The organism is Streptomyces sp. NPDC014734, from assembly GCF_043083325.1.
Classification (GTDB): domain Bacteria; phylum Actinomycetota; class Actinomycetes; order Streptomycetales; family Streptomycetaceae; genus Streptomyces.
The window spans coordinates 252,463-308,562 of record NZ_JBIBYN010000004.1 but is presented as its reverse complement, the minus strand read 5'-3'; the positions used below and the strand labels follow the sequence as shown (position 1 = coordinate 308,562).

Genomic DNA, 56,100 nt, shown 5'->3' with positions numbered 1-56,100 from the left:
GACAACGACGCCGCCTCGTTCCAGCGCGGACAGGAGGCCTACGACGCCATCCCGCCCATCAAGACCCCGCGCCGCAACCGGCGCCGCTAGCTCAGCCCCCGGGGCGGCCTCGGTCGCCAAACTTCCGCCGCCCCGGGCGCCTCAACCCATCCCAGATCCAACGGACCCGAAAGGGAGAACCCATCATGCCCCACAACACTCCGCCGCGGCCGATCTGCGGCCACTGCGACGGCTTCCCCCAGGTCGCCGTCACCACCGGCCAGACCACCCCCACCGGTGAGCGCGAGACGATCACCGCCGACTGCCCCGCCTGCCACGGCACCGGCCACATCCTCGCCCGCACCATCGCCCGCGTCGGGGTGTGATCGCCATGGCCCTCCTCGACTGGAGCGACAAGAAGCACTTCGACCCCACCGGCGACAAGCCCTGCGTCCTGTGCGACAAGCCCACCCCGTTGCGCTCCGACCGCGGCAAGCCCGTCCACAAGGTCTGCGCCGAAGAGTGGATCGACAACCACCCGCCCCGGGAGAACAACCAGTGACCGACGCCGCCACCGCGGCGGGCCTGGACCCGGCCCCCCTCGGAGACATCCTCCGGGTGGCCGGGTCCACCGGCTACGACCGCTGGGAAGAACAGATCCGCCGCACCGGAGGATGCGCACAGCCCATCCACCTCACCGGCGCCACCAAGACCATCGACCGCGCCACCGGCACCGTCCTGCACTCCTACAGCACCGACACCGAGCCTGGCGGACGGCTCCGCGTCGCCTGCGGCAACCGCCGGGCCTCCCGCTGCCCCGCCTGCGCCTGGACCTACGCCGGAGACACCTACCACCTCATCCGCGCCGGACTCACTGGCGACCCCGCCAAAGGCACCCCGGAAACGATCCGCGACCGCCCCCGCGTCTTCGCCACCCTCACCGCCCCCTCCTTCGGCCCGGTCCACAACCGGCCCGGGAACCGGCCCTGCCGCTGCGGCACCCACCACCCCGACAACGCCCCCGAGCTCGGCACCCCGCTCGACCCGGCCACCTACGACTATGCGGGCGCCGTGCTCTGGAACAACCACGCCTCCGACCTCTGGCGCTACTTCACGATCTACCTCCGCCGCGAAATCGCCCGCCGCGCCGGACTCACCCAGAAAGCCGCCCGCGAACAGTCCCGCATCTCCTTCGGCAAAGTCGCCGAGTACCAAAAGCGCGGAGCCGTCCACTTCCACGCCGTGATCCGCTTCGACGGACCCGACGGCCCGGACTCCCCGCCCCCGGCCTGGGCCACCCTCGACCTGCTCACCGACGCCATCCGCGCCGCCGCCAACCGCGTCCAAGTCACCGTGCCGGCAAACGAGGAAGCCGGATTCATCAACGAATGGGTCCTGCGCTGGGGCACCCAGCTCGACGTCCAGCCCATCGGCGCCTTCGGCAACGGCGAAGACCTCACCGAACAGGCCGTCGCCTCCTACGTCGCCAAGTACGCCACCAAAGCCGCCGAGACCACCGGCACCGTCGACCACCGCATCGGCAACAAAGAAGCCCTCATCCTCCTCGACGTGCCCGACCACCCCCGCCGCCTCATCGAAGCCTGCCTCGACCTCCACCACGCCTACCCGGACCGCAAGCTCCGCGACTGGGCTCACATGCTCGGCTTCCGCGGCCACTTCTCCACCAAATCCCGTGCCTACTCCACCACCCTCGGCGCACTCCGCCAGGTCCGCGCCGACTACCGCGCCGCCCAGCAACGCGCCGCTCTCGGTCTGCCCGACCCGGATGACCACCCCGAGGCCACCACCCTCACGCTCGCCCACTGGGCCTACGCCGGACACGGCCACACCCCCGGCGAATCCTGGCTCGCCTCCAACATCCACCGCGACATCCAGCACAACCGCGAACACGCCCGCGAACACCGCGCCGAACTCGAAGCGCTCGACGGAACGGAGGCACGGGCATGAGGCGCCCCCTTCCCGAGCGCTACCTCACACCGGTCGACCTGGCCGATCTCCTCGGCATCCCCGTCGAAACCGTCTACCAGTGGCGCCGCAAGGACACCGGTCCCCGCGGCTTCCGGGTCGGTCGGCACCTCCGCTTCGACCCCGAAGACGTACGCACCTGGGTCGCCTCCCTCATGGACAAGGAAGCCGCCTGATGGCCGGGCACATCCAAGACCGCTGGTACAAGACCGAGCCCGGCCCGAACGGCAAGCCGATCAGGGTCAAGACCGACCGCCACGGCCTCGGTCTCCGCTACCGGGCCCGGTACATCGGCCCTGACGGCACCGAGAAGTCCAAGAGCTTCCCGGACAAGCAGAAGCGCAAGGCAGAAGCATGGTTGAGCAAGACTGCTGCGGATATGGACAGCGGGCAGCACATCGACCCGAAGTTGGCTCAGACCACATTCCGGGAGTACGCCGAACGCTGGCTCAAGGCGCAGACCTCGGACCCGACGTCTCGGGAATCGGTGAACTCTCAGATGCGGCTGCATGCACTGCCCTACCTCGGCTCGCGGCCCCTCGGCTCCTTCAAGCCCGAGCACATCCGTGAGTGGTTGGCCGAGTTGGAGCGGGCCGTCCCGGCTACCTCATACCGGCGCGTCATCTTCTCCAACGTCTCAGCGATCCTCAACGCCGCTGTCGATGACGAGTACATGCGCAAGAACCCTTGCAGAGCGAGCACCGTGCGCGCGCCTGCACGCAACGCTCAGTAAGGTCGCGCCCTGGACAGCGGAACGAGTCTTCGCCGTACGGGCTGCGCTGCCTGAGCAATACCGCGCCATGGTGGATCTCGGTGCGGGCTGCGGTCTCCGCCAAGGAGAGGTCTTCGGCCTGGCGGAGGAAGCGATCCGATTTGGCACCGGCTGGGTACACGTGGGATGTTAAGTGAAGGTAGTCGAAGGGGAGTTGGTGTTCGCCCTGCCCAAGCGGCAGAAGGAGCGGGATGTGCCCCTTTCCCGGCAGGTGGCCGAAGCTCTGAGGGGACATATGGCCGCCTCCGCACCCGTGGCTGTGACGTTGCCGTGGGCGCGTCCGGACGGCAAGCCCGTCACCAAGCGCCTCCTCTTCGTCCGACCGGACGGGAAGGGCGCGGTGCGGCGCACCGACTTCAATACCCGGTTCTGGAAGTCCGCTCTCGTCGCGGCCCACGTCATTCCGGCTGCCGAGCCGGGCAAGCGCCATACGGCCGCGAGGGAGCACGGCATGCATGCCCTGCGGCATTTCTACGCGTCCGTCCTCCTGGACGCCGGGGAGAACATCAAGGCGCTCAGTGCGTACCTCGGGCACACAGACCCCGGGTTCACCCTGCGGACGTACACGCACCTGCTCCCGAGCAGTGACGGACGGGCCCGCGTCGCCATGGACAAGGTCTACTTGAGCCGCCCGTCTTAGTCTGACGGCCCACAGACGGCCCAGCAGTGATCACGATCGCTGGTGGGCCGTCTCTGTTGTGCCGAGCAGCACGCCCGCTTGGCGGCCTACAGGCTGCTGACCAGCTCCTACAGCACCGGCAGCAGCGCCTTCAGCTCGAAGGCGGTGACCTCGGAGCGGTACTCCTCCCACTCCTGCTTCTTGTTGCGCAGGAAGAAGTCGAAGACATGCTCTCCGAGGGTCTCGGCGACGAGTTCGCTCTTCTCCATCAGCGCGATCGCCTCGCCCAGGTTCTGCGGCAGCGGCTCGATGCCCATCGCACGGCGCTCCGCGTCGGACAGGGCCCAGACGTCGTCGTCGGCACCGGCCGGGAGTTCGTATCCCTCCTCTATGCCCTTGAGGCCCGCGGCGAGCAGCACCGCGTAGGTGAGGTAGGGGTTGGCCCCGGAGTCGATGGAGCGGACCTCGACCCGGGCGGAGCCGGTCTTGCCGGGCTTGTACATGGGGACGCGGATGAGCGCGGAACGGTTGTTGTGGCCCCAGCAGATGTACGAGGGGGCCTCGCCCCCGGCGCCCGCGGCGCGGGAGGAGCCGCCCCAGATGCGCTTGTAGGAGTTGACCCACTGATTGGTCACGGCGGAGATCTCCGCGGCGTGGTTCAGCAGGCCGGCGATGAACGACCGCCCGATCTTGGAGAGTTGGTACTCGGCACCCGACTCGTAGAAGGCGTTGCGGTCGCCCTCGAAGAGGGAGAGGTGGGTGTGCATGCCCGAGCCGGGGTACTCGGAGAACGGCTTCGGCATGAACGTCGCCTGCACGCCCTGCTCCAGCGCGACCTGCTTCATCACCAGCCGGAAGGTCATGATGTTGTCGGCGGTGGAGAGCGCGTCCGCGTACCGCAGGTCGATCTCCTGCTGCCCGGGGGCCCCCTCGTGGTGGCTGAACTCGACCGAGATGCCCATGGATTCGAGCATGGTGATCGCCTGGCGGCGGAAGTCCATGCCGACGTTCTGCGGGGTGTGGTCGAAGTAGCCGGAGCTGTCGGCGGGCGTCGGGCGGCTGCCGTCGACCGGCTTGTCCTTCAGCAGGAAGAACTCGATCTCCGGGTGGGTGTAGAAGGTGAAGCCCAGGTCGGACGTCTTGGCGAGGATGCGCTTGAGGACGTAGCGCGGGTCGGCGAAGGACGGAGAGCCGTCGGGCATCAGGATGTCGCAGAACATCCGGGCCGTACCGGGCGCCTCCGCGCGCCACGGAAGGATCTGGAACGTGCCCGGGTCCGGCTTGGCGATCATGTCGGACTCGTACACCCGGGCGAAGCCCTCGATGGCGGAGCCGTCGAAGCCGATTCCCTCGTCAAACGCCTGTTCCAGTTCGGCGGGGGCCACGGCGACGGATTTGAGGTAGCCCAGGACGTCGGTGAACCACAGCCGTACGAAGCGGATGTCGCGCTCCTCAAGCGTCCTGAGGACGAATTCCTGCTGCTTGTCCATAGCCACATCCTTGCAGTTCAGACGGTTCGTGCACCACCGCCCGGGGTGGGGAGGAGTTCCAGTATCACGGCCCGGGATTTCACCCAGATTACGCACACGGAGTGAGATGGAGCACCCGGCCACCCACTACGATCTGCGCCCATGGCACGCACGGGGTGGAGCGGCTCGACGACTGCCCGGTGCGTGCCGGTTCCCGGATCCTTTCCGTCCCTTCCCGCCTCTTCGCAGAAGGACCTGACGCCATGAGCTTCGACCACCGGCCCCACCCGGACCAGACGCCCGACGCCGACCGCACGCGCGGGCGCCGCAACCGTGTCCTGGCCATAAGCCTGAGCGTCCTCGTCGTCGTCGGCCTCGTCGGTTTCGGCTCGTACACGCTGCTGAACAAGTCCGAGGCGTCCGAGAACAGGCGGGGCGCCATGACGGAGGACGCCAAGGCGCCCGCACCGGACCGGAAGAAGCCGTCGGCAGGTGGTTCGATCGAGGGACTGAGGACCTGGGACGCGGCGAAGCTGACCCGCAACCACGTCAGCGGCCCCGTCGACTACCCGATGAAGCCCCCGGTCGGCGGTGACCACAACCCGGTGTGGCTGAACTGCGACGGCGAGGTGTACGAGGACGCGGTCCCCGACGAGAACGCCGTGCACTCCCTGGAGCACGGATCGGTGTGGGTGACGTACACCGACGGGGCCGCGAAGGCCGACGTGGCGAAGCTCGCCGAGCGGGTCGGCAGGACGCCGTACTCGCTGATGAGCCCGTACAAGGACCAGGCCGGCACGATCATGCTGACCGCCTGGGGCAATCAGGTGACGGTGGACGGCGCCGACGACCCGCGCGTCGACCAGTTCTTCTCGGCGTTCGTGCAGGGGCCGCAGACGCCCGAGCCGGGCGCGGCGTGCACGGGCGGGCGGGGAGCCCGGTGAGCGCGGCGCGGCGCGGCCGACGCGCCGAATGGGTGGCGGGCTCCGCCGTGGTGCTCGCCCTGCTGTTCGCCGGGGCGGCGACGGTCGCCTCGGCACGGGACGACGGCACGCACCGGGCCGGCGTCCCCGCCCCCGTTCCGAACGCGCCCGCGGTGGACTCCGCGGACGCCGGATTCGCCCGGGACATGGCGGTCCACCACCAGCAGGCGGTGGAGATGTCCTTCATCGTGCGTGACCGCACGCGGGACGAGGAGGTGCGCCGCCTCGCGTACGACATCGCCAACACGCAGGCCAACCAGCGGGGCATGATGCTCGGCTGGCTGGACCTGTGGGAGCTGCCGAAGACGGCCCCCGGCGGGGAGCCGCCGATGGCCTGGATGGGGTCCGGGCACGGGGACCACGAAGGGCACGGAAACCACGGCGCCGGGACTGCGGGGACGGCCGGGACGGCTGACGGCTACCGGGCCCATGACGGTTCCCTCATGCCCGGCATGGCCACCCGGGCCGAACTCGACCGGCTGCGCGGGGCGAGCGGCCGGGACGCCGAGATCCTGTACCTCCGGCTGATGACCGACCACCACCGGGGCGGCATCGACATGGCGCGCGGCTGCGCCCGGCTGTGCGCGGTGAAGGCGGAGAACCGGTTGGCCCGGGGCATGGTGGAGGCCCAGCAGTCCGAGCTGGACATGATGGCCGGGATGCTCCGCGCCCGGGGGGCCGGACCCCGGACGTGACGGGCCCGCGCCGACACGGACGCGCGTGGACGCACCCGAACGGGTGACAGCGGTCGCGTACTCCGAACGGGCGTATGACGATGGGATCACTCGGGGGTCGAAGCATGCCCGCCGGTACGCAGGAGGAATCGCTCATGACCACTGCGAAGGACATCATGCACACCGGGGCCACCTGGATCCCCGCGCACGAGACGCTCGACCGGGCCGCGCAGCTGATGCGCGACCACCACGTGGGCGCGTTGCCCATCTCGGCCAATGGCGAACAGGACCGGATGATCGGCATCCTCACGGACCGCGACATCGTGATCGGCTGTGTGGCGATGGGGCACGACCCGTCGAGGATGACCGCGGGCGACCTGGCCCACGGGACCCCGCGCTGGATCGACGCCGAGGCGGGCGTGGACACGGTGCTGGAGGAGATGCAGACCCATCGCATCCGTCGGCTCCCGGTGGTCGAGAACAAGAAGCTGATCGGCATGATCAGCGAGGCCGACCTCGCCCAGCACCTCAGCGACGAACAGCTCGCCTGCTGGATGGAGAAGGTCTACGCCCGCGGCTGACGGGGTGCGCGAGCACCCGCACCGGCCCTCCGGCGCCCGACGGCCCGGCACCCTCCCCATGGGGTGCCGGGCCCGTGTCCGCTCCACCCGCGCGCATGGGCACGCACCCGTGAGCGCCCTGCACCGCCCCGCCCGCCAGCATGGAGACGATACGTTTCCGCGCGCTCCCCGGGCGAGGCATACCCAACCGGGGTAAGGTGCTCGGCATGACCCTGAGTGATGATGCGACATACGGACAGTTGCCCCTGTCCGTGACGCTGCTCATCGGGATCGCCCGCGTCCTCCCGGACGCCGCGGCGCGGGTGTCGCCGGTGCCGGGGGCGGCCCCCCGGCGCCACCGGACCCTTCGCGCCCCGTTGTCGGCGCTGCGCATATAGGAGGGGCGCCTCCCCCTCCCCCAGCAGACCGGTTCACCGACAACACCCCGAGGTGCTCTTCGCCATGCGCACTCCCCCCACCCGTCGTGCCGTGCTCGGCGCGGCCGTCGCCACCGCCGGTACGGCGGCCCTGGCCTCCTGCTCCGACACGTCCGAGCCGGGCCGTGGCAGCCCCCGGCCCGGCGGTGCGCAGGCCGGCGGCGCGAACCGCGGGAAGGCCCCACACGGAAGATCCGAGGGCGAGTACGTCTCCCCCCACGGTGAGGAGGTCGCCGCGGCCGAGGCCAAGCGTCCCTCGGGGCCCCACCGGACGTTCCACCTCACCGCCACCCCGGCCCGCCTCGACCTGGGCGGTGGACTGGTCGTCGGCTCCTGGGCCTACGAGGCCCGGCTGCCCGGCCCGGAGCTCCGGTTCACGGTGGGCGAGAACGTGGCGCTCACCCTCGCCAACCACCTGCCGGACGCGACCACCCTGCACTGGCACGGCCTCAACGTGCGCAACGACATGGACGGCGTCCCCGACCTGACCCAGCGGCCCATCAAGGCGGGCGCCGATTTCTCGTACCGCTTCAAGGTGCCGCACCCGGGGACGTACTGGTTCCACCCGCACACCGGTGTCCAGCAGGACCGGGGACTGTACGCGCCCCTGATCGTGGAGGATCCGAAGGAACCCCTGAAGTACGACAAGGAGTGGGTCGTCGTCCTCGACGACTGGGTCGACGGGCTGGACGGCTCCACCCCGGACGGGGTGCTCGACGAGCTCAGCGGTGGCCGGGGCGGCATGGACCACAGCGGGAAGCACCACGGGTCCGGGAACGACGGGTCCGGCGCGGGCGACTCCGGCGGCGGGCACGACAGGGACGTCATGGACGACAAGCACGACGCGGACGACGGCGTCCGCAAGGGCTCCGCCGGATCGGCCGGGCGCCGCTCCGGGCCCTCGCGCGTCCTGAGGAACGGCTTCAGCGAGCTGCTCGACAGCCACGGCGGCAACGTCGCCTACCCGTACTACCTGATCAACGGCCGCGTCCCGAAGGCCCCCACCTCCTTCACCGCCAAACCCGGCCAACGGATCCGGCTGCGCATCATCAACGCGGGCGGCGACACCGCCTTCCGGGTCGCGCTCGGCGGGCACCGCATGACGATCACCCACACCGACGGCTACCCGGTCCGGCACACCACGACGGACGCCCTGCTGCTGGGCATGGGCGAGCGCTACGACGTGATCGTCACCGCCAAGGACGGCGTGTTCCCGCTGACCGCGCTCGCCGAGGGCAAGAACGCCACCGCGCTGGCCCTGCTCCGCACCGGGCAGGGCACGCCCCCCGCCGCCTCCGTACGGCCGAAGGAGCTGTACGGAAAGCTGGTGGAGGCGGGCGGGCTGTCGCCGGACGAGTCCGTGGCGCTGTCGGTCCGCGAGCCCGACCGGACCATCCGGTACAAGCTCACCGGCTCCATGAGTGCGTACGACTGGGGCTTCGACCACGAGCCGTACTCCCCCACGCGGCGTCGCCCGGTGGAGGCGGGCGAACGGGTGAGGCTGGAGTTCTACAACATCACGTCGATGTGGCACCCCATCCACCTGCACGGCCACTCGTTCGGCGTGGTGGGGGCGGCGGGGCCGCAGCACCGCGCCTCCCGGCGACGCGAGGCGCAGTGGGCGCGCAAGGACACCGTGATCGTCCGTCCGAGGACGTCGATGGCGGTGGAGTTCGACGCGGACAATCCCGGCCTGTGGATGCTCCACTGCCACAACATCTACCACTCGGACGTGGGCATGATGACGATCCTCGGCTACCGCCGCTGACCGGCCCCCGAGGACGGCGTTCCCGGCGGGCCCCCGCCACCGCCCGCACGGCCGGGGCCCGCCGGGAGGGCGGCGGGGCGGCGGCGGGACGGCCCACCGGGACATCGCGTCAGTCAGACGATTACACTGGTGCGCGTGCCTCAACTACGCCTCGCACTGAATCAGATCGACTCGACCGTCGGTGATCTCGCCGGCAACGCCGAGGCGGTCGTCCACTGGACCCGGCACTCCGCCGAGCAGGGCGCCCATCTGGTGGCGTTCCCCGAGATGACGCTGACCGGCTACCCCGTCGAGGACCTGGCGCTGCGGTCGTCCTTCGTCGAGGCCTCGCGCTCGGCGCTGCGCACGCTCGCCGCCCGGCTCGACGAGGAGGGTCTCGGGGAGCTGCCGGTGGTCGTCGGTTACCTCGACCGTTCCGGGACGGCCCAGCCGCGCTACGGCCAGCCGGCCGGCGCCCCGCAGAACGCCGCCGCGGTGCTGCACCGCGGGCAGGTCGCGCTGACCTTCGCCAAGCACCACCTGCCCAACTACGGGGTGTTCGACGAGTTCCGGTACTTCGTGCCGGGCGACTCGATGCCGGTCGTGCGGGTGCACGGCGTGGACGTGGCGCTGGCGATCTGCGAGGACCTCTGGCAGGACGGCGGCCGGGTGCCCGCCGCGCGGGCGGCGGACGCCGGGCTGCTGCTGTCGATCAACGCCTCGCCGTACGAGCGGGACAAGGACGACACCCGGCTGGAACTGGTCCGCAAGCGGGCCCAGGAGGCCGGCTGCACCACCGCGTACCTGGCCATGATCGGCGGCCAGGACGAGCTGGTCTTCGACGGCGACTCGATCGTCGTCGACCGGGACGGCGAGGTGATCGCCCGCGCCCCGCAGTTCGCCGAGGGCTGTGTCGTCCTCGACCTGGACCTGCCGGCCGCGGCGGCCGAGCCGCCGGCCGGTGTGGTGAACGACGGGCTGCGGATCGAGCGGGTGGTGCTCTCCGAGGAGCCCCTGCCCGCCTACGAACCGGAGCTGGCCGGGGGGTACGCGGAACGTCTCGACGACGACGAGGAGCTGTACTCGGCGCTGGTCGTGGGCCTGAGGGCGTACGCGGCGAAGAACGGTTTCCGGAGCGTGCTGATCGGCTTGTCCGGCGGGATCGACTCGGCGCTGGTCGCGGCGATCGCCTGTGACGCGCTGGGCGCGCAGAACGTGTACGGCATCTCGATGCCGTCGAAGTACTCCTCGGACCACTCCAAGGGGGACGCGGCAGAACTGGCCCGCCGGACCGGGCTGAACTTCCGCACCGTACCGATCGAGCCGATGTTCGACGCGTACATGGGTTCGCTGGGGCTCACCGGTCTCGCCGAGGAGAACCTCCAGTCCCGGCTGCGCGGCACGATGCTGATGGCCGTCTCCAACCAGGAGGGCCATATCGTCCTCGCGCCGGGCAACAAGTCCGAACTGGCGGTCGGCTACTCCACGTTGTACGGCGACTCGGTCGGGGCGTACGGGCCGATCAAGGACGTCTACAAGACGTCGGTCTTCCGCCTCGCGAACTGGCGCAACCGCGCCGCCGAGGAGCGCGGTCAGACCCCGCCGATCCCGGAGGCGTCGATCACCAAGCCGCCCAGCGCCGAACTGCGCCCGGGCCAGGTGGACACCGACTCGCTGCCCGACTACGACGTGCTGGACCGGATCCTGGAGCTGTACGTCGACCGGGACCGGGGACTGGCGGAGATCGTCGCCGCCGGGTTCGACGAGGCGCTGGTGGCGAAGACCCTGCGGATGGTGGACACGGCGGAGTACAAGCGGCGGCAGTACCCGCCGGGCACGAAGATCTCCCCCAAGGGCTTCGGCAAGGACCGGCGGCTGCCGATCACCAACCGGTGGCGCGAGTCGGGCTGAGCGGGGCCGGCGCTCCCGTGCGGTGGTGGAGCGGACTCCACCACCGCACGGGAGCGGGCTTCCTTCCGCCGTACCGGCGGCGATCTTAGCGTCGTCGGTATGACTCTCACCCCATCGAAGACCTTCCCTCTGCGCGCCCGGCCCCGCCGCGGCCTGATCGTCTACCTGGCCCTGGCGTACGCGGGCATGTGGCTTGCCATGTCGCCCCTGCTGCTCACGGGCTTCCGTCGCACCGACGGCCGGACGCTCCCCGGCGGCCTGGAGAACCTGTGCATATCGGCGGCCATGATGGCCCCGGCCCTCGCCGCGATCGTGGTGGTGCGATGGGTGGAGCGCGACGGACGACGGGTGCGCGACGCGCTCGCCCTGCGGCTGCCGAGTCCGTGGCCCCGTGCGGTCGGGTGGCTGCTGGCGGCCGTCGCGGTCCCGGCCGGTCTCACCGTCGCGACGCTCGCCATCGGCACGGCGGCGGGTGTCTATCCCTTCGGTGGCGTGAACCCGCACACGCTGGCCGCCTGGGCCGGAACGGCGCTGGTGCAGTTGGTGGTGTCCCTGCCGTTGTTCTTCGGCGAGGAACTGGGCTGGCAGGGGTATCTGCTGCCGCGGCTCGCCGGGGGCGGGGGACGCGGACGGTCCCTGCGGGCCTATCTGGGCACGGGCACCGCCTTCGCGCTCTGGCACCTGCCGACCCTGCTGATGGGCGGGCAGTATCCGGGGTGGCCGTGGTACGTCGCCGTGCCCTCGATGCTGGTGAGCTGCCTGCTGGTACTGCCGGTGTTCACCTGGCTGCGGATGGCCTCCGGATCGGTGGTTCCGGCGGTCGTCGGTCATGCCTTCGTCAGCACGACCAGTGTGAGCATGGTCAGGGAGTTCGCGGAAGCGGACGCCCCGCTGGATCCGCTGCACATGAGCCTCGCGGGCTGGCCCGGCTGGATCGCCCTGGCCGTCCTGGTCCTCTTCCTCGCCCGTACGGGCCGGCTGAGGCTTCCCGCCGCCCCGGATTCGCGCGGATGAGGCCGCCCGGTCACAGCTCCACGCGGGCCGCGATCGGCAGGTGGTCGCTGTCCGTGGCCGGGAGTGTCCAGGACGCCATGGGCTCGACCCCCTTCACCAGGATCTGATCGATCCTCGCCATCGGGAAGGACGCCGGCCAGCTGAAGCCGAACCCGTCGCCGGCGGCCCCCTGGGTGGAACGGAGCTGCGAGGAGACCGCGTTGAGCGAGCGGTCGTTCATCGTGCCGTTGAGGTCGCCCAGCAGGATCACCTTGTCGAGCCGCTCGTCGGCGATGGCCTCGCCCAGGGTGTCCGCGCTGCCGTCGCGCTGGGTGGCGGTGAATCCTGCGTGCAGCTTGACGCGTACGGACGGCAGGTGGGCCACGTAGACGGCGACGTCGCCCCTGGGCGTCGTCACCGTGGCCCGCATGGCCCGGGGCCAGCCCATCTTGATGTCGATCTCGCGCGGGTCGCGCATCGGGTACTTGCTCCACAGCCCGACGGTGCCCTGGACCGAGTGGTACGGGTAGTGGCCGGCGAGTGCCGCCTCGTACTTGGCCACCTTGCCGTTCGGCAGTTCCTCCAGGGCGAGGACGTCGGCGCCGGAGTCCGCGACCTGCCGGGCGGTCCCGGCGGGGTCGGGGTTGTCGGCGTTGACGTTGTGCGTGGCGACGGTGAGGTCGCCGCCGCCGCCCGACTTGTCGGTGAGGAGCCCGCCGAACAGGTTGAACCAGAACACGACCGGCAGCAGCAGGGCGATCAGCGCGGTCGCCGAGCGGCGCACCAGGCCCAGGATCAGCAGCAGCGGGACGAAGACCCCGATCCACGGCAGGAACGTCTCGGTGAGGCTGCCCAGGTTGCCGACGGTGTTCGGGATCCGGGCGTGGAGGACCATCACGAGGGTCAGGAGGACCGAGCAGACGGCCAGGACGACGCCGCGCCGCCAGATGCCCCGGGCCCGTCCCCACCGTTCGCGCAGGTCCCGGAGCCGGGATCCGGTGCGCGGCGGCTCCGCACGGTCGTTGCCGGTGTCCGCTCCGTACGCCTGCACCATCGCGCTGTCCTCACCTTGCCGTGCATGTAGCCGCGCCCTCGACCCTAAGGGCTCTCCCGTGATGCCCGGTGGACCGGCCCCCGGGCGACGCGCGACGTGTTCCCTGCCGTCCACGACGGCCGTACTGTCACGAGGACGAAGGACGGGGCGCCCCGGGTTCCTGCCGGGGCGTGTCCCGGCGGGCTTGTGACACAACGATCACACTCGGGCGGATCCCGGCCGTTCCCGGCACTTCGGGCGCCTGGGGCGCTGATACGTCCGGGGACGTTCGACGGCCGGGGCCTCAGGGGCGTACCGGCCCCAGCCCCTCGATCAGGGCCCGGACGACGCGGTCGGTGAGATCGTCGGGCAGCGCGGCGTCCGGCCGGTGGATGGTGCGCACGAGCATGGGGCCGACGAACAGGTCGTCCATCAGTTCCACGTCCAGGTCCGCGCGGAGCTCGCCCGCCTCGACGGCCCGTCGCACGGCGGCCAGCACGGCGGTGCGGCGGGGCGTTATGACGGTGCGGTGGTACTCGGACCACAGCTTGGGATGGCTCTTCATCTGCGCGAAGACGTTGTGGAGCAGGACGGACGAGCGCTGGGCCAGGCCGCGTCTGCGCATCGACTCCAGCAGCAGCCGCAGGTCGTCGAGGCCGTCGGTGCCGGAGACGACGGGTTCCGGGGGCTCGATGTCGCGCAGGACGTCGACGAAGAGCTCCTCCTTGCCGCTCCAGCGCCGGTAGATGGTGGCCTTGCCGACCCCGGCGGTCCGGGCGATCCGCTCGATGGACACGGCGGCCAGGGGCTCGCCGGCCTCCAGCAGTTCGACGACGGCGTCCAGGATCGCCCGCTCGGCCGCCGCGCTGCGCGGCCGGCCCCTGCGGGGTTCCGGATCGTGCCGGGCCGGGCTGTCCCGGTCCTGCGCCTGCGCCTCTGCCCGCACCTGAATCCACCTTTCGCCGCACCGTTGGCGATTCCGATTCTCGCCGACGGCGGCGGTATCCGTGCGGACCGCCCTCGGGTTCCGGGGACGAGCCGGGCCCCGGGGGCGGTCCATCGGGTCCTCCCGCGCCGTCAGCGGCCCGCGCCGGCCGGCACGGACGCCTCTTCCTCGCGGGCCGCGGCGGGCGGCTGCCCGGCGGGGGTCCGGCCCGGCAGGAACAGCGCGACCACGAGCGCGCCCACCAGGGCGACGACCGCCGAGGCGGCGGCGGTGACGTGCATGGCGTCCAGGAACGCGTCGTGCGCGGCCGTCACCAGCGGGGCACCGGCCGGGCCCAGCCCGTCCGCGATGCCGAGCGTGGCCTCGATCGACTCCCCCGCCACCTTGCGGAGGTCGGCCGGGAGCGCTCCGAGGTGCCCCTCGATGCCGTCGCGGTAGACGGTGGACAGCACCGAACCGAGCACGGCGATCCCGAGCGCCCCGCCGACCTGCCGGAACGTGTTGTTGACGGCCGACCCGGAGCCCGCCTTCTCCCTGGGCAGGGCCTGCATCACGGCGACCGTGACCGGCGGCATCACGTGCGCCATGCCCAGGCCCTGGACGAAGAGGACCACGCACATCACCCAGATCGGTGTGTCGGCGTCGAACAGGACGAACGCGGCGAGGCCGACCGCCACCAGCAGCATCCCGACGGCGCACACCGCCCGGGCGCCGAACCGGTCCACCACCAGCCGGGCGCTCGGCGAGAAGATTATCTGGGCCACGGCCAGCGGAAGGACCAGCAGACCGGACTGCAACGCGCTCCAGCCGCGCACGCTCTGCATGTAGAAGGCGGAGAAGAAGGTCACGCCCATCAGCGCGAAGAAGACCAGCGCGATGGCGGCGACGGCCGCGGAGAAGGCGGGCTTCTTGAAGTACGAGACGTCGAGGGCGGGGTGGCTGCTGCGCCGCTCGTGCCACACGAACGCGGCGAGGACGACCAGGCCGCCGACGACCGGGAGGAGCACGGTGGCGTCGGTGAAGTCGCCGAGCTCGCCGCCCCGGATGATGCCGTAGACCAGCAGGACCAGGCCGACGATGGACAGCAGGACGCCGAACGGGTCGAGCCGGCCCGGCTTGGGGTCCTTGGAGTCCGGGACCAGCAGCGCCATCGCGATCAGGGCGATGACCACCACGGGGACGTTCACCAGGAAGATGGAGCCCCACCAGAAGTGTTCGAGCAGCAGCCCGCCGGTGATCGGTCCGATCGCGATGCCGAGGCCGACGCTGCCGGCCCAGATGCCGATGGCCTTGGGCTGTTCGTCGCGCTCGAAGACGTTCATCAGGACGGCGAGCGTGGCCGGCATGACGAACGCGGCGCCGAACCCCATGACCGCCCGCCAGGTGATCAGCTCGCCGGGCGATTCGGACATGGCGGCCAGGGCGGAACCGACGCCGAAGAGGAAGATGCCGAACAGCAGCACCTTCTTGCGGCCGAGCCGGTCGCCGAGGAGCCCCGCGGTGAAGAGGATTCCGGCGAAGACGAGCGTGTAGGAGTTGATGGCCCACTCCAGCTCGCTCTGGGTGGCACCGATGCCGGTGGGGGCGGGGCTGGCGATGGTCTTGACCGCGACGTTCAGGATCGAGTTGTCCAGCACCACGATGAGCAGGCTGAACATCAGGACGACGAGAATCGCCCAGCGGCGGCGGTGGACCGCTTCGGGAACTTGGGGCGGGGCGGTGCGAGCGCCCGACGGTATGGACATGCCGAGGAGCCTAGTCGATTCCGATACGAGACCGTCTCGTATCGGAATTATTGATCATGTCTTTACCTCGCGTCATGTCTTTATCTCACGCTCCCGGCGTCGGCACCCGGCCCGTTTTCCTCGACCGTGCGCCGGCCCACTTCCCGGGGACGGGCACGGGATGCCACCATGGAACCGGTCCAGGGACGCCGTCAGGGCGCCTTGAGATGACGAAGGAGCCATACGCACATGTCGCTTCAGGCTGCGCGGAACACACCCACCTCTTCCGCCGCGGGAGCCACCACCGACAGCAGCAAGGCGCTGTACGGAGGAAAGAGCACCCGCCGCATCACCGTCCACGACATCGCCGCCGCCACCGCGCGCGGTGAGAAGTGGCCCATGCTCACCGCCTACGACGCGATGACCGCTTCCGTCTTCGACGAGGCCGGCATCCCGGTCATGCTCGTCGGGGACTCCATGGGCAACTGCCACCTCGGCTACGAGACCACCGTACCCGTCACGATGGACGAGATGGCGGTGCTCTCCGCCGCCGTCGTACGGGGCACCAGGCGCGCGCTGATCGTCGGCGACCTGCCCTTCGGGGCGTACCAGGAAGGACCCGTCCAGGCCCTGCGCAACGCCACCCGGCTGATCAAGGAGTCCGGCGTCGGCGCGGTCAAGCTGGAGGGCGGGGAGCGCAGCCACGAGCAGATCCGGCTGCTGGTCGACGCCGGTATCCCGGTGATGGCCCACATCGGCCTGACCCCGCAGTCCGTGAACGCGATGGGCTACCGGGTCCAGGGGCGCGGCGAGGAAGCGGCGCAGCAGACGCTGCGCGACGCCAAGGCCGTGCAGGACGCGGGGGCGTTCGCCGTCGTCCTGGAGCTGGTGCCGGCCGAACTGGCCGCCGAGATCACCCGTGTCCTGCACATCCCGACCGTCGGCATCGGCGCCGGTCCCGACACGGACGCCCAGGTGCTGGTCTACACCGACATGGTCGGGCTGACCGGCGGCAAGGTGCCGCGCTTCACCAAGCAGTACGCGAACCTCCGCCAGGTGCTGGGCGACGCGGCGAAGGAGTTCGCGCAGGAGGTCGTCGGCGGCGCGTTCCCGGCCGCCGAGCACACCTTCCACTAGAACCAGGCGGTGGCCGGGCCCCATCGGGCCACGCGTGCTCGCGCGCGTCGGTCCACCGGGGCCCGGCCACCGGGAAGGTCCTGGTCACGGTCCACCGCCCGCACCACCGACAGCCCGCCGACATCCCCCATCGGCGGGCTGTCGGCCTGTTGTCGGCGGACTGTCGGTGGCACCTGGTCCCATGGTGGGCATGACGCGATACGACAAGAACCCCAGGAACGGCTCGAACGCCGTGGAGGTCCGGGGACTGGTCAAGCACTACGGCTCGACCAAGGCTCTGGACGGCGTGGACCTCGATGTCCGCGAGGGCACCGTGCTCGGTGTGCTCGGGCCCAACGGCGCCGGAAAGACCACGCTGGTGCGCTGCCTGTCCACCCTGATCGTCCCCGACGCCGGACACGCCACCGTCGCGGGCTACGACGTGGTGAAGCAGCCCCGGCAGCTGCGCCGCACCATCGGACTGACCGGACAGTACGCCTCGGTCGACGAGAAGCTCTCCGGCTGGGAGAACCTCTACATGATCGGGCGGCTGCTCGACCTGCCGCGCAGGACCGCCCGGGCCAGGGCCGACGAACTCCTGGAGCGTTTCTCGCTCACCGACGCCGCCCGGCGGGCCGCGATGGACTACTCCGGCGGCATGCGGCGGCGCCTCGACCTCGCCGCGTCGATGATCGGCAGCCCGGCCGTCCTCTACCTGGACGAGCCGACGACGGGACTCGACCCCCGGACCCGCAACGAGGTCTGGGACGAGGTGCAGCGGATGGTCGCGGAGGGGGCGACCGTGCTGCTCACCACCCAGTACATGGAGGAGGCGGAACAGCTCGCGAGCGAGCTCACCGTCATCGACAAGGGCCGGATCATCGCCAGCGGCGGGGTCGACGACCTCAAGGCGAAGGTCGGCGGCCGCACCCTGCAGATCCGGCCCTCGGACCCGGCGCAGCTCCCCGCGATGGCGCAGGCGCTCAAGGAGGCCGGTCTCGACGGGGTCGCGGGTGCCCAGGCGGTCCCGGACGAGGGCCTGCTGTACGTACCGATCCTCAGCGACGAGCAGCTGACCGCCGTCATCGGCCTGCTCGGCACCCGGGGCTTCTCGCTGGCGCACGTCGCCACCGCGCTGCCCAGCCTGGACGAGGTGTTCCTGGCGATCACCGGCGAGAAGAGCGCTTCCGCCACCGACACGATCCCCGCGGAGGTCGCAGCATGAGCACGACGATCCAGAAGCCCGCCACGACCGGTTCCGCCCCCGCCGGGCGACCGCGGCCGCTCGCCGACGAGGGCCGGATCGGGGTGCGCGGCAACCTGCGGCACATCGGCGCGCTGATGCGGCGCAATCTGCTCCAGATCAAGAAGGATCCGGAGTCGATGTTCGATGTGCTGCTCATGCCCATCGTCTTCACCCTGCTGTTCGTGTACGTCTTCGGCGGGTCCATCGGCTCCAGCCTGGGCGGCGACCGGCAGACGTACATCAACTACGTCATCCCCGGTCTGATGGCGATGATGGGCATGAACATCGCCACCGCGGTCGGCACGGGGGTCAACGACGACTTCCGCAAGGGGATCATGGACCGGTTCCGGACGATGCCGATCGCCCGCTCGTCGGTCCTCATCGCCAAGATCTTCGTCGAGATGGGCCGGATGCTGGTCGCCACGGCGATCCTGCTGGGCATGGGCTTCCTGCTCGGCATGCAGGTGAAGACCTCGGTGCTCGGCCTGCTCGCCGCGGTCGGCCTGTCGATGGTGTTCGGCGCCGCGATCATGTGGATCTTCATCCTGCTGGGTCTGTCGGTGAAGACCGCCCAGGCGGTTCAGGGATTGGGGTTCCTGGTGCTCATGCCCCTCCAGTTCGGTTCGTCGATCTTCGCCCCGCCCGCCACGATGCCGGGCTGGCTCCAGGCGTTCACCGACTACAACCCGCTGTCCAACCTGGCGGACGCGGCGCGCGGGCTGATGATCGGCGGCCCGGTCGCCCACGCGGTGTGGCTGACGCTCGGCTGGGCGGTCGCGATCACCGCGGTGGCCGCCCCGCTCGCGGTGGCCAAGTTCCGCAAGCGGAGCTGAGTCCCCGGCACCCCGCCGGACGGTGCGGCGCATCGGCCGACGGGGGGGCGGCCCGGTCCCGGCGGCCGATGCGCCGGGGCGCGGCGGACACCGCTCCTCCCGCACCGCCGGGTGCCGGTTCCGGGTGTCGTCAGTCCCGGTACGTCTCGGCGAGGGCGGTGGCCTCCTCCAGGGTGAGGCCGCCGCCCTCGGCGTACGCGGTGTCGTAGGCGGCCCGGCCGAGGACGGCGACGGCCGCCCGTTCCGCCTCGGCCCAGTCGTGCCGCTCCATCGACGTCGGTACGTGCATGGGGGGCAGCAGTCCGCGCCCGGCCCCGAGCAGCCGGGCCGCGAGCACGGCCCGACGCTCGCCGCCGAGACCGGCCAGGGCCCTTGCGACACCGACCAGCTGGATGACCGGCATGTGGGGGGCCACCATCCGGGACAGCCGGTCCTGGGACCGGACCAGCGCCGTCAGCCCCTTGGGCAGGGCCTCGGCGTACCGGCCTTCCTGGTTGTCCAGCCAGGCCAGCGCGCCCTGCAGGAACCCGTCGAAGATCGCCAGCGTCTCGGAACGGAATTCCTCGCGCAGGACGCCGAGTTGCTCGCGCGCCTCGGCGGTGCGGCCGGTGCGGCCCAGCCACAGGGCGAGGTGGAGCCGGGCGCCGGGCATCGCCTCGTGGCTCGCCCCGCGCCCCTCCTCGATCACACCCCGCATGATCGCCTCGCCCTCGTCGCCGCGGTCGAGCTCGGTGAGCACGGACGCGTAGCGGGACTGGAGGACGAGCACCTGGGACCGGGCACCGAGCCTCTCCGCGTGTCCGATGGCGGCCTGGTAGTCCTCGACCGCGTGTACGTACGCGCCGCGCTTCTCGTTGGCCTCGCCGCGGGAGGAGAGTGCCTCGGCGGCGCCCCAGTCGTCGCCGAGCCGGCTGAAGATCTCCAGGCTCTCGTCGGCGTCCGCGCGCGCCTCGCCCACCCAGTCGGTCCGGTTGGCCAGGACGTTGGCCCGCATCTGGAGCGCGCCGGCCAGCTCCCACTCGTAGCCGAACTCACGGCAGGCCCGGACCGTTTCGTCCAGCAGGGCACGCAGGTCGTCGGCCTCCCCGGTCATCATGACCGCGAAGAACCACAGCGATGCCGGGGCACGGCAGGTCTGCGGCTGGCCCGGGCGGTAGGTTTCCGCGATGACGCGCAGCCGGGCCATGCCCTTCTCGTTCGTCCACACGTCCCGGTCGTGGTCCATGGTGGCCAACTGGACCAGGGCCACCTGACGCCGGGCCTCCTGGAGCAGTGCGGGCGGCATGGGCGGCGGTGCGGCGGTGCAGCGTTCGTGCAGGGAGGGCACGGGTTCGGCGGGCCCGGCGAAGGGGTCGGGCCCCAGGGCGGCGGCCGCGTCGGCCCAGTGCAGGGCGTCGGCGCGCAGGTCCCGCATCTGCCAGTACCAGCACAGCGACAGCACCAGGCAGAGCGCCTCCTGCTCGTCGCGGGCGGCGACGGCGCGGCGCAGGGCGGTGCGGAGGTTCTCGTACTCGCGCCGGAAGAGGTCGATGGCGTCGCGCTGGCCGGCGTTCCGGAGCCTCGGGTCGGTGGTCCGGGCCAGTTCCCGGTAGTACACCAGGTGGCGCCGCTCCACGGTGTCCCGTTCCGCCGCCGCGTCGAGCCGTTCGGCGGCGTACTCGGCGACGGTCTCCAGCAACCGGTAGCGCATCTCCCCGTCCTCGGCGGGCGCGGCGACGACGAGGGACTTGTCGACGAGCGAGCCGAGCAGCGCGGCGACCTCCGGCCCGCCCCGGGGGCCGTCGGCGCAGACGGACTCGGCGGCGGCCAGGGTGCAGCCGCCCGCGAAGACCGAGAGTCTGCGGAGCACGGCGCGTTCCGCCTCGTCGAGCAGGTCCCAGGACCAGTCGACGACGGCGCGCAGCGTCTGCTGACGGGGCAGCACGGTGCGGGCCCCGCTGGTGAGCAGCCGGAACCGGTCGTCGAGCCGGTCGGCGATCTGCCGCGGGGTGAGCATCCGCAGCCGGGCGGCGGCGAGTTCGATGGCGAGCGGCAGTCCGTCGAGGCGTCGGCAGATCTCGGCCGCGGCCTCGGCGGTCTCCCGGTCCGTGTCGGTCCGGAAGCCCGGCCGGGCGGCGGCGCCGCGTTCGGCGAACAGCCGGAGCGCCATCGGGTCGGGCAGCGGGTCGACGGGGCGGACGAACTCACCGGGTACCCCGAGGGGTTCGCGGCTGGTGGCCAGCACGGTGAGGCCCGGGCAGTGGGCGAGGAGGTGGTCGGCGAGGGCGGCGGCGGCCCCGATGACGTGCTCGCAGTTGTCCAGGAGCAGCAGCATCCGGCGCCGGGAGCAGTGCTCGGTGAGCCGCACCAGGGGGTCGCCCGCGTTGCCCTCGGCGACGCGCATCTCCTCGGCGCCCGCCCCGCGGAGCACGGTCTCGCGGGCGCCGAGCGCGCTCAGTACGGCCTCCGGTACGGCCTCCGGGTCGTCGACGGGCGCGAGTTCGGCAAGCCAGACGCCGTCCTGCCAGGCGGGGGCGACGGACTCGGCGGCCTCCTGGGAGAGCCGGGTCTTGCCCGCGCCTCCGGGGCCGAGCAGGGTGACCAGCCGGGTCCGCGAGAGGTCCGCGCGCAGGGCCCCGATGTCGTCGTCGCGCCCGACGAAGCTGGTGAGCCGGGCCCGGAGGTTCCCCCGCGCGGCGGCGGGCGGGCGCGGAGCGGCGACGGGCTCCGCGACGGCCGGATGGCGCGGGACGGCGGGAGAGGGCGCCGGGGACGTCGGCGCGACGGCGGCCGGGTACCGGCCGACCGCCGGGCTCCGGTCAAGCAACTCGGCGTGCAGGGAGCGCAGTTCGGGACCCGGGTCGGCGCCGAGCCGGTCCGCGAGCAGGGCCCGCACCTCGTCGTAGGCGGCCAGTGCCTCGGCCGCGCGTCCGGCGTCGCGCAGGGCACGCAGCCGCAGCGCCTGGAGCGGTTCGTCGATCGGGTACTCGGCGCACAGGGCGGCGAGTTCGGGCAGGACCTCGTCCGCCCGGCCGAGCGCGAGGGAGGCGGCGAGCCCGGTGCGGCGGGCCTCCAGCTGCCGGGCCGTCCAGCGGGCCGCGACGGCGCCGCGGTCGGGCAGGTCGGCCAGGGCCGGTCCGCGCCACAGGGCGAGTGCGTCGTCGACCACGGCCCGCGCCTTGGCCGGGTCGCCCTCCGCCAGCGCCCGCGCCCCCTCCCCCGCGAGCCGCTCGAAGCGGTACAGATCGACGTCGTCCGGCTCGGCGGCCAGCCGGTAGCCGCTCTCGCCGGAGGTGACCGCCGCGCGGCCGAGCGCCCGGCGCAGCCGCCCGACGAGTGCCTGGAGCGCACCCGTGGCGTCGGCCGGCGGGTCGCCGTCCCACACCTCGTCGACAAGCACCGCGGCCGGGACGGACCGGCCGGGGCGCAGGGCGAGGACGGTGAGCAGGGCGCGCAGCCGCGCCCCGCCGACGGTGACGGCCGTGCCGTCGTCGCGGAGTGCCCGGGTGGTCCCGAGGATGCCGTAGCGCACATGCCCATTCTCCGTGACCGCGCTCGATGCGAGGACACCCGTGCGAGGACGGCCGGGATCGTGTCGGCGGTGGGTGACCGCGTGCCGCCGTCACCGCGCCGGCGGCGGTGTCCGCGCCCGTTCGGACGTCGGCGCCAACCTGGCTCCGGAGCAGGCGAGTTGCCGTCGCGGCGCGGAACGGGCGGCACCGGAGGACGGTATCGGCGACTACTGGTACGGACCACTGAAAATCTCTTTGGTCTAGACCTTGACTGCGATCAAGGGGAAGGGTTCAGTGTCCGAAAGCATCCTTCGGCACAGCCTGAACAATTCGGCCCGGCGCCCACCGGGCCCATCCGGCATGCCGGCGTCCATGAAAGGGACCTCTGTGCTCAGAACTCGTATGAAGGCGCTGCTGACCGGTCTCGTGGCGGTCGGCTCACTGGCGGCGACGGCCCTCATGCCCGCGACGGCGAGTGCCGCCGATGTTCCGCAGACCCCGGCGGACGAATGCGCCGTGGCGCCCGACTGGTCAAAGGGCGCCAACTACCAGACGCGCGACATCGTCAGGTACACCGACGGGAAGATCTACGTCGCCCAGCGCGACAACCCGGGCTACGACCCGACGGTGAGCACCTACTACTGGTCGGCGTACACCTGCGGCACGGGCGGCAACCCGTACCCGAACAGCTTCGTGGTGACCGAGGCGCAGTTCGACCAGATGTTCCCGAACCGGAACCCGTTCTACACGTACCAGGGCCTGACGGACGCCATCAAGGCGTTCCCCAAGTTCGCCCACACCGGTACCGACACGATGCGCAAGCAGGAGGCCGCGGCCTTCCTCGCGAACATCAGCCACGAGACCGGCGGCCTCTACTACATCAAGGAAGTCAACGAGGCGAACTACCCGCACTACTGCGACCAGAGCCAGCCCTACGGCTGCCCGGCCGGCCAGTCGGCGTACTACGGGCGCGGCCCGATCCAGCTGAGCTGGAACTTCAACTACAAGAACGCGGGCGACTTCCTCGGCATCGATCTGCTGAACGACCCGTGGAAGGTGGAGACCGACCCCGCGGTCGCGATGATGACCGGCCTCTGGTACTGGAACACGCAGAACGGCCCCGGTCCGATCACCGGCCATGACGCGATGATCAGTGGGGCGGGCTTCGGCCAGACGATCCGTTCGATCAACGGAGCGCTGGAGTGCGACGGCGGCAACCCGCGCCAGGTCGAGAGCCGGATCAACCGGTACCAGGAGTTCACCCGGATCCTCGGGGTGCCGACGGGTCCCAGCCTCTCCTGCTGATTCCACCACTGTTCCCCGTGCGGGACGCCGCGGGCCGGGACCTCCTCCCGGCCCGCGGCCGTGCGTGACGGGCGGTGACCGGGGGGCGGGCAACCCGTAGGCTCGGCCCCATGGTCAGCACATCGCAGCGAAGGATCAGCCCGGTCTTCCTCGGCATCGCCGCCGTGACCGCGGTGTCGGGCTGGGCGGTGTGGACGGGGTTCGCCGAGCGTCCCGGGATCGCGGTCTTCCTCTTCGTGACGGGGGCCTGGGTGGTGTCGCTCTGTCTGCACGAGTACGCGCACGCCCGTACCGCGCTGCACAGCGGCGACCTCTCGGTCGCCGCGAAGGGCTATCTCACCCTCGACCCGCTGAAGTACACCCACGCGCTGCTGAGCATCGTGCTGCCGGTGCTCTTCGTGATCATGGGCGGCATCGGTCTGCCCGGCGGCGCGGTCTACATCGATCGGGGCCGGATCCACGGCCGCCTGCGGCACAGTCTGATCTCGGCGGCGGGCCCGCTGACGAACGTGCTGTTCGCGATCGTCTGCACGGCACCGTTCTGGCTGCACGCGCTGGACGGCGTCCCGGCGCCCTTCCGCCACGCGCTGGGCTTCCTGGCGCTGCTCCAGGTCACGGCGGCGATCCTCAACTTCGTCCCGGTGCCGGGGCTGGACGGGTACGGGGTGATCGAGCCGTGGCTGTCGTACCGGATCCGCCGCCAGGTCGAGCCGTTCGCCCCGTTCGGGCTGATCGCGGTGTTCGGCGTGCTGTGGATCCCGGAGGCCAACGCGGCTTTCTTCGACGCGGTCCACGGCCTGCTGCGGGCACTGGGCGTCGACGAGTTCACGACGTACTGCGGTTTCGACGCCTACCGTTTCTGGCGGACGGCCGACCCGGTCTGCTCGCTCCCCGGCTGACCGGCCGCCCGTCGCCCCCGACGGGCCCGTGGCGGTCCGTCGCGATCGGCGATCAGCTCGTGGTGGCCCGGGCCCGGTGGCGCCGCACGTAGAACCACGCCATGTTCGACGAGAGTCCGGCCAGCAGGACCCAGACGATCCCGAGCCAGACGCCGTTGACGAACGAGATCACGGCCGCGACGACGGCCAGGACGCAGACGGCGACGGCGTAGAGAGCGAGGCGGGGCATGGGGATCGGCTCCTGTCCGGGGATGATGCGCGGTCCCCTCAAGTGTCCCCCATGCCCCTTTCCGCCCGACGCGGGGTGGCACGGACGGCCGCTGCCCGGCCGGCCGGGTTCACCGGCCCGGCGCACACGCCCCGGCCGGGCGGCGGGCCGGCTCAGACGTCGGTGACGCGCAGCCCCGCGTGCGCCTTGTAGCGGCGGTTCACCGAGATCAGGTTGGCGACGAGCGACTCGACCTGGTGGGCGTTGCGCAGCCGCCCGGCGAAGACGCCGCGCATGCCGGGGATCCGGCCGGCCAGGGCCTGTACCAGGTCGGTGTCGGCGCGGGCCTCGCCGAGCACCAGCACATCGGTGTCGATCTCCTCGACGGTCGTGTCCTGGAGCAGCACCGCGGAGAGGTGGTGGAAGGCGGCGGTGACCCGGGACTCCGGGAGCAGCGCGGCCGCCTGCTCGGCGGCGCTGCCCTCCTCGGGCTTCAGCGCGTAGGCGCCCTTCTTGTCGAAGCCGAGCGGGTTGACGCAGTCGATGACGAGCTTGCCCGCGAGCTCGCCGCGCAGCGACTCCAGGGTCTTGGCGTGGCCGTCCCACGGCACGGCCACGATCACGACGTCGCTGCGCCGGGCGCACTCGGCGTTGTCCGCGCCCTCGACACCGTGGCCCAGTTCCTCCGCGGCGGCCCGGGCGCGGTCCGCGGCGCGGGAGCCGATGATCACCTTCTGGCCCGCGCGGGCGAACCGGTGGGCGAGGCCGCGGCCCTGCGGGCCGGTGCCGCCGAGTACGCCGACGGTGAGGCCCGACACGTCGGGGAGGTCCCGGGGGTCCTTGGCGGGGGGCTTGTCATTCGTAGTCATGGCTTCGACATTACTGCCCGCGACGGAAGTGGACGCTGTGTCGTCCGGCCGCCGGGGGACGGCGGCGCACGGCGGAAAAGCTGTTGCGGGGGTGCGCGCCGCACCGCACGATGACCCCTCGTGACCTCAGCTCCATCCCGCGTCGCCCGGATCGCCGCGCTGCTGCCCGACCTCACCCCCCTGCGCGGCTCCGCCGACTTCCGGCTGCTGTGGATCCAGGGCCTGATCGCGTACTTCGGCAGCATGATGGCCCTGGTCGCGCTTCCTCTCCAGATCAAGGAACTCACCGGATCACCGCTGGCCGTCGGCGCGATGGGCGCGGTCGAGCTGGTGCCGCTGATCGTCTTCGGGCTGTACGGCGGCGCGCTCGCGGACGCCGTGGACCGCCGCAAGGTGATCCTGGGCACCGAGGCGGGGCTGGGGCTGCTGGCCCTGGTCCTCCTGGTGAACGCCGCGCTGCCCGATCCGCTGCTGTGGCCCCTGTACCTGGTCGCGGGCGGGGTCTCGGCGCTGTCCGGACTCCAGCGCCCCGCACTGGACTCCCTGATGGCCCGGATCGTGCCGCACGACCAGCTGACCTCGGCCGCCGCCCTGAACTCGTTGCGCTGGCAGTTCGGCGCGATCACCGGACCGGCGGTGGCGGGCCTCGTGGTGGCCTATGCCGGACACGCCACGGCCTACACGGTCACGGTCTTCACGTTCGCCGTCTCCGTGCTGCTCTGCCGGCGCCTGTCCCCGGCCCCGCCCGCCCGGGACAACGCGAAGCCGTCGCTGCGCGGCATCGTGGAGGGCGCGAGGTACGCCTGGAGCCGGCCGGTGCTGCTGGGGACGTACGCGGTCGACATGGCCGCGATGTTCTTCGCCTTCCCGAACGCGGTCTTCCCGTTCCTGGCCGACGACCTGGACGCCGACTGGTCGCTCGGCCTGATGTACGCCGCGGATTCGGTCGGTTCCCTGATGCTGGGACTGACCAGCGGCTGGACGTCACGGGTGCGCAGGCACGGGTTGTTCGTGGTGTTCGGGGCCGCGGCCTGGGGGCTGGCGATCGCGGCGGCCGGGTGGTTCGACAACGTGTGGCTGGTGCTGGTCTGTCTGGCCGCCGCCGGTGCGGGCGACATGCTGAGCGGTCTGGGCCGCTCCACGATCTGGAACCAGACCATCCCGGAGGAGCTGCGGGGACGGCTGGCGGGCATCGAGGTGCTCTCGTACAGCGTCGGCCCGCAGCTGGGTCAGGTGCGGGCCGGTGCGATGGCGGGCTGGACGGGCACCCGCTCCGCGATCTGGAGCGGGGGCGTGGCGTGCGTGGCCTCGGTCGCGCTGCTCACTGCCGCGCTGCCGAAGCTGCTGACGTACGACTCGCGGACGGACGAGGACGCGACGCGCCGGCGCGCCCAGCGCGAGGCGGAGGACGGCCCGTCGCAGGCCAGTCCGTCCGGGGTCTGAGCGGCGGGGGCCCGGGTCGTGTCCCCGGGCCCCGGGGCGGAGTCCCGCCGCACGCCTCCGAGGCCCGGACGACGGAGTTCCGCCCCACGCCCCCCGGGGACCGGACGACGGGGCTCCGCCTCACGCCTCCGGGTCCCGGGGGGTTCCGTCGTCGTGCCACTTGGGGTCGGTCTCCCATTCCAGGTTGCGTTCCCGCGCCGTGTCCATGGCGTGCTGCGCCTCCTCGCGGCTGGTGTACGGGCCGAAACGGTCCTTGGCCGGGCACTCGGGGCCCTCCTCGACCTTCTGGTGCAGCAGGCAGTAGTACCACTCGCCCGGTTTGCCGACCGTGCGCTTCTTGAACAGGGCCATCATCGGCTCCTTCCCTCGGGGCCATGCTGCCCCAAGCGGGGTCGTTAGACTCGCTGGCATGTCTGGCCAGTCACCGCTCGTGCCCGGGGAGATCACTCCCATCCGTTCCGTACCCGGAAGCATCCGGCGCCCCGAGTACGTGGGCAAGCCGGCCCCCACCCCGTACACCGGTCCGGAGGTCCAGGACGCCGACACCGTCGAGCGCATGCGCGTCGCGGGCCGGATCGCCGCACAGGCGATGGCGGAGGCCGCCAAGCACATCGCCCCGGGCGTCACGACGGACGAACTCGACAGGGTGGCGCACGAGTTCATGTGCGACCACGGCGCCTACCCGTCGACGCTGGGGTACCGCGGCTTCCCCAAGTCGCTGTGCACCTCGCTCAACGAGGTGATCTGCCACGGCATCCCGGACTCCACGGTGCTGCGCGACGGCGACATCGTGAACCTCGACGTCACCGCGTACATCGGCGGCGTGCACGGCGACAACAACGCCACCTACCTCTGCGGCGACGTGGACGAGGAGTCCCGGCTGCTCGTCGAGCGCACCCGGGAGGCGCTGAACCGGGCCGTCAAGGCGGTCCGGCCGGGGCGGCAGGTCAATGTGATCGGGCGGGTCATCGAGTCGTACGCCAAGCGCTTCGGGTACGGCGTCGTACGGGACTTCACCGGGCACGGGATCAACTCCTCGTTCCACTCCGGCCTGATCATCCCGCACTACGACAGCCCGCACGCGACCACGGTGATGAAGCCCGGCATGACCTTCACCATCGAGCCGATGCTGACACTGGGCAGCCACGACTACGACATGTGGGACGACGGCTGGACGGTGGTGACGAAGGACCGCAGGCGCACCGCCCAGTTCGAGCACACGCTGGTGGTGACGGAGACCGGCGCCGACATCCTGACGCTTCCGTAGGGCTCCGCCCACGCACACGCACGGACGATTCACCGACGAGAGCGGCCGCCCCCGGGCGGCCGCTCTCGCGTTCCCGCCCACGGTTGCGCCGTCCGGGGCGCGCACCGGGCAGGAGGCGTATCATTTTTTCCCGACAGGCTGTCGGGAAGCTGTTGACTTAGGTAAACCTAAGTAGGAAGATCGGGGATGTCGGCAGCGGCTGCGACGCGCAGCCACTGCCGCCTTTTATCCGTTTGTTTATGGACTTTCCCGTCCCCTCGGCCCCCGGAGGCCCCCCTTGGACGCAACCGCCGCCGTCACTCCCTTCTCGACGCTCATCCGCACGGCATCCCACGAACAGCACACCGAGGCGGAGACCTCGACCTTCATGAGCGACCTGCTCGGCGGACGCCTCGGGGTGGACGCCTACACGCGCTACACGGAGCAGCTGTGGTTCGTGTACCGGGCGATGGAGGAGGGTGCGGAAGCACTGCGGGACGACCCGGTCGCCGGGCCCTTCATCCAGCCCGAGCTGATGCGCACCGCCGAGCTGGAGCGCGACCTGGCCCATCTGCGGGGTGCCGACTGGCGTGAGGGGCTGGAGCCGCTGCCCGCCACCGCGGCGTACGCCGCCCGGGTCGCGGAGTGCGCCCGGACCTGGCCCGCCGGTTACGTCGCCCACCACTACACCCGCTACCTCGGCGACCTCTCGGGCGGCCAGATCATCCGCGACAAGGCGGAGAAGACCTGGGGTTTCGCCCGCAAGGGCGACGGCGTCCGGTTCTACGTCTTCGAGGGGATAGCCAACCCCGCCGCGTTCAAGCGGAGCTACCGCGAGCTGCTGGACGCGCTGGACACGGACGACCTGGAGAAGCAGCGCGTCGTCGACGAGTGCAAGCGCGCGTTCGCGCTCAACACGGCGGTGTTCCGGGAGCTGGGCGAGGCGTTCCCGCTGAGCGCGTAGTCCCGTTGGCCGGCGGTGTGCGCCGGCCAACGGCATCGCCCCCTCCGCGGCACGTCGTGCCCGTACGGCGCGGCCGATGGCACCGACCGGTCACCCCGGTCCGGTCCCGTCGGCCGCGCCGTTCCCGTTCCGGCACGGTTGCCGGGGCGCGGGTGTACGTGGGAGACGCGACCCGGGTGCGGCTCGGGCCGGAAGCGGGACGCCGGGGCGCGGGTGTGCGCGGGCGGCGCCCTCAGGGGCGGGACGGGGTCGGCCGGTGCACCGGGCGCACCCGGCCCCCGACCTCCACCCTGCCGTCCGGCGCGGGCGCGGTGAGGATCCGGGAGCCGCGTCCCTGCCTGATGTCGAGGGCCCGCCCCAGTCGTGCGCCGAGCAACAGCGCGGCCGCGCCGGTGGCCTCGTCCTCCACGATCCCGCCCGCCGCGCCGGAGCCGTCGACCCGCCTCGGGAACGCCCGTGCCCTGACCCGGCCCGCCGCCTCGTCCTCCCAGGCCCAGACGTAGAGCCAGCCCTCGCCGGGCGGCGGCCCGGTCAGCGCCTCGACCTCGGCGACGGAGCCGTACCGTTCCAGCGTGCGCGGCGGCGCCCATTCCGGGCGGGCGCCGATCCAGGTGAACTCCCCGTCCCGGCGGGCGGACACGTCGCCGACCGGCAGCTCCAGGACCTCCAGGCCGAGCAGCCAGGCGGTGCCGACGAGCGGGTGGCCGGCGAAGGGGAGACGGAGCCCCGGAGTGTGGATGTCGACGTGCCCGCGCTCGGGGTCGTCGACGAAGACGGTCTCGCTGAAGCCGAGGCGGCGGGTCAGCTCCTGCCGGGACGCGTCGTCCGGGTACCCGCGCCCGTCGCGCACCACTCCGAGGGGGTTGCCGTGCCGTCCGTCGGGGTCGCAGAAGACCCGTAGCACGTCGATGCCCTCGGGCACGCCGGGTTCGCCGTCGTTCGTCACGACGACATTCAAGCAGCGTCCGGGCGGCGGCCGCGGAACGGGGCCGCCGCCCGGACGGTGCGGGGTGGTGCGGTCGGGTGCCGCGCCGGGATCAGGCGGTGCGGCGGCGCCGGGCGGCGACGACGGTGGCGGCACCGGCCGCCACGACGAGGGCCGAGCCGCCGATCAGGGCGCCGGCCGGGAGGTCGGAGCCGGTGGCGGCGAGCGAGCCGGAGCCGCCCACCGAGCCGCCGCCCACACTGCCGCCGCCCACACTGCCGCCGCCCACGCTGCCGCCGCCGATGGTCGCGGATCCGCCCGCCTGGCCGGTGGAGCCGGTGGACCCGGTGGAGCCGGTGCCACCCGTGGCGGGGAGTTCGGCGTCCTTGTCGAGGGCGACCGCGACGGTCAGCGGGTCGAGTTCCTCGCCCGCCCGGTACATGCCGCCGAACGCCTTGGTGCCGTCGGCGGTGAGGGTCGCGGGCACGGACGAGAGGGTGACCACCCCGTTCTTGGCCACGAGCCCGCCCTTGGGCAGCTTCAGGTCCGCGACGGCAAGACCCGAGTACGAGGAGACCTTCTTGGTCTCGCGGTCCTTGCTGGAGACGTCCGCGATCAGCGTGCCCTTCGTGCCGTTCACCCGGATCTTCAGCGCGGTGAGGGAGAGGTCCAGGGTGTAGGCGCCGTCCTCCTGGTGGCCCAGGAAGCGGACCTTGCCGCCGAACTTGGCGTTCAGGGTCTGCCCGGCGGCGTCGACGTGACCGGTCGCGTCGGGGAACCGGTAGCCGTCGCCGGACGACTTGGCACCGGCCGTCGTCTCGACCTTGCCGTGGGCGATGGGGCCGGTGACGTAGTCGCGGAAGGACTTCTTGACGCCCCAGTCCAGGGTGCCGTCGACGACCGTGCCGGTCTCGGCGGCCGGCTTGCCGGTGGCCGTCGGGGACGGGGAGGCGGTCGAGGTGGGCTTGCCGGTCGGCCCGGTGGTCGGCTCCGTGGTGGGCTTGCCGGTCGGCTCGGTCGTGGGCTTGCCGGTGGGCTCGGTGGTCGGCTCCGTGGTGGGCTTCCCGGTCGGGGCCGCGGCGGCCTTGACCGACAGCGTGGCCGCGTCGAGCGCGTCGCCCTCCTTGTACTGGCCGTTGAACGCCTCGGAGCCGGCCTTCGTCAGCTTCGCCGGGATGTCCTTGAACACCATGGCGCCGCCCGCACCCTGACCGGGCTTCACGGCGGACAGGTCGAGGTCGGCGAAGACCACGTCGTCGCGGGTGCCCTCCGGGGTCGTGACGTCGACGGTGATCGCGCCGCCGGTGCCGGAGGTGGAGAGCCTCACGTCCGACAGCGTGATGTCGAGAACGCCGCCGTGGGCGTAGAAGTTGACGCCGCCGCGGAAGGCGGTGTCGGTGCCGTGCGTGCCGGTGTCGTAGCTCCCCTTGCCGTCGGCGAAGGTGAACACGCCGTTGTCGGCAGCCTGGACGGCGCCGTCCTTGACGGTGATCTTCCCGCCGGAGAACGGCGAGGCGAGGTACTTGCGGAAGGACTCCTTGACGCCCCATTCCAGGGTGCCGTCCGTGAGGTCCAGCTTCGGCGCCCCGGCGGCGGCCCGGCCGGAGGCGGCGCCGTCGGCGGCGAGCGCGGGCAGGGCGAACGCGGTGGCGCCGAGGGCTGCCGCCGTGGCGACGGCGGCGGCGAGGGCTATGGGGCGGCGGGTGGCTGCCATGGTCGATGGTCTCCTCGGGGAGTGCGGTACAGGGGGGTGGGGACGGAGGTCCGGCCGTGCGACCGGACGGAGCTCCGGCCGCCCCGGCCGGCGGGGGACACCGGGAGGGGCGGCGGAGGGAGGTCAGTCGTCGTTCCGCGCGGCGCCGCGACGGCGGACGAGGAGGAACGCGCCCGCCGCGGCGGCGAGGGCGCCCGCGCCGAGGCCGAAGTAGAGCGGGGTCCGGGAACCGGAGCCGGAAGCGGAGTCCGGTTCGGACACCGGCGCCGTCGTGACCGTCTTGTCCTCGGGCGACTGCGACGGGGCGGGGTCGCTGCCCAGGTCGGGCAGGGCGGGCAGGGTGACGCCGCTGTCGACGGCGACGGCGAGGGAGAGCGGGTCCATCGCGGTGCCCGCCCGGTAGAGCGAGCCGAACGCCCTGGCGCCGTCGGCGGTGAGCGTCGCGGGGGTCTCGGTGAGGACGGCGAGGCCGTTCTTCGGCGCGAAGTCCTTCGCGTCGAAGGTGACCAGGGGGAGGACCCCGAGCCGGTCGCCGCCGCTCAGCACGTCGGCCGAGAGGGTGCCCCTGCCGTCCTTGACCCGGACCGCGACCGCGGAGAGCTTCAGGTCGAGGCCGTCGGCGCCCGTGAAGCGGACGCTGCCCGCGAACGCGGCGTCCAGGGCCTGCTTCTCCGGATCGTACGTGCCCTTGCCGCGCGGGAAGCGGAAGAGTGCCCCGCCGTCCTGCGCGCCGTCGGCGAGGGTCCACTTCCCCTTGCCGATGGAGCCGGTGACGTACTCGCGGTAGGTGCGGCGCACCCCCCAGTCGACGGCGGCGTCCTCCAGGCGTCCCGCGGTCCGCTCGGCCTTCTTCGGCTCGGCCGGCTTCTTCTCGGGGGACGTGGAGGCGGACGGCTTCCCGGCCGGGGCGGAGGTGTCCACGGAGAGGCTGACCGGGTCGAGCGGCGTGCCGGCCGTGTAGTAGCCGGCGAACGCCTTCGCGCCCTGCGCCGTCAGGGTCGCCGGGACGTTGCGGAGGGCGAGGGGGGTGGTACCGCCCTTCATGTCGATCCCGGCAAGGCCCAGTGTCGCGAGGGGTACCTGGGCGGCGGAGGTGACCCGTCCGCTTCCCCGTTCCTTGCTGACCATGTCGGCGAGGACGGTGCCGCGGCCCCCCGTGACACGGATGGTGGGGCGGCTGATGGAGAGCTCCAGTTCGTTGCCGCCGTCGGCCTTCCGGTGTCCGGCGAAGCGCACCCCGCCGGAGAAGCCCGCGGTGAAGGACCCGGTGGCCGGGTCGTAGGAACCGGTCGCGGAGTGGAAGCGGAACTGACTGCCGCCGACCGTGGCGGCGCCGCCGGTCAGGTTCCAGCTCCCGTTGGCGATGGGCCCGGTGACGTAGCTCTGGAACGAGGACTTGATGCCCCAGTCCAGTCGGCCGCCCTGCACCGTGCGGCTCGCCGCTTGAGCGGCGGTGGCCGGGAGCAGCGCTCCGAGCAGCGCCGCGAGCAGCGCGACCGCGAGCGCCCTTCCGGGCACGCGGGCAGGTCTGGACGACAGCATGAGGACCCTCCGAGATCTAGCGAGCGAGGTAAGGCTAACCTAAGGTATGCAAGTCATGCGGTGGTACCCCCATCCACCGCATCTCTCGCAACCCCATGCAAACCACGGCCAACTACTCACGGCGGAACGACAGGACGGTGCCCAGTGCGCTTCTCGCAGGACTTCGCCCCACCGGGACGGCGCACCCGACGGCCGGTCCACGGACCGGCCGGCACCGGCGGAGCGCCCGGGACGCGCCGCTCCCTGGCGGCCCTGGTGGGCGGCCTCGCGCTGGCCCTCGCCCTGACGGGCTGCGGCGGCACCGGCGGCACGAACACCGGCAAGCTCGCCGCGAGTTCCACGAAGGCCGTGGCCGACCGCGTCGAGCCGCTGGCCACCACGCCGGAGCCGCGGCTGCCCGTCACGGTGAAGTCGGCGGACGGCGCCGACGTCACCATCACCTCGACGGACCGCATCGTGCCGCTGACCGGCGGCCTGAGCGAGATCGTCTTCACGCTGGGCCTCGGCGAGCAGGTCGTGGCCCGGGACATCACCGCCACCTTCGAACAGGCGGCGAAGCTCCCTGTCGTGACCCGTGCCCACGACGTCTCGGCGGAGAGCGTGCTCTCGTTGCGGCCCACCGTCGTCCTGGCCGAGACCACCACCGGTCCGGCCGAGGCCATCGACCAGATCCGTGACGCGGGCATCCCGCTCCTCGTCGTCCGGCCGGCCAAGGAACTGGCCGACGTCTCCCGCCGGATCGAGACCGTGTCGGCGGCCCTGGGCGTGCCGGACGCGGGCTCCGCACTCGACACGCGTACGCGGTCCCGTATCGACGCGGTGAGGAAGTCCGTGCCCGCCCCCGTCGACGGGCAGCCGAAGCCCCGGGTGGCCTTCCTCTATCTGCGCGGCTCCGCCTCCGTCTATCTGCTGGGCGGCCGGGAGTCCGGCGCGAGTTCGCTCATCGAGGCGGCCGGCGGCGTCGACGCGGGCAAGGAGTCCGGTCTGAGGAAGGACTTCACCGCCATCACCAGCGAGGCGCTCGCCAAGGCGGCCCCCGACGCCATTCTGGTGATGCGCAAGGGGCTGGAGTCGGTGGGCGGTGTCGACGGCCTGGTCAAGATCCCGGGCGTCGCCGAGACCCCGGCCGGAATGGACCGGCGGATCGTCTCCATCGACGACGGCGTGCTGCTGAACTACGGGCCGCGCACGGACCGGGTGCTGAGCGACCTGGTCGCGCAACTCCACCCGAAGGACGGTGCGTCCGAGTGACCGCCCCCTCCGGGGAACACACCCGGCCGGACGCCCCCACGACGCCGGAACCGCCGACGCCGGAACCGCCGGAACCGTCGGCACCCGCGCCCCGGCGCTCCACCGCCCCGCTCCTGACCATCGGCCTGATCGCCGCCCTCGTGGTGTGCTGCCTGCTGTCCGCCGGGCTCGGCGCGTACGGCATCCCGCTCGGCGACGTCCTCGGCTCCATCCAGCACCGGATCGGGCTCGGCGGCGCCGCGCTGGACCGGGTGGGCGAGAGCGTGCTGTGGAACGTGCGGCTGCCCCGGGTCGTGCTCGCCCTGCTCGTCGGGGCGTCGCTGGGCTGTGCGGGCGCCCTGATGCAGGGCGTGTTCGGCAACCCGCTCGCGGAGCCCGGGGTGATCGGGATCTCCTCGGGGGCGGCGGTCGGCGCGGTCGCCTCCATCGCGCTGGGGCTCACCTTCTTCGGCAACTGGACCGTGACCGTCTGCGCGTTCGTCGCCGGGCTCGCGACCGTGCTGCTGGTGTACGCGCTGTCGCGGTCGGGCGGTCGCACCGAGGTGGTGACCCTGATCCTCACCGGGATCGCGGTCAACGCCTTCGCGGGGGCGCTGATCGGACTGTCCGTCTTCTTCGCCGACAACGCGCAGGTCTCCCAGATCACCTTCTGGCAGCTGGGCTCGCTGGCCCAGGCGACCTGGCCGAAGGTGCTCGCGGTGCTGCCGTGCGCGGCGCTCGGGCTGCTCGTGGCGCCGTTCCACGCCCGGAAGCTGGACCTGCTGGCGCTGGGTGAGCGGCCCGCCCGGCACCTGGGCGTCGATGTCGAACGGCTGCGGGTGGTGCTCGTCCTGGTGGTGGCGCTGCTGACGGCCGCCGCGGTGGCGGTCGCCGGGATCATCTCGTTCGTGGGACTGCTGGTGCCGCACCTGCTGCGGATGGCGAACGGACCGGGCCACCGCTTCCTCGTCCCGGGCAGCGCGCTGGGTGGCGCCCTGGTGCTGGTGGTGGGCGATCTCGCGGCCCGTACCGTGGCCGCCCCCGCCGAGCTGCCGCTCGGTGTGCTGACCGCGCTCTTCGGCAGCCCGTTCTTCTTCTGGCTGCTGCGCAGGACCCGTCGCAAGCAAGGTGGTTGGGCATGAGGCTGATGCGGAATCCGTTCCGGGCCCGGGGCCGTCTGCTGCCCGCCCCGGTCTCCCCCGGCTCGCCCGTCGCCGAGGCGCACGGGCTGCGGGTGCGGCTGGGCCAGCGGCCGGTGCTCGACTCGATCGACCTGACCGCGCACGCTGGCGAGGTGCTGGCTCTGGTCGGGCCCAACGGCGCCGGGAAGTCGACCCTGCTGGCGGCGCTGGCCGCCGATCTGCCCGCGGAGAGCGGCGGGATACGGATCGACGGGCGCCCGGTCACCGACTGGTCGGCCCCCGAACTCGCCCTGCGCCGGGCGGTGCTGCCGCAGACCGCCGCGCTGTCCTTCCCGTTCCCGGTGGAGGACGTGGTCCGGATGGGGCGGGCGCCGTGGGCGGGGACGGAGCGGGAGGACGAGGACGATCCGGCGGTGGCGGCGGCGATGGCGGCCACCGAGGTCGCCGAGTTCGCCGGTCGCCCCTTCTCGGCGCTGTCCGGCGGCGAACGGGCCCGGGTCGCGCTGGCCCGGGTGCTGGCGCAGCGCGCCCCGCTGCTGCTGCTCGACGAGCCGACCGCCGCCCTCGACCTGCGCCACCAGGAGCTGGTGCTGCGGATCTGCCGGGAGCGGGCCGCGGCGGGGGACGCTGTCGTGGTGGTCCTGCACGACCTGGGGCTGGCGGCGGCGTACGCGGACCGGGCCGCCGTACTGCACGGCGGGCGGATCGCGGTCGCGGGCCCGCCCGCCGAGGTGTTCACCGACGAACTGCTCGGCGAGGTCTACCGGCAGCCGGTCGAGGTGTTCCCGCACCCGCGGACCGGGGTGCCGCTCGTCGTACCGACCCGGACCGCTTGACCGTTCCTTGACCATTGCGCGAGGGATCCTTGGGACTGCCGTGACCACCTTGTTTCCGTGGTGCCGGGATGAGAGACGAATCACTGCACGGACGGGTCTGGGCGAGGTAAGCCTCGGTTAAGTTAGGCCCGCCTCACTTGTCTTTGTCCGGCCTTCCCTCCCGTCCCTCTCTTCCTCCGTGGAGCCCGCATGCGAGCCGTTCGTCTCTCCGTCGTCACCGCTGCCACCGCCGTGGCAGCCCTGACCGCCGTCACGGGCTGTGCGCAGAAGAGCGACGGCAAGGGCGACGGCGCCGTGGAGGTCGTCGCGAAGGACGACGCCTGCGAGGTCTCGAAGACGGAGCTGCCGGCCGGTCACATCGAGCTGGCCGTGCAGAACAAGGGATCCAAGGTCACCGAGGTCTACGTCCTGTTCCCTGACGACCGCATCGTCGCCGAGCGCGAGAACATCGGCCCCGGCACCAAGGCGACCATCACGGCCGAGATCAAGGCGGGTTCGTACGAGATCGCCTGCAAGCCCGGAATGAAGGGCCACGGCATCCGGCAGAAGATCGAGGTGACCGGCGGCAAGGCGGTCAGGCGCAGCCCCGAGATGGACAAGGCCGTCGCGGAGTACCGCACCTACGTCCAGGCCCAGGCCGACGAGACGCTGCCGAAGGCCAAGGCGTTCACGGACGCCGTGGCCGCCGGCGACATCGAGACCGCCAAGAAGCTCTACGCGGACTCCCGGCTCGGCTGGGAGCGCACCGAACCGGTCGCGGAGTCGTTCGGCGACATCGACCCGAAGGTCGACGTCCGCGAGGACGGCCTGGAGGACGGGCAGAAGTGGACCGGCTGGCACCGCCTGGAGAAGGCGCTGTGGCAGGACGGGAAGCTGGGCGCCGAGGAGAAGGCGCTCGCACCGGTCCTGTACAAGGACCTGGTCGACTGGCAGAAGCGGGTCGGCACCGCCGACATCACCCCGACCTCGATGGCCAACGGCGCCAAGGAGCTCCTCGACGAGGTCGCCACCGGCAAGGTCACGGGTGAGGAGGAGCGCTACAGCCACACCGATCTCGTCGACTTCAAGGGCAACGTCGAGGGGGCGGAGAAGTCCTACGAGCTGCTGAAGCCGATCGCCTCGAAGAACGACCCGGCGCTGACCGCCTCCCTGGACAAGCAGTTCGCGGCGCTGAACACGCTGCTCGACAAGTACCGCGCGGACAAGGGTTCCTACGTGTTCACCTCGTACGAGAAGGTCGGCAAGGCGGACCGCAAGGAACTGTCGGACGCCGTCAACGCGCTTGCCGAGCCGCTGTCCAGGCTCGCCGCCGCGGTGACGAAGTAACCGGGCGAGAGGTCACCTGCGATGCCGGACACACCTGAGACACCTGAGACGGCCGAGATGCCCGACGCACCGGACGGGGCGCGCGGCGCCGCCGCCGGAGCCCCGGCGACCGGTGCGGCCCCGTCCCGCCGGGCGCTGCTCGGCTGGGGCGGTGCCGGGCTCGCGCTCGGCGCGGTCGCGGCCGGTGGCGCGGTGGCCGCGCTGCGGCCGGAGAACGACGCGGTGCCGGCCGCCGACAGCGGCGCGGCCGTACCGTTCCACGGTCCCCACCAGGCGGGCATCGCCACCGCCGTCCAGGACCGGCTGCACTTCGCCGCCTTCGACGTGACGACGAAGGACCGCGCCGAACTCGTCGCGCTGCTCAAGGAGTGGACGCGGGCGGCCGAGCGGATGACGGCAGGTCACGCGGTCGGCGACGGGGCGTCCGGCGGGCTCCCCGAGGCCCCGCCGGACGACACCGGCGAGGCGCTGGGGCTCAAGCCCTCCCGGCTCACGCTCACCCTCGGCTTCGGCCCCTCACTGTTCGCCAGGGGCCGGTTCGGGCTGGAGGACCGGCGCCCCGGGGCCCTTGTCGACCTGCCCAGGTTCCCCGGCGACAACCTCGACGCGGCCCGCAGCGGCGGCGACCTGTGCGTCCAGGCGTGCGCGGACGATCCGCAGGTGGCGGTGCACGCCATCCGCAACCTGGCGAGAATCGGCATGGGCCGCACCGCGATCCGCTGGTCCCAGCTCGGTTTCGGCAAGACGTCCTCCACCACTCCCGACGCCCAGACCCCGCGCAACATGATGGGGTTCAAGGACGGCACCCGGAACATCTCCGGCACCGACACCGCGGCCCTGGACAAGCACGTCTGGGTGGACGGGAAGGACGGCGCGGACTGGATGACCGGGGGGTCGTACCTGGTGGCCCGGCGCATCCGGATGCACATCGAGACCTGGGACCGCGCCCCGCTCCAGGAACAGGAGGACGTCTTCGGGCGCGACAAGGGCGAGGGCGCCCCGGTCGGCAGGTCCAAGGAGCGCGACGAGCCGTTCCTCAAGGCGATGCTGCCGACCGCCCACGTGCGGCTCGCCCACCCGGACAGCAACGGAGGTGCGACGATCCTGCGCCGCGGGTACTCGTTCACCGACGGCACGGACGGCCTCGGCCGGCTCGACGCCGGGCTGTTCTTCCTCGCCTACCAGCGCGACTCACGCGAGGGATTCATCCCGCTGCAACGCCGCCTCGCGGCACACGACGCACTCAACGAGTACATCCAGCACGTGGGTTCGGCGCACTTCGCGGTCCCGCCGGGCGTCCGCGACAAGGACGACTGGTGGGGCCGGGCGCTGTTCTCGTAGAGGGCCGGTCATTGCCGTCCCTCCCACGGGACTCGAAGCGGAATCAGGAGAACCGAGACGTGTTCAGCAACTTCCTCATCGGCCTGCGCGAGGGCCTGGAGGCCAGCCTGGTCGTCTGCATCCTCATCGCCTATCTGGTGAAGACCGGCAACAGGAACAGACTGCTGCCGATCTGGATCGGCGTCGCCATCGCCGTCGTCGTCAGCCTGGCGTTCGGCGCGGGCCTCGAATTCGGCTCCCAGGAAATGACGTTCAAGGCCCAGGAGGCGCTCGGCGGTTCGCTGTCGATCGTCTCGGTCGGCCTGGTCACCTGGATGGTGTTCTGGATGCGGCGCACCGCGCGGCACCTGAAGACGGAGCTGCACGGCAAGCTGGACGCGGCGCTCGCGATGGGGACCGGGGCGCTGGTCGCCACGGCGCTCCTCGCGGTGGGCCGGGAGGGTCTGGAGACCTCGTTGTTCGTGTGGCGCGCGGTGCACGCGGCGGACGACGGCTGGCACCCGATGATCGGCGCGCTGCTCGGGATCGCGGCCGCCGTCGTGCTGGGCTGGCTGTTCTACCGGGGCGCGCTGAGGATCAACCTGTCGAAGTTCTTCACCTGGACGGGCGGCATGCTGGTCGTCGTTGCCGCGGGTGTCCTCGCGTACGGTGTCCACGACCTCCAGGAGGCCGAGTTCATCGGCGGACTGCACAACCAGGCGTTCGACATCAGCTCCACGATTCCGCCGGACAGCTGGTACGGCACGCTGCTGAAGGGCACGTTCAACTTCCAGCCGGACCCGACAGTTCTCCAGATCACGGTGTGGGCGCTGTATCTGCTCCCCACCCTCGCGCTGTTCCTCTCCCCGGTAGGGTTCGGACGGTCAGGGGGCCCGGCATCGGGGGCCACGGATCAGAAGGCGCGGAAAGCAACGGATGAGAATCCTGAGGCCGATTCGGCGGGCGACGGGTCTCGCGGCGGCGGCGACGGCGCTGTGCGTGACGGCGAGCGGGTGCGTGACGGTGCACGGCGAGCTGGAAGTGGTACCGGCGGCGACCGGGGCTGAGGCCGCACAGGTCCTGAAGGACTTCACCACCGCGTACAACGCGGCGGACAAGGCCTATGACCCGGCCCTGGACGCGGATCTGGTCACCGGTCCGCTCGGCGCGATCAACCAGGCCGGGCTGAAGGCGCGGCAGAAGAACAACCCCGACGGCAACAAGGGCCACTCGCCGCTGGAGCTCACCGACGCCACGTACCTCATCCCGAAGAAGGCGGGCTGGCCGCGCTGGTTCGTCGCGAACACGGATTCGAACCGTGACGAGGACGGCGGCAAGCTGGACACCCGCTGGCTCGTCGTCTTCGTCAAGTCCGCCCCCGGCGCGGGCTGGCGCGCCGCCTACCTGTCGGTCGTCGCCCCGTCGCAGCTGCGCGCCTTCGCGAAGGACGCCGACGGACGGGCCCGGCCGGTGGCGGCGGACAGCGCCGGGCTCGCCGTGGCCCCGGAGGACCTGGGCACCCATTACACGGAATACCTCCAGAAGGGCACCCCGGACGTCTTCGCCCCCGGCTCCGCCACCTCGGGCTGGCGCGAGGCACGCCGCACCGCCCAGCGGCCCGGTTTCTCGTTCCAGTACGTCGACCAGCCGATGGACACCGGCACGTTCGCGCCGCTCGGTCTGGAGACGGAGGACGGCGGGGCACTCGTCTTCTTCAGCAGCAAGCACTTCGAACGGCAGACCGCGGCCCAGGGGCTGCGTCCGCCGCTCAACGCGGACGTGGAGGCGCTGCTGACGGGCGAGGTGAAGTCGACCCTGACCAAGGAGCGGGTATCCGGCCAGCTCGTGTACGTCCCGAAGAAGGGCGCGGGCGACGGCAAGGTGGTCGTGCTGAACCGGCTGCCGGGTCTGACGTCGGCCAAGGGCGAGTGATCCCGGGCCCGGCGGACGCCCCGCACCGCGTACCGCCGGCCCTGCGCGCCGTGTTCGGTTCCGCTCCGGCACGTCCTTGACCGCCGCTCCGGCCCGGGCCCGGCGGCCCTTGCCGCTCTCCGGAACCGCGTCGCTCCCGACACGGAGCGTCACCATGCGTCACACTGCGCGGTGTGTCGGATATCCGAGGACATCGTGAGGTGACACCGGCCGGCTCGCCCGGCCCGGCCGATCAGCTGCCACGGCTGGACGAGCGGCAACTGCGGGTGCTCCGCCGGGTGGGACGCGAGTGGGGGCGGGTTTCGGCGGCTCCGGACGTGTGGCGTCGCGCCCTGCCCGTCGATCCCGATCTGGGGACGTTCCCGGCTCCGGCCGAGATCCGCCCCGCCCGGTTCGGACGGCTGATCCCGCTCGCCCCGCTCGGCCGGCGCCCCGGGGAGCACCTGGCACCGGCCGCCCCGCGGGCCCGTTTCCGGAAGGTTCTGCTGGGGACGGCCCTGAAGAGTTCCGCCGTGGTGACCGAGCGGATGCGCAAGCTGGTGGCGCTGCCGGTGCTGTCCGCCGACGCGCTCTCGTCGGTCGCCTACGGCCCCGAGGCGATGCTCGCGGTCCTGGTACTGGCGGGCGTCGCCGGGCTCTCCCGCGCGTTTCCCGTCGCCGGGGCGATCGTGCTCCTGATGCTGGCGGTCGGCGTCTCGTACCGCCAGACGATCCGCGCCTATCCGCACGGCGGCGGTTCCTACATCGTGGCGAGCGCCAACCTGGGACCGGTGCCGGGGCTGATGGCCGCGGCCGGACTGATGACCGACTACGTCCTCACCGTGGCGGTCTCGATCGCCTCGGGGGTGGCCGCCATCACCTCGGCACTCCCCTCGGTCGTCCCGGCCGCCGTTCCCCTCGGGGTCGGCGTGATCGTGCTGCTGCTCGTCGGCAACCTGCGCGGGATCCGGCAGGCCGGCGCCCTGTTCGCCGCCCCGACCTATCTCTTCGTCGTCGCCATGTTCGCCCTCGTCGCCGCGGGTCTTGTCGACGCCGCGGGGCAGGGCTTCCGGCCGCACCCCGCTCCGCCGACGCACGCCACCGAGGCCGTCGGCCTCCTGCTGATCATGCGGGCGTTCTCGTCCGGCGCCACCGCGATGACCGGAATCGAGGCGATCTCCAACGCCGTCCCGGCGTTCCGCCCCGTCGAATGGCGCAACGCGCGCACCACGCTGAGCTGGATGGTGGGCCTGCTGATCGTCATGTTCGCCGGGATCGTCGTCCTCATCCACCTGACCGGGGTGGTGCCCCGCCCCCAGGAGACCGTTCTCTCCCAGCTCGCGCGCCAGAGCTTCGGCCCGGGAGGCATGTACGTCTTCATCCAGGCGGCCACGGCCGCGGTGCTGCTGCTCGCCGCGAACACGGCGTACAACGACTTCCCGAGAGTGCTCTCCCTGCTGGCCCGGGACGACTACGCCCCACGCGTCTTCATGCGGCTGGGGGACCGGCTCGCCTACAGCAACGGCATCCTTCTTCTCTCCCTGGCCTCGGCGCTCGTCCTCGTCGCCTTCGGCGGGCAGACCGCCGCGCTGATCCCGCTGTACGCGGTCGGGGTCTTTCTCGCCTTCACCCTGTCCCAGGCCGGAATGGTCGTCCACTGGTGGCGGCTGCGGGACCGCCACTGGCGCAAGAGTCTGCTGTTCAACGCCGTCGGCGCGCTGCTGTCCGGCGTCGTCCTCGTCACCGCGGGCATCAGCAAGTTCACCGCGGGCGCCTGGGTGGCCGTCGTCGCCGTCGTGCTGTTCCTCGTCGTGACCACCCGAATCCACGCACACTACGCGTCGGCCCGCGCGGCCCTGCGGCTGCATCCCCACGCCATCGAACTTCCCGCGTCCGCCGTCCTGGGCCCGTCCCCGGCACCGATTCCGCCCGCCCCGGCCGCATCACGCCCCCGCCGGCCGGGCACCGGGCGGTCCGACGAGGAGGGCGAGGAACTGCCGGAGGAGGTGCACCACCTGTCCGTCGTCGCGCTCGCCGGACTGGACCTGGCGGGCATGCGCACCCTGGCGTACGCCGCCTCGCTCCGGCAGCCGGTCCTCGTCGTCCACATCAGCCTCTCCGAGGAGGAGGCCCGGCGCTTCCGCGACTACTGGGCCCTGTGGGGCGACCATCTGCCGCTGGAGACCATCCTCTCGCCCTACCGGGCGGTCGTGGCCCCGCTGGTCCGCTACGTGGAGACGCTCCACCGGCTGTACCCGGACCTCACCCTCACCGTGCTCCTGCCCGAGATCGTCACGCGGCACCGCAGGCACCAGCTCCTGCACAACCGGACCGCGGCACGCCTGCGCCGGGCCCTGCGCCCCCTGTCCAAGATCGTCATCACCACCGTCCCGTTCCACCTGCCCTGACCGGGACGTCGTGGCCGAGGCCGTGGCCGCCCCCGGGACCGGCGGCTCAGCGGCTCAGCGGCCACGCCACCGAGCCGTGGTCCAGATCGCTCTGGTCCGCGGTGTCCGCGTACTGGGCGCAGGCGTCGGTGAGCGTCTCCAGCAGCGTCAGCGGATCGGGCAGCGGGTGCTCCGGCCCCCGCACCCATCGCACGTCCAGCTCACCGGGGAGCCTGGCCGGCGGCAGGAGCGCGTAGCTGCCCCGGCAGTGCCAGCGCAGCCCCGGGTGCTCGTCCATGGTCTCGGGGTGGCAGTCCAGCTCGCACGGCCACCACTCGTCCTCGTCCTCGGGGGTGCCCCGGGTGGCGGTGAAGAAGAGCATCCGGTCGTCGCCGGAGCGGGCGACGGGGCCGACGTCGACGCCTGCGGAGAGAAGCCGCTCCAGGGCCTGCTCCCCCGCGGGCAGCGGCACGTCGAGGACGTCGTGGATCATGCCGGTCGCGGTGATGAAGTTGGCCTGCGGCTGGTTGCGGGCCCAGCGCTCGATCTGGGCACGGTCGGTGGTGGACTGGGTCTGCCAGGCGAAGGAGATCGGATGCCGGGCGGGGGTGGGGCAGCCGATGCGTTCGCACGAACATCGGTAGCCGACCGGGTGGGCGGCGGGCGCGATCGGCATTCCGGCTTCCGCTACGGCCAGGAGCAGCGCCTCCCTCACACTGTCGTCGACCTCGCTCTGCTGCGGTTTGGGTCGGCGGCGGAGCCATTGGGAAAATTTGCTCGCTGAGCCGCGATTACGGCCGAAATCGGCGCCCATCTATCCCCTCACCTCGGTATTGCCTGTACCCATGGTCCCACCATCCTGCGCCTCAGGTGGCCGGAGTCCGGAAGCGGGGTACGGAAAACACCGCGCCGAGCGGGGCCCTATGACACTTCTTGTCAGGAAATGACGGGTAGCTCCGAGGCGTCCGGGAGGCCGCTCAGGGCGTGGTCACGGATACGACTCGCTACGTGTCGTCCCACCTCGGCGTCCCCTCGTGCGGAACCACCCGATCGGATCACTGCGCGCCGCCCCCGGAAGGCGGACCATGGGCTCACGCACGCACCCGTGCGACGTCCCCGGCAGGCGACCCCTGCGTTTCGTGAGGAGCCTTCATTGCCCACGAACCACCCGGCCACCCCCCCTCGTCACGGCGTTCCGCGCCCCGCCCCCCGCCGTCGGGCCACGCCCCGTCGTTACCTGATGTGTCCTCCGGACCACTTCCGGGTGACGTACTCCATCAATCCCTGGATGGACCCCGCGAAGCCCGTGGACCTCCCGCTGGCGCGGACGCAGTGGGAGGACCTGCGCGACCGCTACCGGGCCCTCGGGCACACCGTGGAGCTGCTCGCGCCCCGGCCCGACCTGCCCGACATGGTGTTCGCCGCCAACGGCGCCACCGTCGTCGACGGCCGGGTGCTGGGCGCGCGGTTCGCGTACCGGGAGCGTTTCGAGGAGGCCGCCGCCCATCGCTCGTGGTTCCGGGCCCACGGATTCACCGCGATCCACGAACCGGCCCATGTCAACGAGGGCGAGGGCGACTTCGCGGTCACCGCGTCGTATCTGCTCGCCGGGCGGGGCTTCCGGTCGAGTCCGCTGTCGCACGGCGAGGCGCAGGAGTTCCTCGGCCGCCCGGTGCTCGGGCTCGATCTGGTGGACCCGCGCTACTACCACCTGGACACGGCCCTGTCCGTGCTCGACGAGGCGGGCGACGAGATCATGTACTACCCGGGGGCCTTCTCGCCGGGCAGCCGGGCGGTGCTGGCGCGGCTGTTCCCGGACGCGCTGATCGCCGGGGAGGCGGACGCGGCGGCGCTCGGCCTGAACGCGGTGAGCGACGGGCTCCACGTGCTGCTGCCGCAGGCCGCCACGGGACTGTTCGGGCCCCTGCGGGCGCGCGGTTTCGAGCCGGTTCCGATGGACCTCGGCGAGTTGCTGAAGGGCGGTGGCAGCGTGAAGTGCTGCACACAGGAGCTGCGCGGCTGATCCCGTGGTCCCGGCGGGACCGCGAACGGCCGGACGGGCCGCACCCGGGTCACCCGGGGCGGCCTTCCGCACCGTTCGGGGACGCCCGGCCGCGGAACAGTCCTCAGAGCCTGCCGGACGCCCTCCGGCCGGGCGGCGACGTCCCGGCACGCACGCTTCCGGCACCCTGGAAACGCACGCGCCACGCCCCGTCCGCCTTCCGGCCGGAGGTCACCCGGCAGGCTCTCGGTCGCTCCCGTCCGGCGGCCAGGTGTCGCCCCACGCGGCGTCCCGGGCGGCCCGGTAGAGCTCGCCGTGCCGTTTGGTGACCGTGGAGCGCCGCAGCCCCTCGTCCCGGGTGCACAGGTCCAGCAGGACCTGCCCCTTGCGGATCTGCGGCTTGCGGGTGATCCGCTCCCGTGCGGGCCGCACCGGGAACCGGGTGCCGACGACGTAGCTGAACTTCTCGTCCTCGTACGGCAGCGAACCGCCCTTGATCTGCCGGTGCAGCGAGGAGCGGCTGACCCGGGCCGAGAAGTGGCACCAGTCGGTGCCCGGCTCGATCGGGCAGGTTCCGTCGTGCGGGCAGGGTGCGGCGATCGTCAGCCCGGCGGCGATCAGCCGGTCGCGCGCCTCGATGATCCGGGCGTAGCCGTCGGGTGTGCCCGGTTCGACGACCACGACCGCCCGCGCCGCGTCCGCGGCGGAGTCGATCAGGCGGTCGCGGACCGGCTCGGTCAGTTCGTTCAGCACGTAGGAGACGGTGATCAGGTCCGTGGGGGCGGGTTCGAGGTCCTCGCCGATCCGGGCCCGGCGCCATTCGGCGGCGCGCAGGGCGGGGCTGCCGGAGGCCGCGGCCAGTTCCCGGCCGAGGGCGAGTGCGGGCTCGGCCCAGTCCAGGACGGTCGTCCGCGTCCCCTTCCAGGCCCCCGCCACGGCCCAGCTCGCCGCTCCGGTGCCGCCGCCGATGTCGGTGTGCGTGGCGGGCGCCCAGTCCGGGGCCGCCGCCCGGAGCGCGGTGAGGGCGGCGCGTACCGCCTCGAAGGTCGCGGGCATCCGGTACGCGGCGTAGGCGGTGACGTCGGAACGGTCGCGGAGGACGGGGGCGTGGGTGGGAATGGTCCCCCGGTAGTGGGCGATGAGCCGGTCGACGGCCTGGGCGGCCTGCTTGGGAGGCAGCCCGTCGAGCAGTGCGGCCAGTGCCGTGCGCAGGACTTCCGCGGTGGGGAGGGTGGCGTTCACCGGCGAATTGTAGGCGGAGGTGACGAACCGGCCTACGGCCCGGAAACGGCCGGGAACCGCAGTGCTGATGAACTGCCGCAAGCGCTACGCGTGTTGCTACGCTGACGGCCGCGAGGTCGGGATTGCCCATCGAGGGACACCATGAGACAGAAGATCGTGCGCCTGGTTCTGGTCGGCGGAGTGCTCGTGCTTGCCATGCTCCTTCTGCTCGCCACGTGCGGGAGCGGTGACAAGGGCTCCAAGAAGTCGGCGAAGCAGGTGCGGACGAGCGCGACGCCGGTGACGCAGCTGACCGTGCCCAACGCGTTCGAGACGAAGCACGGCTGGGAACTGGTCAGCACCTCGCCCGACTACGCGATCTCCCGGTCGACGGGGCGGCTCGCCTACATCGTGCGGGTCTCGGACACCAAGTACCAGTTGCGGACCATCGATTCGGAGACCGGGGAGGCGGGCTGGCACGGGGAGAACTGGCGGCCCCCGTCCCCGCAGAACTTCCCGAGGCTGCTGACGGTCACCGCGGGGGACCAGGAGTACTTCGTGACCTGGTCGTACGGAAAGGTCGGCGAGAACGCGCTGACCCCCGCCGACACGATCGTCTCGATGGACATCTACGGCGTGGAGGACGGCTCCCGGCGGCGCGTCGAGGTGCCGTGGACCTCCGTGCCGGCGGTCTCCGCCAGCGGCCCCGCCGTCCTCATCAACGACGGCCGGACGAACAGCGCGGTGGTCGACCCGGTGACCGGGCGGGTGTCGCAGGTCACCGCCGCCCAGCTGAAGTATCCGAAGGGCTGTGCCGACTGCAAGCAGCTCACTGAGGTGCGCGGGCTGGCGCAGAAGGGCCTGCTGCTCAGCGGCGCCAAGGAGTTCTGGGTGCAGGACGGCTGGTTCAGCCGCGATGTCGCCCCCAAGGGGACCGACCGCGTGAGCGGGATTCCGACGTCGGTGATCCCGGGCCTGGTGCTCGCCAAGTGGCAGCTGGACAAGAAGGCGAAGCGCGCCGCCACCCACGACCTGTGGGCGGTGCACGATCTGGAGACGGGCAAGGCGCTGGCCTCGGTGGAGTGCAGCAAGCCCGCGATCAAGCCCGGCCAGTACCCGCAGCTCGTCTCCGCGCCCTCGGGAGGTTTCCTGGTGGCCGGGCCGCTCGCCTTCGACCTGGTGACGAAGCGGGGCTTCTGCTTCGAGGGCACGGAGGGCGCGAAGCCGCTGACCCTGGTGTCGGTGAACGACGAGGGCATCGCGTACGGCGCGGCGAACGCGCGCAACGCGGGCGACGTACTGGCCGGGGGCGGCACGCCCGTCGCGGTCGCGGTCAGGAGCGGCTCGACGGGGGCCCTGCCCTCGAACGTGCGGCTTCCCGGCGCGGTGACGTCGGACGGTGTCGGCCTGTTCCGCTGGACCGACGAGAAGGACCGCCCGCACCTGATCGGTTACCCGGCCGCGCGCTGAGGACGCGAAGGCGCCCCGCCCGTCCCGGGCGGGGCGCCTTCGCGTCGGGGTGCCGGACGGGCCGGTCAGGAGACCCGCCGCCAGGGCCGGCACATCCCCAGGAAGCAGGCCATCGCGCCGAGTCCGCAGATCAGTTGCACGACCGCCATCGGGACCGCCGTCTTCTCGCCCGCGATCCCGACGAGCGGCGAGGCGATGGCACCGACCAGGAACGACGAGGTGCCGAGCAGCGCGGAGGCGGACCCGGCGGCGTGCTTGGTACGCATCAGGGCCTGGGCGTTGGTGTTCGGCATCGCGAGTCCCATCGCCGACATCAGCACGAAGAGTCCGGCCGCGACCGGGACCAGGCCGACGTCCCCGACGATCCCGGACGTCATGACCAGCAGCGCTGCCGCGGCGAGCACGATGACCGCGAGGCCGAAGCAGAGCACCTTGTCCAGGCTGACCCGGCCGACCAGCAGCTTGCCGTTGATCTGGCCGACCGCGACCAGGCCGACCGAGTTGACGCCGAAGAGCAGGCTGAAGGTCTGCGGCGAGGCCCCGTAGATCTCCTGCACGACGAACGGCGAGGCGCTGATGTAGGAGAAGAGCGCGGCGAAGGCAAGGCTGCCCGCGATCATGTAACCGGTGAAGACCCGGTCGGCGAGCAGCCCGCGCATGGTGCGCAGCGCGTCACCGACGCCGCCGGTGTGCCGGTCCTCGGGCGGCAGGGTCTCGTGCAGTCCCTTCCACACGACGAGGGTGAGCAGCACGCCGACGACGGCGAGGACGGCGAAGATGCCCCGCCAGTCGGTGAAGCGCAGCACCTGCCCGCCGATCAGGGGCGCGACGACCGGGGCGACGCCGGAGATCAGCATCAGGGTGGAGAAGAACTTGGCCATGGCGACGCCGTCGTACAGGTCGCGCACCACGGCGCGGGCGATGACGATGCCCGCCGCGCCGGCGAGTCCCTGGAGGAGGCGGAAGCCGATGAGGAGTTCCGCGGTGGGGGCGAAGACGCAGATCAGGGTGGCGAGGACGTAGACGACCATGCCGATGAGCAGTGGTCTGCGCCTCCCCCAGCGGTCGCTCATCGGTCCGACGACGACCTGTCCGAGCGCCATGCCGGTGAGGCAGGCGGTGAGGGTGAGCTGGACGGTCGCGGCGGGTGCGTGCAGGGACTCGGTGACCGCGGGCAGCGCCGGGAGGTACATGTCCATGGAGAGCGGTGGCAGTGCGGTGAGACCGCCGAGTACCAGGGTGACGAAGAGGCCGGTGCGCCGTGCCGCCCCGGTCGTGTCCGGCGTCCCCGGGCGTGTACCGGGTGTCGCGGCGTCCCCGCCTTCGACCCCGATGGTTGATATGTCCGTTATTTCCTTCTGGGCCCGACTCGGGCCGCTCTCCGGCATTCTCATCTCCATGTAGTTGAATCCGCCTCTATGCTCTCAGCTCAGCCGCACTGGTCGAGACCTTCGGGAGCAGGCATGACAGGCATGGACAGGGTTCTGCGTTGGGGCGTGCTGGCGACCGGCGGGATCGCCGCGACGTTCACCGAGGACCTGGGGGCGCTGCCGGACGCGGAGGTGGTGGCCGTGGCGTCGCGCACGCGCGCTTCGGCCGAGGCGTTCGCCGAGCGGTTCGGGATACCCCGGGCGTACGGCGACTGGGCCTCGCTCGCCGCCGACGAGGAGGTCGACGTGGTGTACGTCGCGACACCGCACTCGGCGCACCGGGAGGCCGCGGCGCTCTGTCTGGAGGCCGGCAAGCACGTGCTGTGCGAGAAGGCGTTCACGCTCAACGCGCGGGAGGCCGGGGAGCTGGTGAAGCTCGCCCGGGAGCGCGGCCTGTTCCTGATGGAGGGCATGTGGACGTACTGCAACCCGGTCATCCGGCGCATGACGGAGTTGGTGCGGGACGGCGCCATCGGTGAGATCCGCACCGTGCAGGCGGATTTCGGCCTCGCGGGCCCCTTCGGTCCCGGACACCGGCTGCGTGACCCGGCGCTGGGCGGGGGCGCGCTGCTGGACCTCGGGGTGTACCCGGTGTCGTTCGCCCATCTGCTGCTGGGCGAGCCGGACCGGGTGCAGGCCGACGCGCTGCTCTCCCCCGAGGGCGTCGACCTGAACACGGCGATGCTGCTGGGCTGGTCGGAGGCGGGGGCCTCGGCGCTGCTGAACTGCTCCATCGTCGCGGACACTCCGTTGACCGCCGCGGTCACGGGCACGAGGGGGCGGATCGACTTCCCCCGCGGTTTCTTCTACCCGGAGCGGTTCGTGTTGCACCGGGAGGGGCGCGAACCGGAGGAGTTCACCGCGGGCGCGGCGGACGGGGCGGGTCAGGGGCTGCGCGGGATGCAGTTCGAGCAGGCCGAGGTGGCGCGGGCCCTGCGGGCGGGCGAGACGGAGTCGCCGCTGGTGCCGCTGGACGGTTCCCTCGCGGTGATGCGGACGCTCGACGCGGTGCGCGACCGCATCGGCGTCCGCTATCCGGCCGACGGACTCGGCTGACGGGCCCCGGACCGCGCGGGGCCCACGACGGTACGTCGAGGACGCGGTCCGGTGACCCTTTCCGGTCGCGGGGCTACGCGGGCGTGAGGCCCTGGTCGCCCACCTCGGTGACGAACGATCCGGCGGTCGTGACGGGCGCGCCGGGCGTCGTGACGGCCGACACCGTGCGGTAGTCGGCGCGCGCCCGCTCGCGGCCCAGGGTGACGAGCGCGTAGCCGCGTCGGCCGTTGAAGAACTTCAGGTGCGGGTTGGCCCGCATCAGGTTGTTCCAGCTGCCGGGCCGGTCCGAGCCGTCCTTGCCGCTGGTGATGGACGAGGTGACGATCTCGGTGCCCAGGGTGCGGGACGCCGGGTCGTCGAAGTCCTTCTTCAGGTCGAAGCCGTAGTGCACGTGCACGTCGCCGGTCAGCACCATCAGGTTGTCGACCCCGGCGGCCTCGGCACCCCTCAGGATCCGTTCCCGGGAGGCGGGGTAGCCGTCCCACGCGTCCATCGACAGCTTGAAGGCGTCGGTGGGGACGTCCCGCCGCTGGGCCAGCACGACCTGCTGCGGCACCACGTTCCACAGGGACCGCGAGGCCCGCCAGCCGTCCAGCAGCCAGCGCTCCTGGGCGGCTCCGGTCATGGTGCGCGAGGGGTCCTCGGACTCCGGTCCGGGCTTCTGCCAGCCGTCGCCGTACGCCTGGTCGCTGCGGTACTGACGGGTGTCGAGGATGTCGAACTGGGCGAGCGTGCCGAAGTGCAGGCGCCGGTAGAGCCTCATGTCCGGACCGGTCGGGCGCTGCGGGGTGCGCAGCGGCTGGTTCTCCCAGTAGGCCCGGTAGGCGGCGGCGCGGCGCAGCAGGAACTCCTCCGGCGGCACGTCGTTCTCGGGGATGCCGCCCGCGTAGTTGTTCTCGGTCTCGTGGTCGTCCCAGGTGACGACGAAGGGGTGCGCGGCGTGGGCGGCGATCAGATCGGGGTCGGACTTGTAGAGGCCGTACCGCAGCCGGTAGTCCTCCAGCGTGATCGTCTCGTGGTTGAAGTGGGCGGGCAGTTCGCGGCTCGTGTCGTTGCGGGCGCCGCCGGTCGCGTTGACGGCGTACTCGTAGAGGTAGTCGCCGAGGTGGAAGACGGCGTGGACGTCCTCGTCCGCGAGGTGCTTGTACGCGGTGAAGTAGCCGTCGTGGTACGCCTGGCAGGAGACCGCGGCGAGGGTCAGGCCGTTGTTGCGGGCGCCGCGGGCGGGTGCGGTGCGGGTCCGGCCGACGGGGCTGGTCCAGCCCCCGGCGCGGAAACGGTAGTAGAGGACGCGGTCGGCCTCCAGGCCCTTGACCTCGACGTGGACGCTGTGGTCGAACTCCGGGTGGGCGGTGGCCGTGCCGCGCCGGACGACCCGGGAGAAACGTTCGTCGCGGGCGACTTCCCAGCCGACCTGGACCCGGGCCCGGGGCAGTCCGCTGCCTGCCTCGTACGGGCGGGGGGCGAGTCTCGTCCACAGCAGGGCCGAGCCGGGCAGCGGGTCGCCGGAGGCGACCCCCAGGGTGAACGGATTCTCCTTGATCTTCCGCGCGTCCAGCTCGGCGGCGCTCGCGGTCCCCGCGGCGGGCAGGTTGACCGAGAAGGCGAGCGCGGCGGCGGCACCGGTGACGGTGAGGAAGCGGCGTCGTCCGACGTTCCGGACGGCGTCCCGCATGTCCCGCTGGTGAGATGAGTGCGTCATCTGTCCCTCCCCTGGCTGGTGGTGTGCCCGGCAAGTGCACCGGGCCGGCCCGTCGCACGGCTGTCGTGTACGCGTCGCCAGGGCGTCGCGCGGATGAGTAATGCGGCGGGAACGGATTCACGGGGCAAAACACGCGTGGGCGTCGACCAGCATGATCGCCGCTCGCGGTCCCGCCCATGCCTCGAAATCGCCGCCCCACAACAGGAATTGACCACGCTTTGACCTCATTCGGGCGTGTCCGTCGCGCGCACCGGGGCCGGTCGAACACAAGGGCGTACGCTGCGGCTCCATGAGCGACGACGTGGGACAGCCCTCTTCGAGGACGGCGGTGGTGACGGGCGCCGGTTCCGGCATCGGCCGCGCGGTGGCACTCGCCCTGACCGGCGCGGGCTGGTCGGTGGCGCTCGCGGGACGGCGTCCGGGTCCGCTCGCCGAGACCGCCGCGCTGGCCGGGGAGAGGGCCCGGGTGATCACCGTCCCGGCCGACGTGTCGAGCGCCGAGGACGTGGAGGCGCTGTTCGCGTCGGTGCGGGAGTGCTTCGGCCGCCTGGACCTGCTCTTCAACAACGCGGGCACGTTCGGCCCGCGTTCCGTCCCGGTCGAGGACCTCGCCGTCGCGGACTGGCGCGCGGTGGTGGACGTGAACGTGACCGGCGCGTTCCTGTGCGCGCAGGCGGCCTACCGGCTGATGAAGGCCCAGGACCCGCGGGGCGGCCGGATCATCAACAACGGTTCGGTCTCCGCCCACGCCCCGCGTCCGCACTCGGTGGCCTACACCACGACCAAGCACGCCATGACGGGCCTGACGAAGTCGCTGTCGCTGGACGGCCGCCCCCACCGGATCGCGTGCGGGCAGATCGACATCGGCAACGCGGCCACGGACATGACGCGTGCCATGCGCACCGGCGTGCTCCAGGCCGACGGCGACGTGGCGGTGGAGCCGGTGATGGCGGCCGAGGACGTGGCGCGGACGGTGCTCCACATGGCGGAGCTGCCCCTGGAGGCGAACGTGCAGTTCGTGACGGTCCTGGCGACGGCCATGCCGTACGTGGGCCGCGGCTGACCGTTACGAGCCGGGGGCAATGGAGTGCGGGGCCCCGCCGGCACCTCGCCCGGTCGGCGCACCGAACGGGAATGGACCGGGGTCCGGCCCGGTTGACCTGCGACATGAGCCAGAATCCGGGCACCGAGGTGCTTCGTTACACCGCGTTCTCCGCCGACCCGGCGGGCGGCAACCCGGCGGGGGTCGTCCTCGACGCGTCCGGTCTCGACGACGCGGCGATGCTCGCCGTGGCGGCGGAGCTGGGCTACAGCGAGACGGCGTTCGTCACCGGACGGACCGGGCCGGGCGACGGTGGCCGTCCGGGCGAGGCGGGACGGACCGGCCCCCCGGCGTACACCGTCCGCTACTTCAGCCCGAGGGCCGAGGTGCCGTTCTGCGGACACGCCACCGTGGCCACGGCCGTCGCGCTCGCCGAACGCGACGGCCCCGGCGACCTGCTCTTCCTCACCGCCGCGGGCACGGTCCCGGTCACCGTCACCCGGCAGGGCGCCGGACTCCGCGCCACGCTCACCAGCGTCGAGCCGCGGGTCGTGGACATCACCGCGGACGACCTGGCGGAGGCACTCGGCGCGCTGGGCTGGCCGGCCGCCGACCTGGACCCGGAGCTGCCGCCGCGGATCGCCTTCGCGGGCGCCCGCCACCTGGTGCTGGCCGCCGGGAGCCGGGAGCGCCTCGCCGACCTCGACTACGACTTCGCGCGCCTCGAAGCCCTGATGCGGCGACTCGACCTGACCACCGTGCACTTGGTGTGGCGGGCCTCCTCGCGCGTCTTCCACGTCCGGGACCCGTTCCCGGTGGGCGGCGTGGTCGAGGATCCCGCCACGGGTGCGGCGGCGGCCGCGTTCGGCGCGTACGCCCGCACGCTCGGCCTCGTCCCCGACACCGCGGTCCTCACCCTGCACCAGGGCGAGGACATGGGCCGCCCCGGCACGCTCACCGTCGAACTGCGGTCGGGTGACACCCGGGTACGGGTCGGCGGAACCGGAACCCGGATCACGGGCTGACGGCGGCTCCGGGGCCCCGGTCCGTCAGCGGCCCGGGACCGCGGCGCGTCGCGCGGAGTCCAGGTACTGCCGGTACCAGGGGGCGTGCCGGGCGAACGCGGACGCGAAACCCTCGCCGGGGTCCCAGCCGAAGTCCCGGCCGACCCGTTCGTCGACGAACCAGTGGTCCGCGGTGAGCATGTCGAGGTGGTGCAGCGCGCGGGGCACGCCGGCGAGCCGTTCCCGGGCCGTCGTCACGTCGATCCCCGTGTCCTGCCGGGGCAGTCGCAACTCGTCGACGACGATGGACAGGAGCTGCGAACAGGCCACCGGCTCGGGATGGTTGACGTGGTAGACCCCGGCCGGTGCCGCCGGGGACAGGGCGGCGTCCAGCAGCGCCCGTCCCAGCGCCCCCGCCTCGATCATCGAGTGCCGCGCCGCGCAGCCGGTCACGTCGGCCGCGAGCATCCGCAGCAGCCCGACCAGGCCGGGCACGGCCCAGCGGTCCCCCGTCCCGTACACGATGTGCGGGCGCACGACGACGCCTCCGGCCGCGAGGACGTGTTCCTCGGCGGCGGCACGGCAGGCGCTGGTCGCGGAGGCCGGGGCGAGGGCGGCGCCGCCGGGCCGGAGCCGGGTGAAGGGGCCGCGTCCGTAGACGGACGCGGTGCTCAGCTGGACGATCCGGGGGACGCCGCAGCGGACGGCCTCCTCGACCAGGGCCCGAGTTCCTTGATCATTAACGGACCGGGCAGTCGGTTCGTCCCCGCCGATCGCGGAGGCGCAGTGGATCACCGCGTCGATGCCCTCGCAGCAGCCGCGCAGCGTCGCCGGGTCCGCGAGATCCCCGTAGACCGTCCCGGTTCCGGGTTCGTCGTCCGCTGCGGCGGAGGGGGCGAGGGCGGTCCGGTGGGTCATCAGCCGCAGCCGGGTACCGCCCGCGGCGCGGGCCGCGGCCACCACGTGACCGCCGATGAATCCGGACGCGCCGGTGACCAGGACGCGCGGGGTCACGACTGTCCGTCCCGCCGCCGGCTCGGCTGCCGCGCGGCCTCCTCCGGGACCGGCGCCGCGTGGTGCCGGGGGGCGCAGGCGCCGACCGGGGATTCGAGGGTGCAGGAGAAGGCCCGCCGGTCGTCCTGGGTCGCCGTGACGCAGACCCTGATCATGTCCGGGTCCTCGGAGGGGAGTTGTCGCGCCTCGATCCAGCAGGGGCGGTCGAGTTCCACGTAGCGCAGGAAGTCGGTCCGGGCCGACGCCGGGAGGAAGGCGCGGCCGGGGGCGACGGCGACCGCCGCCTGACGGGCCGCCTCCAGCAGCACGATGCCCGGCACGTGGTCGTTGGGCCGGGCGAACAGGGTGGGGTGCCCGGTGTCGAGCCGCAGTT

At 72.2% G+C, this 56,100-nt stretch carries 51 protein-coding genes and 1 pseudogene (2 of these 52 cut by a window edge); 34 read left to right on the top strand and 18 right to left on the bottom strand.

Going from position 1 to position 56,100, the window contains the following annotated elements; genetic code table 11:
* The 6 genes and pseudogenes from ACF1CT_RS10060 to xerC all read left to right on the top strand — a co-directional run.
* On the top strand, positions 1-90 hold the end of the coding sequence (locus ACF1CT_RS10060; RefSeq protein ID WP_391783317.1) for a hypothetical protein. It extends 147 nt beyond the left edge of the window; only the last 90 of its 237 coding nucleotides appear in the window; the start codon falls outside the window, past its left edge; it ends in the stop codon at positions 88-90.
* Between the two features lie 95 nt (positions 91-185).
* The gene (locus tag ACF1CT_RS10055; RefSeq protein ID WP_391783316.1) at positions 186-365 is read left to right on the top strand and encodes a hypothetical protein; all 180 of its coding nucleotides are present in this window, start codon (positions 186-188) and stop codon (positions 363-365) included.
* Between the two features lie 5 nt (positions 366-370).
* A complete protein-coding gene (locus tag ACF1CT_RS10050; RefSeq protein WP_391783315.1) occupies positions 371-541 on the top strand; it encodes a hypothetical protein in 171 nt (56 codons plus the stop codon).
* Positions 538-1,947 (top strand): replication initiator protein RepSA, encoded by a 1,410-nt coding sequence (repSA, locus tag ACF1CT_RS10045; RefSeq protein WP_391783314.1) that lies wholly within the window; start codon positions 538-540, stop codon positions 1,945-1,947. The genes ACF1CT_RS10050 and repSA overlap by 4 nt, the downstream gene beginning before the upstream one ends.
* The gene (locus ACF1CT_RS10040) at positions 1,944-2,141 is read left to right on the top strand and encodes a helix-turn-helix transcriptional regulator (protein ID WP_376235719.1); all 198 of its coding nucleotides are present in this window, start codon (positions 1,944-1,946) and stop codon (positions 2,139-2,141) included. The genes repSA and ACF1CT_RS10040 overlap by 4 nt, the downstream gene beginning before the upstream one ends.
* Positions 2,141-3,377 (top strand): annotated as a pseudogene (xerC, locus tag ACF1CT_RS10035) (tyrosine recombinase XerC). The gene ACF1CT_RS10040 and the pseudogene xerC overlap by 1 nt, the downstream one beginning before the upstream one ends.
* Positions 3,378-3,484: 107 nt before the next feature.
* On the opposite strand, the gene glnA reads toward xerC, so the two are convergent.
* Complete coding sequence (gene glnA / locus ACF1CT_RS10030) at positions 3,485-4,846, bottom strand: type I glutamate--ammonia ligase (protein WP_391783313.1); 1,362 nt, start codon at positions 4,844-4,846, stop codon at positions 3,485-3,487.
* Between the two features lie 242 nt (positions 4,847-5,088).
* Between glnA and ACF1CT_RS10025 the strand changes: the two genes are divergently transcribed.
* The 7 genes from ACF1CT_RS10025 to ACF1CT_RS09995 all read left to right on the top strand — a co-directional run bounded on the left by ACF1CT_RS10025 (position 5,089) and on the right by ACF1CT_RS09995 (position 12,151).
* Positions 5,089-5,769, top strand: a complete 681-nt coding sequence (locus ACF1CT_RS10025) for a DUF3105 domain-containing protein (RefSeq protein WP_391783312.1) — start codon at positions 5,089-5,091, stop codon at positions 5,767-5,769.
* Positions 5,766-6,503 (top strand): DUF305 domain-containing protein, encoded by a 738-nt coding sequence (locus ACF1CT_RS10020; RefSeq protein ID WP_391783311.1) that lies wholly within the window; start codon positions 5,766-5,768, stop codon positions 6,501-6,503. Before ACF1CT_RS10025 ends, ACF1CT_RS10020 begins: the two co-directional genes overlap by 4 nt.
* Before the next feature lie 134 nt (positions 6,504-6,637).
* Entirely contained in the window at positions 6,638-7,063 is a 426-nt protein-coding gene (locus ACF1CT_RS10015; RefSeq protein ID WP_391783310.1) for a CBS domain-containing protein, read from the top strand.
* A gap of 206 nt (positions 7,064-7,269) precedes the next feature.
* Entirely contained in the window at positions 7,270-7,440 is a 171-nt protein-coding gene (locus ACF1CT_RS10010) for a hypothetical protein (protein ID WP_391783309.1), read from the top strand.
* Between the two features lie 64 nt (positions 7,441-7,504).
* Entirely contained in the window at positions 7,505-9,247 is a 1,743-nt protein-coding gene (locus ACF1CT_RS10005; protein WP_391783308.1) for a multicopper oxidase family protein, read from the top strand.
* A 135-nt stretch (positions 9,248-9,382) separates the two neighbouring features.
* On the top strand, positions 9,383-11,137 hold the full coding sequence (locus tag ACF1CT_RS10000; RefSeq protein ID WP_391783307.1) for an NAD+ synthase: 1,755 nt from the start codon (positions 9,383-9,385) through the stop codon (positions 11,135-11,137).
* 99 nt (positions 11,138-11,236) lie between these two features.
* Positions 11,237-12,151, top strand: a complete 915-nt coding sequence (locus ACF1CT_RS09995) for a type II CAAX prenyl endopeptidase Rce1 family protein (RefSeq protein WP_391783306.1) — start codon at positions 11,237-11,239, stop codon at positions 12,149-12,151.
* A gap of 10 nt (positions 12,152-12,161) precedes the next feature.
* On the opposite strand, the gene ACF1CT_RS09990 is transcribed toward ACF1CT_RS09995, so the two are convergent.
* From ACF1CT_RS09990 to ACF1CT_RS09980, 3 genes are all read right to left on the bottom strand, one after another.
* Positions 12,162-13,184: an endonuclease/exonuclease/phosphatase family protein gene (locus tag ACF1CT_RS09990; RefSeq protein ID WP_391783305.1), complete on the bottom strand. Its 1,023-nt coding sequence runs from the start codon at positions 13,182-13,184 to the stop codon at positions 12,162-12,164.
* A 283-nt stretch (positions 13,185-13,467) separates the two neighbouring features.
* On the bottom strand, positions 13,468-14,109 hold the full coding sequence (locus ACF1CT_RS09985; RefSeq protein WP_391783304.1) for a TetR/AcrR family transcriptional regulator: 642 nt from the start codon (positions 14,107-14,109) through the stop codon (positions 13,468-13,470).
* Between the two features lie 131 nt (positions 14,110-14,240).
* Positions 14,241-15,854, bottom strand: a complete 1,614-nt coding sequence (locus tag ACF1CT_RS09980; RefSeq protein ID WP_391783303.1) for an MFS transporter — start codon at positions 15,852-15,854, stop codon at positions 14,241-14,243.
* 228 nt (positions 15,855-16,082) lie between these two features.
* Between ACF1CT_RS09980 and panB the strand changes: the two genes are divergently transcribed.
* Positions 16,083-16,970 (top strand): 3-methyl-2-oxobutanoate hydroxymethyltransferase, encoded by an 888-nt coding sequence (panB, locus tag ACF1CT_RS09975; protein WP_391783302.1) that lies wholly within the window; start codon positions 16,083-16,085, stop codon positions 16,968-16,970.
* Here panB and ACF1CT_RS09970 read toward each other — a convergent pair.
* A complete protein-coding gene (locus ACF1CT_RS09970; protein ID WP_391783446.1) occupies positions 16,967-17,143 on the bottom strand; it encodes a hypothetical protein in 177 nt (58 codons plus the stop codon). The genes panB and ACF1CT_RS09970 overlap by 4 nt on opposite strands.
* Positions 17,144-17,151: 8 nt before the next feature.
* On the opposite strand from ACF1CT_RS09970, the gene ACF1CT_RS09965 reads away from it, so the two are divergent.
* The gene (locus tag ACF1CT_RS09965; protein ID WP_391783438.1) at positions 17,152-18,174 is read left to right on the top strand and encodes an ATP-binding cassette domain-containing protein; all 1,023 of its coding nucleotides are present in this window, start codon (positions 17,152-17,154) and stop codon (positions 18,172-18,174) included.
* Entirely contained in the window at positions 18,171-19,028 is an 858-nt protein-coding gene (locus ACF1CT_RS09960) for an ABC transporter permease (RefSeq protein ID WP_391783301.1), read from the top strand. The genes ACF1CT_RS09965 and ACF1CT_RS09960 overlap by 4 nt, the downstream gene beginning before the upstream one ends.
* Positions 19,029-19,158: 130 nt before the next feature.
* Here ACF1CT_RS09960 and ACF1CT_RS09955 read toward each other — a convergent pair whose 3' ends face one another.
* Positions 19,159-22,539 (bottom strand): BTAD domain-containing putative transcriptional regulator, encoded by a 3,381-nt coding sequence (locus ACF1CT_RS09955; protein WP_391783300.1) that lies wholly within the window; start codon positions 22,537-22,539, stop codon positions 19,159-19,161.
* Between the two features lie 367 nt (positions 22,540-22,906).
* Between ACF1CT_RS09955 and ACF1CT_RS09950 the strand changes: the two genes are divergently transcribed.
* Both ACF1CT_RS09950 and ACF1CT_RS09945 read left to right on the top strand, forming a co-directional pair.
* Positions 22,907-23,824: a chitinase gene (locus ACF1CT_RS09950; protein WP_391783299.1), complete on the top strand. Its 918-nt coding sequence runs from the start codon at positions 22,907-22,909 to the stop codon at positions 23,822-23,824.
* Between the two features lie 110 nt (positions 23,825-23,934).
* Positions 23,935-24,723 carry a site-2 protease family protein gene (locus ACF1CT_RS09945; RefSeq protein ID WP_391783298.1) on the top strand — a complete coding sequence of 263 codons (789 nt, stop codon included), beginning with the start codon at positions 23,935-23,937 and terminating at the stop codon, positions 24,721-24,723.
* Positions 24,724-24,775: 52 nt separating this feature from the next.
* Here the strand turns inward: ACF1CT_RS09945 and ACF1CT_RS09940 are convergent, their stop codons facing one another.
* Both ACF1CT_RS09940 and npdG read right to left on the bottom strand, forming a co-directional pair.
* Entirely contained in the window at positions 24,776-24,952 is a 177-nt protein-coding gene (locus ACF1CT_RS09940) for a hypothetical protein (protein ID WP_391783297.1), read from the bottom strand.
* Positions 24,953-25,104: 152 nt separating this feature from the next.
* A complete protein-coding gene (npdG, locus tag ACF1CT_RS09935) occupies positions 25,105-25,800 on the bottom strand; it encodes an NADPH-dependent F420 reductase (RefSeq protein ID WP_391783296.1) in 696 nt (231 codons plus the stop codon).
* Between the two features lie 120 nt (positions 25,801-25,920).
* Between npdG and ACF1CT_RS09930 the strand changes: the two genes are divergently transcribed.
* Positions 25,921-27,243 carry an MFS transporter gene (locus ACF1CT_RS09930; protein WP_391783295.1) on the top strand — a complete coding sequence of 441 codons (1,323 nt, stop codon included), beginning with the start codon at positions 25,921-25,923 and terminating at the stop codon, positions 27,241-27,243.
* Between the two features lie 120 nt (positions 27,244-27,363).
* Here ACF1CT_RS09930 and ACF1CT_RS09925 read toward each other — a convergent pair whose 3' ends face one another.
* Positions 27,364-27,594, bottom strand: coding sequence for a hypothetical protein (locus ACF1CT_RS09925; protein ID WP_391783294.1), 231 nt, complete (start codon positions 27,592-27,594; stop codon positions 27,364-27,366).
* Positions 27,595-27,652: 58 nt separating this feature from the next.
* On the opposite strand from ACF1CT_RS09925, the gene map reads away from it, so the two are divergent.
* Both map and ACF1CT_RS09915 read left to right on the top strand, forming a co-directional pair.
* Positions 27,653-28,510, top strand: a complete 858-nt coding sequence (gene map, locus ACF1CT_RS09920; RefSeq protein ID WP_391783293.1) for a type I methionyl aminopeptidase — start codon at positions 27,653-27,655, stop codon at positions 28,508-28,510.
* Positions 28,511-28,787: 277 nt separating this feature from the next.
* Positions 28,788-29,453: a heme oxygenase (biliverdin-producing) gene (locus ACF1CT_RS09915; RefSeq protein ID WP_391783292.1), complete on the top strand. Its 666-nt coding sequence runs from the start codon at positions 28,788-28,790 to the stop codon at positions 29,451-29,453.
* A gap of 232 nt (positions 29,454-29,685) precedes the next feature.
* Here the strand turns inward: ACF1CT_RS09915 and ACF1CT_RS09910 are convergent, their stop codons facing one another.
* From ACF1CT_RS09910 to ACF1CT_RS09900, 3 genes are all read right to left on the bottom strand, one after another.
* Entirely contained in the window at positions 29,686-30,399 is a 714-nt protein-coding gene (locus ACF1CT_RS09910; protein WP_391783291.1) for a PhzF family phenazine biosynthesis protein, read from the bottom strand.
* Between the two features lie 91 nt (positions 30,400-30,490).
* Positions 30,491-32,092, bottom strand: a complete 1,602-nt coding sequence (locus ACF1CT_RS09905; RefSeq protein ID WP_391783290.1) for an HtaA domain-containing protein — start codon at positions 32,090-32,092, stop codon at positions 30,491-30,493.
* 123 nt (positions 32,093-32,215) lie between these two features.
* Entirely contained in the window at positions 32,216-33,634 is a 1,419-nt protein-coding gene (locus ACF1CT_RS09900; RefSeq protein ID WP_391783289.1) for an HtaA domain-containing protein, read from the bottom strand.
* 144 nt (positions 33,635-33,778) lie between these two features.
* Here ACF1CT_RS09900 and ACF1CT_RS09895 point away from each other — a divergent pair, with 144 nt between their 5' ends.
* From ACF1CT_RS09895 to ACF1CT_RS09860, 8 genes are all read left to right on the top strand, one after another.
* Entirely contained in the window at positions 33,779-34,885 is a 1,107-nt protein-coding gene (locus tag ACF1CT_RS09895; RefSeq protein WP_391783288.1) for a hemin ABC transporter substrate-binding protein, read from the top strand.
* Entirely contained in the window at positions 34,882-36,006 is a 1,125-nt protein-coding gene (locus ACF1CT_RS09890) for a FecCD family ABC transporter permease (RefSeq protein WP_391783287.1), read from the top strand. The genes ACF1CT_RS09895 and ACF1CT_RS09890 overlap by 4 nt, the downstream gene beginning before the upstream one ends.
* Positions 36,003-36,842, top strand: a complete 840-nt coding sequence (locus ACF1CT_RS09885; protein WP_391783286.1) for a heme ABC transporter ATP-binding protein — start codon at positions 36,003-36,005, stop codon at positions 36,840-36,842. Before ACF1CT_RS09890 ends, ACF1CT_RS09885 begins: the two co-directional genes overlap by 4 nt.
* 189 nt (positions 36,843-37,031) lie before the next feature.
* A complete protein-coding gene (gene efeO, locus ACF1CT_RS09880; RefSeq protein ID WP_391783285.1) occupies positions 37,032-38,168 on the top strand; it encodes an iron uptake system protein EfeO in 1,137 nt (378 codons plus the stop codon).
* Positions 38,169-38,225: 57 nt separating this feature from the next.
* Positions 38,226-39,509 (top strand): iron uptake transporter deferrochelatase/peroxidase subunit, encoded by a 1,284-nt coding sequence (gene efeB / locus ACF1CT_RS09875; protein ID WP_391783437.1) that lies wholly within the window; start codon positions 38,226-38,228, stop codon positions 39,507-39,509.
* 59 nt (positions 39,510-39,568) lie between these two features.
* Positions 39,569-40,555: an iron uptake transporter permease EfeU gene (gene efeU / locus ACF1CT_RS09870; protein WP_391783284.1), complete on the top strand. Its 987-nt coding sequence runs from the start codon at positions 39,569-39,571 to the stop codon at positions 40,553-40,555.
* A complete protein-coding gene (locus ACF1CT_RS09865; RefSeq protein ID WP_391783283.1) occupies positions 40,506-41,420 on the top strand; it encodes a hypothetical protein in 915 nt (304 codons plus the stop codon). The genes efeU and ACF1CT_RS09865 overlap by 50 nt, the downstream gene beginning before the upstream one ends.
* Positions 41,421-41,947: 527 nt before the next feature.
* A complete protein-coding gene (locus ACF1CT_RS09860; RefSeq protein WP_391783436.1) occupies positions 41,948-43,807 on the top strand; it encodes an APC family permease in 1,860 nt (619 codons plus the stop codon).
* 46 nt (positions 43,808-43,853) lie between these two features.
* Here ACF1CT_RS09860 and ACF1CT_RS09855 read toward each other — a convergent pair whose 3' ends face one another.
* A complete protein-coding gene (locus ACF1CT_RS09855) occupies positions 43,854-44,600 on the bottom strand; it encodes a bifunctional DNA primase/polymerase (RefSeq protein WP_391783282.1) in 747 nt (248 codons plus the stop codon).
* Between the two features lie 339 nt (positions 44,601-44,939).
* Between ACF1CT_RS09855 and ddaH the strand changes: the two genes are divergently transcribed.
* A complete protein-coding gene (ddaH, locus tag ACF1CT_RS09850; protein WP_391783281.1) occupies positions 44,940-45,809 on the top strand; it encodes a dimethylargininase in 870 nt (289 codons plus the stop codon).
* A gap of 210 nt (positions 45,810-46,019) precedes the next feature.
* On the opposite strand, the gene ACF1CT_RS09845 is transcribed toward ddaH, so the two are convergent.
* Positions 46,020-47,030, bottom strand: a complete 1,011-nt coding sequence (locus ACF1CT_RS09845; RefSeq protein ID WP_391783280.1) for a small ribosomal subunit Rsm22 family protein — start codon at positions 47,028-47,030, stop codon at positions 46,020-46,022.
* Between the two features lie 141 nt (positions 47,031-47,171).
* Between ACF1CT_RS09845 and ACF1CT_RS09840 the strand changes: the two genes are divergently transcribed.
* Positions 47,172-48,479 (top strand): hypothetical protein, encoded by a 1,308-nt coding sequence (locus ACF1CT_RS09840; protein ID WP_391783279.1) that lies wholly within the window; start codon positions 47,172-47,174, stop codon positions 48,477-48,479.
* A 65-nt stretch (positions 48,480-48,544) separates the two neighbouring features.
* Here ACF1CT_RS09840 and ACF1CT_RS09835 read toward each other — a convergent pair whose 3' ends face one another.
* A complete protein-coding gene (locus ACF1CT_RS09835; protein WP_391783278.1) occupies positions 48,545-49,867 on the bottom strand; it encodes a multidrug effflux MFS transporter in 1,323 nt (440 codons plus the stop codon).
* Between the two features lie 84 nt (positions 49,868-49,951).
* Between ACF1CT_RS09835 and ACF1CT_RS09830 the strand changes: the two genes are divergently transcribed.
* On the top strand, positions 49,952-50,965 hold the full coding sequence (locus tag ACF1CT_RS09830; RefSeq protein WP_391783435.1) for a Gfo/Idh/MocA family protein: 1,014 nt from the start codon (positions 49,952-49,954) through the stop codon (positions 50,963-50,965).
* 73 nt (positions 50,966-51,038) lie between these two features.
* Here ACF1CT_RS09830 and ACF1CT_RS09825 read toward each other — a convergent pair whose 3' ends face one another.
* Positions 51,039-52,667: an alkaline phosphatase D family protein gene (locus ACF1CT_RS09825; RefSeq protein ID WP_391783277.1), complete on the bottom strand. Its 1,629-nt coding sequence runs from the start codon at positions 52,665-52,667 to the stop codon at positions 51,039-51,041.
* Between the two features lie 289 nt (positions 52,668-52,956).
* Between ACF1CT_RS09825 and ACF1CT_RS09820 the strand changes: the two genes are divergently transcribed.
* Positions 52,957-53,730 carry an SDR family oxidoreductase gene (locus ACF1CT_RS09820; RefSeq protein ID WP_391783276.1) on the top strand — a complete coding sequence of 258 codons (774 nt, stop codon included), beginning with the start codon at positions 52,957-52,959 and terminating at the stop codon, positions 53,728-53,730.
* Positions 53,731-53,834: 104 nt separating this feature from the next.
* Positions 53,835-54,734 (top strand): PhzF family phenazine biosynthesis protein, encoded by a 900-nt coding sequence (locus ACF1CT_RS09815; protein WP_391783275.1) that lies wholly within the window; start codon positions 53,835-53,837, stop codon positions 54,732-54,734.
* Between the two features lie 24 nt (positions 54,735-54,758).
* On the opposite strand, the gene ACF1CT_RS09810 is transcribed toward ACF1CT_RS09815, so the two are convergent.
* Both ACF1CT_RS09810 and ACF1CT_RS09805 read right to left on the bottom strand, forming a co-directional pair.
* Positions 54,759-55,727: an NAD-dependent epimerase/dehydratase family protein gene (locus ACF1CT_RS09810; RefSeq protein ID WP_391783274.1), complete on the bottom strand. Its 969-nt coding sequence runs from the start codon at positions 55,725-55,727 to the stop codon at positions 54,759-54,761.
* Positions 55,724-56,100, bottom strand: partial view of a ScbA/BarX family gamma-butyrolactone biosynthesis protein gene (locus ACF1CT_RS09805; protein WP_391783273.1) — the end only. The gene runs 697 nt beyond the window's last position; only the last 377 of its 1,074 coding nucleotides appear in the window; its start codon lies off the right edge, out of view — the gene reads right to left on this strand; its stop codon occupies positions 55,724-55,726. The genes ACF1CT_RS09810 and ACF1CT_RS09805 overlap by 4 nt, the downstream gene beginning before the upstream one ends.

What these genes read in the sequence shown, in the direction of transcription:
- ACF1CT_RS09960 (WP_391783301.1), top strand. Translation starts at nt 18,171, where the DNA reads ATGAGCACGACGATCCAGAAGCCCGCCACGACCGGTTCCGCCCCCGCC.
- efeO (WP_391783285.1), top strand. Translation starts at nt 37,032, where the DNA reads ATGCGAGCCGTTCGTCTCTCCGTCGTCACCGCTGCCACCGCCGTGGCA.
- glnA (WP_391783313.1), bottom strand. Translation starts at nt 4,846, where the DNA reads ATGGACAAGCAGCAGGAATTCGTCCTCAGGACGCTTGAGGAGCGCGAC.
- ACF1CT_RS09995 (WP_391783306.1), top strand. Translation starts at nt 11,237, where the DNA reads ATGACTCTCACCCCATCGAAGACCTTCCCTCTGCGCGCCCGGCCCCGC.
- ACF1CT_RS09835 (WP_391783278.1), bottom strand. Translation starts at nt 49,867, where the DNA reads ATGCCGGAGAGCGGCCCGAGTCGGGCCCAGAAGGAAATAACGGACATA.
- ACF1CT_RS09855 (WP_391783282.1), bottom strand. Translation starts at nt 44,600, where the DNA reads ATGGGCGCCGATTTCGGCCGTAATCGCGGCTCAGCGAGCAAATTTTCC.
- ACF1CT_RS10005 (WP_391783308.1), top strand. Translation starts at nt 7,505, where the DNA reads ATGCGCACTCCCCCCACCCGTCGTGCCGTGCTCGGCGCGGCCGTCGCC.
- ACF1CT_RS09945 (WP_391783298.1), top strand. Translation starts at nt 23,935, where the DNA reads ATGGTCAGCACATCGCAGCGAAGGATCAGCCCGGTCTTCCTCGGCATC.
- ACF1CT_RS09900 (WP_391783289.1), bottom strand. Translation starts at nt 33,634, where the DNA reads ATGCTGTCGTCCAGACCTGCCCGCGTGCCCGGAAGGGCGCTCGCGGTC.
- ACF1CT_RS09860 (WP_391783436.1), top strand. Translation starts at nt 41,948, where the DNA reads ATGCGCAAGCTGGTGGCGCTGCCGGTGCTGTCCGCCGACGCGCTCTCG.
- npdG (WP_391783296.1), bottom strand. Translation starts at nt 25,800, where the DNA reads ATGACTACGAATGACAAGCCCCCCGCCAAGGACCCCCGGGACCTCCCC.
- ACF1CT_RS09825 (WP_391783277.1), bottom strand. Translation starts at nt 52,667, where the DNA reads ATGACGCACTCATCTCACCAGCGGGACATGCGGGACGCCGTCCGGAAC.
- ACF1CT_RS10050 (WP_391783315.1), top strand. Translation starts at nt 371, where the DNA reads ATGGCCCTCCTCGACTGGAGCGACAAGAAGCACTTCGACCCCACCGGC.
- ACF1CT_RS09885 (WP_391783286.1), top strand. Translation starts at nt 36,003, where the DNA reads ATGAGGCTGATGCGGAATCCGTTCCGGGCCCGGGGCCGTCTGCTGCCC.
- map (WP_391783293.1), top strand. Translation starts at nt 27,653, where the DNA reads ATGTCTGGCCAGTCACCGCTCGTGCCCGGGGAGATCACTCCCATCCGT.
- ACF1CT_RS10025 (WP_391783312.1), top strand. Translation starts at nt 5,089, where the DNA reads ATGAGCTTCGACCACCGGCCCCACCCGGACCAGACGCCCGACGCCGAC.
- ACF1CT_RS09905 (WP_391783290.1), bottom strand. Translation starts at nt 32,092, where the DNA reads ATGGCAGCCACCCGCCGCCCCATAGCCCTCGCCGCCGCCGTCGCCACG.
- ACF1CT_RS09820 (WP_391783276.1), top strand. Translation starts at nt 52,957, where the DNA reads ATGAGCGACGACGTGGGACAGCCCTCTTCGAGGACGGCGGTGGTGACG.
- ACF1CT_RS09940 (WP_391783297.1), bottom strand. Translation starts at nt 24,952, where the DNA reads ATGCCCCGCCTCGCTCTCTACGCCGTCGCCGTCTGCGTCCTGGCCGTC.
- ACF1CT_RS09925 (WP_391783294.1), bottom strand. Translation starts at nt 27,594, where the DNA reads ATGGCCCTGTTCAAGAAGCGCACGGTCGGCAAACCGGGCGAGTGGTAC.
- ACF1CT_RS10015 (WP_391783310.1), top strand. Translation starts at nt 6,638, where the DNA reads ATGACCACTGCGAAGGACATCATGCACACCGGGGCCACCTGGATCCCC.
- panB (WP_391783302.1), top strand. Translation starts at nt 16,083, where the DNA reads ATGTCGCTTCAGGCTGCGCGGAACACACCCACCTCTTCCGCCGCGGGA.
- ACF1CT_RS09990 (WP_391783305.1), bottom strand. Translation starts at nt 13,184, where the DNA reads ATGGTGCAGGCGTACGGAGCGGACACCGGCAACGACCGTGCGGAGCCG.
- ACF1CT_RS09830 (WP_391783435.1), top strand. Translation starts at nt 49,952, where the DNA reads ATGGACAGGGTTCTGCGTTGGGGCGTGCTGGCGACCGGCGGGATCGCC.
- ACF1CT_RS10040 (WP_376235719.1), top strand. Translation starts at nt 1,944, where the DNA reads ATGAGGCGCCCCCTTCCCGAGCGCTACCTCACACCGGTCGACCTGGCC.
- ACF1CT_RS09815 (WP_391783275.1), top strand. Translation starts at nt 53,835, where the DNA reads ATGAGCCAGAATCCGGGCACCGAGGTGCTTCGTTACACCGCGTTCTCC.
- ACF1CT_RS10010 (WP_391783309.1), top strand. Translation starts at nt 7,270, where the DNA reads ATGACCCTGAGTGATGATGCGACATACGGACAGTTGCCCCTGTCCGTG.
- ACF1CT_RS10055 (WP_391783316.1), top strand. Translation starts at nt 186, where the DNA reads ATGCCCCACAACACTCCGCCGCGGCCGATCTGCGGCCACTGCGACGGC.
- ACF1CT_RS09980 (WP_391783303.1), bottom strand. Translation starts at nt 15,854, where the DNA reads ATGTCCATACCGTCGGGCGCTCGCACCGCCCCGCCCCAAGTTCCCGAA.
- ACF1CT_RS09840 (WP_391783279.1), top strand. Translation starts at nt 47,172, where the DNA reads ATGAGACAGAAGATCGTGCGCCTGGTTCTGGTCGGCGGAGTGCTCGTG.
- efeB (WP_391783437.1), top strand. Translation starts at nt 38,226, where the DNA reads ATGCCCGACGCACCGGACGGGGCGCGCGGCGCCGCCGCCGGAGCCCCG.
- ACF1CT_RS09965 (WP_391783438.1), top strand. Translation starts at nt 17,152, where the DNA reads ATGGTGGGCATGACGCGATACGACAAGAACCCCAGGAACGGCTCGAAC.